The sequence below is a fragment of the Desulfosporosinus sp. OT genome (genome assembly GCF_000224515.1).
Lineage (GTDB): Bacteria > Bacillota > Desulfitobacteriia > Desulfitobacteriales > Desulfitobacteriaceae > Desulfosporosinus.
This window is the reverse complement of the sequence record NZ_AGAF01000124.1, coordinates 1-57,176: the sequence shown is the minus strand read 5'-3', so window position 1 is coordinate 57,176 and position 57,176 is coordinate 1. Positions and strand designations below refer to the sequence as shown.

Sequence of the window (57,176 nt, the reverse complement as noted above, 5' to 3'; positions counted from 1 at the left end):
ACATATGAATGTGCAACTCCTTATGGAACGGGTTGCTATAGGACAAATTGTGATACCCTATAATATTCATCACCAGCCCAAAAAACCTCAAGGGTTTGGGTTGGGACTAAGTACCAAAGTTAGTGCCAGCATCGGCATCGATGCAGATGAGGATCAGTTAGTTGACGAACTATTTAAAGTAGATGAGGCTGTCAGAGCAGGAACGCATGCTGTCATGGATTTGAGTACCGCGGGTGATATGGATGAAGCAAGAAGAACCATCATTGAAAGAGTACCATTACCGTTAGGTTCTCTGCCTATTTATCAAGCTTTTGCTGAAGCGGTGCGCACGAAGGGGTCAGCCTTAGCGCTTGAACCAGAAGATTTTTTTCAAGTTATGGAGCGTCAAGCAGCAGATGGCGTAGACTTTATGGGCTTGCATTGCGCTTTGCACAGCGGATTATTACAAACGGCCAAGGCGGATCAGCGGGTCCTAAATCTGGTGAGTCGAGGTGGATCCTTGCTGATGGGTTGGATGCTCTATCATGGTAAGGAAAACTTTTTGTATACCATGTTTGACCGCATCCTTGAAATCGCTAAAAAACATGAGGTTACCTTAAGCTTAGCAGATGCAATGCGACCGGGTGCAGGGGCAGATTCATTATGTCGTTCACAGGTTGAAGAACTGGTCATTTTAGGTGAGTTAGTGAAGCGTAGCAGACAAGCTGGAGTACAAATCATGATTAAGGGACCTGGTCACACTCCACCAAATCAAATTGCCACAACCATTAAATTAGAAAAACAAGTGTGTCAGGGTGCCCCATATTTTGTCTTCGGCCCGGTATCGACGGATGTAGCGCCAGGCTATGACGAAATCACCGCTGCTATCGGTGGGGCTATGGCAGGTGCAGCTGGGGCAGATCTACTCTGTTACGTTACACCGGCTGAACATATTGCTTACCCGAATGCCCAGGATGTTTACCGGGGAGTAGTCGCTTCGCGTATTGCTGCTCACGTGGCCGATCTGGCAAAAGGATATCCTGGAGCAGAGAATTGGGATTTGCAAATGAGCAAAGCACGGCGAGAGCAAAATGTAGAAGCGCAGAAAATGTTAGCGTTATCCCAGGAAAGGCTTGCTGATTTCCACTCAAGCGAAAAGCCTCTCTGTAACAAATGTCAAAAGGGGTGTGCTATGGCTGTGGCTGGTGAGTTCTTTCAAGAACTACCGTGGGAGTGCTAAATCGAGGTTCGAATATGGGTAGGGGCTAATGCGAGGTTCGAAGTTCGTGGATCGGAGTTCGAACATGAGTAAGGGCATAAGCGAGGTTTGGGTTCGAATATCGGTAGGGGCACGTGATTAAGGGTGAGAATGCAAGCAAGACAATGCTAGAGAACTAGAATAAAGAACTAAGAATTTAAATGAAGAATGGAGAGATTGAGATGACCCAATTGATTAAAGCGAGACAAGGAATTATTACTCCTGAGGTAGAGAAATTAGCCAAAATAGAAGGATTTAGAGCGGAAGAATTATGTGAGAAGGTTGCCCAAGGTCGAGTAGTGATCATGAAAAACAAGCTACGTAAGAACTCGGTCGGGGTCGCAGTCGGGGAAGGACTTCGTACTAAAGTAAATGCTAACATCGGAACCTCACCAGACTGTGTGGACTTTGAGGATGAGCTTCACAAAATAAGAGTTGCCGAAGGTGCAGGTGCCGATGCGATTATGGAGTTAAGTACAGGCGGCGATATTGATGCTTTCCGCCGTAAGGTTATTGCTTCTACGACATTACCTGTCGGCTCTGTCCCAACTTATCAAGCAGGGATGGAGAGTATTTTCAAAAACGGAAGCGTTGTAGGCATGAAGGTTGAGGATATGTTCGAAATGATTGAACGTCAAGCAGCGGATGGAATTGACTTTATGGCAATCCATTCAGCTTTAAACAGATCGATCTTGGAAAGGCTAAAGAATCAAGGCAGAATCACTGATATTGTAAGTCGGGGTGGGGCCTTTTTAACAGGTTGGATGTTCCACAACGACCAAGATAATCCTCTTTATACCCAATTTGATCGTGTGCTGGAAATTTGTAAAAAGTACGATGTAACACTTAGCATTGGAGATGCTATTCGACCGGGTTGTATTGAAGATTCTCTGGACCGTGCTCAAGTCCAAGGGGTGATTGTGGCTGGAGAGTTAGTGAAGCGGGCTCTGGAAGCTGGCGTTCAAGTGATGGTAGAAGGCCCGGGCCATGTACCGTTGAATCAAATTCCGCCAACTATCTTGCTCCAAAAACAACTTTGTCATCATGTCCCGTATTATATACTGGGTAATTTAGTTACAGATATCGCCCCGGGTTATGACCATATCACAGCAGCGATCGGCGCCACAACGGCTGCCATTTCCGGAGCCAATTTTATTTGTTATGTAACACCTGCCGAACATCTCCGCCTGCCAACCGCAGAAGATGTTCATGCTGGGGTCATTGCTACGCGCATTGCAACACACGCTGCAGATATTGTGAATGGAGTTAAAGGTGCACGAGAATGGGATTTAGCTATGGCTCGTGCTCGTAAGGCCTTGGATTGGGATAAACAAATTGAACTGGCTATTGATCCTCCTACGGCGCGGCGGATCCGTGGAGAGCGTAATGAAGAGGGGGATGTAGCCTGCTCGATGTGTGGTGGTTTCTGCGCCATGAAAGTGGTTGGAGAATACCTCGGAACAACGGAAGGCAGCTGTTAAAAAACACGAGGGAGGGGCCAAAATGAACCAAGTCGGGATCATTATGGGAAGTGATTCAGATTATCAAGTCATGGAGGAAGCTCTGGAAGTTCTGCGTCAATTTGAAGTTTCCTTCGATGTTATTATTTCCTCCGCTCAGAGGACGTTGGATAGAACCGTCAATTGGGTGAAAGGTTTTGAAACCCAAGGAGGCAAACTGATTATTGCAGCGGCTGGGTTAGCTGCTCATTTGCCGGGGGTTGTAGCGGGGGCGACGATTTTACCTGTCATCGGTGTGCCGATGAGCAGTGGTGCTTTAGAAGGAATCGATGCCCTTTACTCCATTGTGCAAATGCCTACAGGAATTCCAGTTGCAACCGTAGGGATCGGTGGGGCACGAAATGCGGCCTTGCTTGCGGTACAAATTCTGACGATTCAAGATAGGGACTTAAGTATTAAGGTTAAAGACTATCGTGCTCAGATGCTGCAGGATATTGAGGCTAAGGACGAAGCGCTCCAAAGACAGTTGAGTGAAGTAAGTTGAAGTCCGATACAGGTGCTCAGTACTTAGAGGATCTGGCAACAGGGTACTGGTTTTCTGAGGCATTGTTTACGGCAGTAGAATTAGAGGTTTTTACTTTACTGGAGCCTAAAGGCTTGACGACCGCCGTACTGGCTGGTGTATTGGAGATGCCTACCTCTGGTCTAGAGCGTTTTCTTCAGGCTCTTTGCGCTCTTAACTTAGTGGTTTGTGATGGAGGTAGTTATTTTAATACCAAGCTGGCTAGTGACTATCTTGTGATAGGCAGGCGTAATTATCAAGGGGATTCGATCCTCTGGCGCAAGGCTCTACGGCTAGGGTGGCAGGACCTAGCAGGATCCCTTAAGGCCGGTGGCAGAGTGAATTTTCCAGCCGAAGAAGAGGATGCAAAGCAGTTTAGCCAGCGGATTCGTAAATATATCAAAGCTATGGATAATGTGGCTAGGACTAAAGTGGAGGAAATCTTACCATTCTTCCAGGGGCTTGACCTCAAGGGAGAGCTTCTGGATGTTGGAACTGGTTCAGGGGCGATTGCCAGTGGTTTTCTAGAGAGCTTTCCAGCGCTATCGGCCACCTTGCTAGATATTGGAGAGGTCCTTAACTATACGCGAGAGTTGTTGGACAAGCAGGAGATCGGAAAACGGGTTTCCTATCAACCAACTAATATATTAGAGCCCTGGACTGTAGGACAAGAGCGGTTCGATTTAGTTGTTCTCTCCAATATTATTCACGCTTATTCCGAAGAGGAAATTCCATTGATCCTAGACCGAGCTGCAAATTGTCTCAAACCGGAAGGATTCCTGGTAATTCATGATTTTTTCCCCGAACACTCCCCAGAAAAAGCTGCTCTACTAGATCTAAATATGTTTATTAATACCTACAATGGCAGAACCTTCTCCCAAGCTTGGGTCAGAGAGCAACTTGCCATGTCTAAACTCCATACAACTGAGCTCATTCCCTTAGAGACGGACACTGCTGTAATCTTTGCAGCGAAGGACGCAACAAAATTAGCCACTCTTCGCTTGGATGCCAGGACCCGACTGATCGCGAGGATCAAAGCTATGGGATTTGGCCAAGTTCTTCCAATATCTACAGCAGATATTCATGTTTCAGATTGGACGGACCTCCGTTGCCAGTATGGTTGTGATCGGTATGGACATCCCCACTGTCCGCCTAATAGTCCCACCCCGCAAAAAACTAGGGACGCTCTAAAAGATTTTTCGCAGGCGCTCCTGCTAGAGGGGGAGCCTCCAGGAAAGATATTTCAAAAACGGGTTTTGGCCGCTGAAAGAGAGGGGTTTCTGGCGGGATTTCATAAGGCCTTCTCTTATTGGGCTGGCCCATGCGTGCTTTGTGATACCTGTGCTGCAAGTTTTCCTAACGGGAAGTGTTGCAATACACGGGATGCCAGGCCCGCCATGGAGGGAGCGGGTATCGATGTCTTTGAGACCGTCAGACGGGCGGGACTTAATCTTGGGATTTTGCGCAACAAGGGCGACTATGTTAGATATTTTGCTCTGTTGCTATTGGAGTGAATTACGTGCGTGTTCTAATGATCCAAACCCCTTCAGTTGAAGAAATATCTCAGGAACGAGTCTATCCAATCGGAATTGTTCTTCTTGCTGGTCACCTGCAAGGCCATGGTCATGAGATAGATATCCTGGACATGAACTTGGAACGAGATCCTTTCGGAGTGCTGAAGGAGAAACTTTTGACGTTCCAACCGGAGGCCATTGGTTTATCCTTGCGCAATATTGATCCCTTAGGCAATAAAACCAGCTCGCTTATTGCACCCTTTATTGTCACGGTTCGCTTTATTGCCACCGTTTTGCCTCAAGCTAAGCTAATTGTTGGTGGTACAGGTTTTTCCCTTTTTCCAGAACGGCTGATGCTCGAACTACCGGAACTGGATTATGGCATTGTCGGAGAAGCAGAAGTATCCTTCCCAGCTCTTCTTAGTTCTATCAATGATCCCCCCCCAATGCCCGGGCTTTGCCGGCGAGAGGGGTCGAGAGTGCATGTTTCACCGCCCGCCACGAATTTTGATATGGCCAACTATGTTCCAGCAAATAGGCTTTTACTGGACCCTGCGCTTTATCAGGGGATTAACAACTATGTTCCAACGATTGGGATTGAGGCCAAACGGGGATGTGCGCTGAACTGCGCCTATTGTGTCTATCCTCAACTTCAGGGGAAGCGATTGCGGTGCCGACCAACCACGGCTGTCGTGGACGAAATGGAACTCTTGCATAAGGACTATGGGATTCAGAGTTTTCACTTTACCGACCCTGTACTCAACGTTCCTCACGGTCATCTCGAGGCAATCTGTGAGGAGCTACTGCGCAGAAAACTTAAAGTTCGGTGGGACGGATTCCTGCGGGAAGATCAGCTCAATGACAAGAATGTTGCTTTATACGAACGGGCTGGGTGTGAATGTTTTTCCTTCTCCCCCGACGGTCTATGTCAGGAATCACTGGACGTCTTGGGCAAAAACCTGAGCGAGGCGCAAATTTTAAAAGCAGCAAGTCTCGTCGCTCAAACCGACGTGGTTAGTGTTTATCATTTTATGGTTAATGTACCTGGAGAGACGGAAAAGACCTGTGAAAAAAGTATTCAGTTTGTTGAACGGCTTTATGAAATGCACAGCAAGAAAAAGAATCTGGGAACGATTATCTTGAATAATATTCGAATTTTACCAGGAACGAAGATCGAAAAAATAGCTAGGGCGCAAGGGGTAATCGACTCAGAGACGGATCTGCTCTATCCGACCTATTATAACCCGAAACCGTTTAGTGCTTTCCGATACAAACTGGAAACAATTCAGCAGTGCAGAAACGTGTTTATGTGGCAGGGAGTTGAGTAGCGAGATGAAGATACTGTTATTAGAGCACCCGCGGACCATCCGTTCGGAACGGTGTAACGACATTGCCAATACTCCTCTGGCCTCCTGCCTCCTTTCTGGTTATACTGCAGGAATGCTTATCAGTGAGGGGCATGAGGTAGAAGTTATTGAAGGATTCTTGGAGGGACTCGATTACCAGGAAATTGAACGCAGAGTAAAGGTATTTGAGCCGGAAATAATAGGAGTTCATATGGTTTACCATTGGCAGACGGACATGGTTTTATATGATTTTCTCCATAAGGTTAAAGCTGAGCGGCTTGCTTCTTATATTACGGCTTACGGGTATTATCCAACCACAGACTTTGAAGACGTGTTGTTACAGTGCCCGGACATTGATTCTGTGGTCCTAGGTGAACCGGAACTAACCTTTGCCCAGCTAGTCAAAGCTGTTAGTTGCGAAGATTGCCTAGAAAACATGCTTGGTCTGGCCCAGCGGGATGATTCAGGTACAATTGTTGCCATGCGACGCGAACTAATAGGTGATCTAGACGCCCTTCCTTTTCCCGTGCGAACGAAAGCCCTGTTCCGTTTGCCAGAAATAAACCTGCAGGGAAGTAGGGGATGTTATGGTGGGTGTACTTTTTGCTATATCAACCCTTTTTATGGACAGGGTTCGCAGTGGCGTGGACGAACTCCCGAAAATATCATAGCGGAAATTGATGAATTAATTGCTAGACATCAAATCAAGTCGTTTTATTTTACTGATCCTAATTTTTTTGGTCCCGGTGAAAGGGGCCAGCGACGGGCATTGCATTTGGCGGCCTTGATTAAATCCAGAAACGTTAAGTTTGGCATTGAGGCTCGGGTAAATGATATCCATGATGATACTGTTAAGGCGTTGGTGGAAGCTGGTCTGAACAATATTCTTATTGGACTTGAGAGTGGCAGTGACCGTTCGCTGCAGAGGATTAATAAACTGACGACGGTTGCCCAGAACGAGAAGGCTATCCGTATCCTCCGCAAATATGGGATCGAGCCGAGTGTTGGGTTTATCATGTTTGAGCCTGATTCATTCTTAGAAGATATCCGGGTCAACTTTGAATTTTTGAAGCGCAATGACCTAGTAAAAGACCTTTCTATTACTGCTAATGTACTTTACCATCATTTAATTGTCTTAAAAGGAACGAGGGCTCACCGAGATCTGAAAGCCGCTGGGCGTCTGGAAGTCCAAGCATCAACTTATGAAAGTATCGTGACGCTTAGGGATCCTAAAGTAGCGGTTTTAGCCATGATCATGAGGCAAACTACGAACTTCCTTTTTGACATTATGTCAGGAATTTGGGGAGGGCAGGTTGCGGAACCCGAGAATGCCCAAGAGCGATATACAAAAATAAATAGTGTGTTGGTCACTTTATTTGAGAATACATTAACAACGATGGAGGCCGGGGGACATTTTACGGAGGAACAGGTAGAAACTCTAGTTAGAACGACTGAAAAAGAGATTAATAAGATTTTGGCATGAGTGTCATAACCGCTCCACCTTCTCGAAATAATCGAGGCAGGTGTAGCGGTTTTTTCTTGCGTAAATCACCCTGTGGCAAAGTCGCAATTGTGAACATTTTCTGCTTATTACAAAAAGAATTGCGAGTTATGGTATAATGTATATGATTTCCATTGTGCAAATTACATAGGGGTTTTATAACATCAGAAGATTGGTCTGAGCTGCAAATATAAAGTTATAGAAGAAAGGTTGAGTGCCATGATATCTATTAAAATGCAAGAGCAGGTAAAAAGCAGTTCTGTTATTCGAGCCATGTTTGAGGAAGGAAAAAGGTTGGCCGAAATTCACGGAGCGGAAAATGTATTTGATTTTAGCATTGGGAACCCCAATGTTGAACCTCCTGAGGAAATAAATAAGGCAATCTTAGAGATTTTAAACACCGAACATCCTATGAGTATTCATGGGTATATGAATAATTCGGGTTATGAAGAAGTAAGAGCTACAATCGCCAAGTCCATCAATGATAAATTCGGTACTGCTTTTACCCAAAAAAACATTCTTATGACCGTTGGCGCAGCAGGTGGCTTAAATGTTATTTTCAAAACGTTACTTAACCCTCAGGATGAGGTCATTACTTTCGCACCGTTTTTCGGAGAGTACAGAAACTATGTGAAAAACTATGAGGGTGAGTTGGTAATAGTCTCCCCCAATACGGTTGATTTCCAGCCTAATCTGGAGGAATTCAAGGCGAAAATCACCCCTAAAACAAAAGCAGTGATCATCAATTCTCCCAATAATCCTACAGGGGTTGTCTATTCGGAAGAAACCATCATCAAGCTTTCTGAAATTCTGAGCGAGAAGCAAAAGGAATTTGGCACAGATATTTATCTTGTTTCGGATGAACCCTATCGAGAACTTGCTTATGATAATGTTGAAGTCCCATATCTAACAAAATATTATGCGAATACGATAATCGGGTATTCTTTCAGCAAATCTTTGTCGTTACCCGGTGAAAGAATTGGCTATTTAGTGATTTCGGATCAGGCTGCAGACTATGAAAATATTATTTCAGCAGCAAATATTGCCAATCGTATTTTAGGTTATGTCAATGCGCCGTCGTTATTTCAGCGCGTCGTTGCCAAGTGCTTAAATGCCAAGGTAGATATTGATACCTATAATAAGAATCGAGAACTTCTTTTTAATGGACTCTCATCCTATGGCTACGAATGTATTAAACCCGAAGGCGCTTTTTATTTGTTTGTGAAAACTCCGATTGAGAATGATGTTGAATTCTGCAACCTGGCCAAGAAGAAAAATATTCTCATTGTCACGGGCACGGCCTTTGGTTGTCCTGGTTACGTTCGAATTGCTTATTGTGTTGCTTATAAAACGATTGAGAAAGCATTGCCGGCCTTTAAAGCTTTAATAGAAGAAGTTTAATGACATTCTTATTAATAAAATAAAGTTATAGTGTACAAAGAACCTTTTCCTGAAATTGATAGGAAAAGGTTCTTTGTTGTTTAGGTAACTTAACTGAACAAGGAAATGGCCCAACCATTTAGGCGGTATCCTTATTATAGGCGCCTCATAATAATACGATAAATTCTAACACTAAATTCCATATTATCTCAGCACTTTTCTTAGGACTTCGACATTGTACGAGCATTATACTTTTATCAGAATACAACATACAGTAATGGGTCCACGTTATATCAAAGGATAATTTGGCGTGTAAATTGTATAAGTATAAAACTCAAATAAATGAAAAAAGAAGGCTTCCCAATATCTCATGAATCCTTGTAATAATGATACCTGAATATTCTTGTGATATTTCTAGCAAATAAAGAATAGAAAATGGTAAGGAGGTGGTGTGAAAATTGCCTAAGTTTAACGTGTCTGAAAATTAATTGCAGGAAGGTGAAAACATGATCTCAGAAGATGATGAGCTTTTTCAGAAAAAGTCAATGCTCAAAAGTGAAGACTGGTGGGCGGTCTGGCTTGGGTTATTCGTCTTTTTACTAAGCCTGGGTCCCGTTATTGGGATAGACCTGCTTGGTTGGGTGGTCAAATTCAATGTTTGGATCGATTCATCCAAAGCTCTGGCTCCAGTGTCCAAAAGCTTTCAAAGTATGTCGGGCATTAATGCAGCCTTGTTAACGTATCTATTCTTGCTAGTGATTACGACTATCGGCGCGGTAGCTATGGGAGCAAAGCCATTCAAATACCTCGTCGGCTTTAGTATTATTTACTGGATTACCTTTGGCTGCCTAGTCTTGGGTAATAATGCTTTCATTGCTGCTACCCCCGATAAACAAGCTAGCCTTAAAATACCCTGGTCGTTGAGCCTGGGAGAGATGGGCTTTGTTTTTGCTATGATCATCGGTCTAATCATAGGAAACTTTTTTCTTGGTTTTGCGAAGTTTTTGGAAGAGGCTGCTAAGCCGGAATGGTTTATTAAAACCGGCATTGTAATATTGGGAGCCGCCATTGGTATTAAGACAGTTGGTGCTCTGGGTTTGGCAAGCACAGTGATTATCCGGGGACTTTGCGCTGTGGTTGAGGCGTACTTAATTTATTGGCCGATAGTCTACTTTATTGCGCGCAGATACTTTAAATTCACACCGGAATGGGCTGCCCCTTTGGCGTCAGGTATCTCTATCTGTGGGGTTGCGGCAGCGATAGCTACTGGCGGAGCAATTCGTGCCCGTCAAATGATTCCCGTTGTTTTGTCTGCAGTCATTATTGTCTTTGTAGCTGTTGAATTGCTCTTTTTACCTTGGCTTGCTCAGTGCTGGCTATTTCGCGAACCAATGGTGGCTGGAGCTTGGATGGGCTTAGCCGTGAAGAGCGATGGTGGGGCTGTTGCTAGTGGGGCGATCACTGATTCGTTGATCCGAGCTAAGGCCTTAAAAGAACTAGGTATCAATTGGCAAGAAGGCTGGATTCTGATGGCAGCCACTACTACTAAAGTCTTTATCGATGTATTTATTGGTATATGGGCATTCATTTTGGCGGTCATCTGGTCTGTTTTTAGAATTGATAAATCAAAAACCTCAAAAGCAGGAAGTAAGGTTTCAGCGGGTGAGATCTGGGAACGTTTTCCTAAATTTGTCATAGGTTTTGCTTTAACTTTTCTGATTCTGCTGATAATGGGCTTAAAGAATCCTAGTATTGTAAAAACCGCGACCGTAGGATCTGACCAGGCAAACGCTTTACGGACATTCTTCTTTGCGTTATGTTTCTTCTCTATTGGTTTAGTAACGAACGTTCGCAAGCTTTGGGCAGCTGGCATGAGTCGTATTGTGGGAGTATATGTTGTCTGTCTATTTGGTTTTATTCTCTGGATTGGTCTCTTTGTTTCCTGGCTTTTCTACCATGGCATTACACCACCGATAGTTGGCGGCTAGCTCAGTAGGAGAAACTTGGTAAGGAGGTTTTGAATATGGCAAAAGAGCAACTCGGTAAAGCTGGACCGTTTATAGTAAATGCCCAGCCTGAGCTCGAAGCTGATGAATGGTATGACTTGCTACCTATTGAGAAAAAGCTTATCTCCTTCAGTTTAGGGTTAGGTTTGATATTACTAGCGATCTTTATCGTATCCTTTGGGGTATTTAAGTAAAGAAAGCATGATCAATGGTAATAAAAATTTGAATGAGGCTTAAACCTTAAACAAACCCACTGGATATAAATGTATAATCCAGTGGGTTTGTTTTCGTTCCTTGGGTGGGCAGTCACTCTTGCTCAGAGCTATTCGAGATTGTTTCCTTGGGTATTTTCGCCTTAATAATCAAGTATATACCACCCATTATTAGGCAGAGTGGAACTAAACTGCCTCTAAGCAAGTAATAATAATTTCCGAACAGGCGATTAATAAAAGAACTTCTGTCTAATTCATGGATAAGGCTAATCAAGCCGATTACTGTAATGACGGACCCAATTAGGCGGCGGTTCTTAAGGAGTGGAGTATAATCAAGTAATTGATGAGCAAAGAGATCCTGGTCACTTATGCGTTGCCCTTTGTCCAGTTGATTTTTCAAGTGGTAGCTCTCAAAAAAGCTAAAAAACCAGGTAGGTATCAATACTAATGGAATCAAAAAATCTAACCCCATAAAACTGATAAGGGATGCGCCACCGAAGGTGACGAGCATAAACTGGAGACCTCGGCGGAAAAGCCCCATATGCATGTGGGCTGCTCCAGGAATCAGACTGTAACAAAAGAACAGGAATTTCTCGAGGAAGGTTTTCTTAGGGATCATAACGGGGTTGGCAGTTAGAGTCTTTTGAATGCAAGGGCGGCAGATCGTTTTATCGTCGACATTAATCGTGCATTCGGGACAAATAGGCTGTTTGCACTTCTCGCAAATAGCTTTTGCTTCCTGGGTCGAATGATAGTTACAATTCATCAGGTAATCCTCCTTATAATCATTTTCTATTTTGGTTGATATGTCGTAAACGAGTCGATCTCTCTAAGGACAGCTTGAGTCACCTGGCTCATTTTGTGGAAGGGGAGGGCCATTTGCTTGCCCAGAACGGTATTTAAATCGGTGACATGATTGCTCGCTAAAGGAGAAACTAATGAAGTTAAATTGAGGGCAAAAAGAAGAAGTCCTGCTGCGAGCATGCTTAGTCCCCAGTTCTTTAACTCAAAGAGGTGAGAGGAGCTAGTGCTTTTCTTGTACTTATGTTTATCGATAGCCATCATTACATTAAGTTTGATTTCTAAAGGGGGTGTGAGGATCACTCGATCGTTGGCGAAGGTACCAGCTGTTTCTCGGATGGCTGAAACAAGGCTTCGGCACTCAGAGCAGAGCAAGAGATGGGCAGTCATTTCGTGCAGTTCTGCTTCATCTAGACTATTCTTAACGTAGCTGTGCCAGCTGTTTTGGCTTCGGTAACAAGTCATAGCCTTCACCTCCTGACGATCCTGAATGGAGTTTATCTCTAAGCATTTTACGGGCCCGGAACAACCGAGTCTCTACCGTCCTTTTGGGTGCGTCCACGATCTCGGCGATCTGTTGGGGGCTGAAGTCCTCAAAATAATATAAGATAAGCACGGTGCTGTAGATTTCAGGCAGACAGGCAACCGCCGCTTGCACTTCTGAAGTTAATTCTTGCTGTAGAAGCTGATCTTCTGGGCTTCGCTCCTGATCGCTTAGGTTATCCAAATAAGCAGCCTCAACATAAAGTGGCTTTTTCTTTCGGCACCAATCGATACAATGGTTTACGGCAATCCGATAAAGCCAAGTAGAAAAAGAGGAAACCTGATTGAATCCGGCAAGGTAGTTATAGGCTTTGATGAGGATTTCTTGAGTGAGATCCCGGGCATCTTCGATATTCTGGGTGTAGTAATAGGCGGTCCGGTATAATCCAGTCTGATAGCGCTCTACGATATCGTCATATCGTTCGCCGTTTCCTTGGAGGATGCTTCTAATTATTTCGTCATCATGCAAATACCGTTCACCGCCTTTACTACTCTTTAGACGTAACCTTAGTTGGATTATACGTCAACTACGAAATAAAAACATAACATCTCGTTGAACTGCTTTCAACGGGATGTTATCTGCCAGTCATCATGATGACAAAAATCAAAAGGTCAGATGATTTAGGTCATAGATAAACTCAAACCGGACAAAATAGGATGTGTCCCAGCGATAGTCATTTTCTATGCTGGATGTCGCGTAGGGGTAGTGTTTGTATGATATAATATTTTTTGCTCGAATAAAGTCGTGGAGGAAAAGGGCTTGAATGCATTAGGAAAACTAATGACCCCATCGCGAGTTTTGGTTTTAGGTTTTGCTATGGTCATCCTATTTGGAGCGCTGCTACTCACCTTACCCCTGGCAACACACGATGGGCGGGGTTTATCTTTCTTAAATGCGCTTTTTACGGCAACTTCAGCAGTTTGTGTTACGGGCTTAGTGGTCGTCGATACAGCGACAACCTTCACGGGTTTTGGTCAAGTAGTCATTATGTTGATGATCCAAGTGGGTGGGCTTGGTTTTATGACCTTTGCCACGATGTTTGCCTTCATTCTGAAAAAAAGGATTACATTTAAGGAACGTTTATTGCTGCAAGAGGCTTTAAATCACGTTTCAGTCGAAGGTATTGTGCGACTATTTAGGTCAGTCATCCAGATTTCCTTTGCAATTGAAGCAATTGGTGCCCTGATCCTAACGATACGCTGGTCCTTCGATTTCGGTTTTAGTAAAGCTCTTTATTATGGTATCTTCCACTCGGTTTCAGCGTTCAATAATGCAGGTTTTGATCTTTTTGGGAATTTTTCTAGTCTGACGGGTTACGTTGGTGACCCTATCGTAAACATAACGATAATGCTCTTGATTATCTGTGGAGGCTTGGGTTTTATCGTTTTAGCCGATCTTCTGGGCAATAAGGGGAGAACGATTAAATTACATACGAAAATCGTTGTGCAGGTATCCGCAATTCTTATTTTAGTGGGAGCAGTAATAATTTTTGCTATTGAATATGCAAATCCCAAGACCTTGGGCCCGCTCCCTCTGGGGACAAAGGTCTTAGCAGCCCTTTTTCAATCGGTCTCTCCACGGACAGCTGGATTTAACACCATAAACATTGCGGGCATGCATGAAACAACGCTACTCTCTATGATTGGACTTATGTTTGTTGGAGCCTCTCCCGGTTCAGCCGGAGGAGGAATTAAGACAACGACTTTCATATCGATTATATTATCTGTATTGAGTACTTATCGTAGTCAGCCGCATGTTGTTTTAAAGGGACGGACCTTACCTAAAGATGTTATCCAAAAAGCGTGGGCTATCACGACTTCGGCAGCCTTCTTAATCTTTATAATAATCTCGATCCTTTCACTGACTGAAAGGGTGGATTTACTGACCGTTCTTTTCGAAGTGACTTCTGCCTTTGGGACAGTGGGTCTTTCGCTGGGAATAACGCCCATTCTTTCTGAAATCGGAAAAATGGCAATCATTTTAACCATGTTTATTGGGCGCGTCGGGCCGCTGACTTTGGCATTTGTGCTTTCTCAGAAAAGACATAATGGAGCAGACCATATTAAATATCCGGATGAACGAATCATGATTGGTTAAGGGGGACAAATCCGTGCGCAAACAATTTGTGGTGATTGGATTAGGTCGATTCGGGACAAGTGTAGCCAAAACCCTCAATGTATTAGGACATGATGTCCTAGCAATGGATAAGAACGAACACGCCGTTCAGGTCATAATGCATGATGTGACCCAAGCAGTCCAGGCTGATGCACGTGACGAAGAGACACTCCGGGCCCTAGGTGTACGAAATTTTGATGTAGCGATTGTAGCAATCGGAGATGATCTCGAGGCGAATATCCTGATTACTCTTATGCTCAAAGAAATGGGAATCCCCTATGTTGTTACTAAGGCCCAATCGAGCCTACACGGCAAAGTATTGGAGAAAATCGGCGCGGACAAAATTATTTATCCGGAACAAGATATGGGCATTCGCCTTGCCAATAACTTAATTCGAACGAATGTTATGGATTTCATAGAGTTGTCCTTAGACTATAGTATTTTTGAGATTATTGCTTCTGCACGCTTTGTCAATAGAACACTTGGCGAGTTAGATTTAAGAGCGGTCTATAAAATCAATGTGGTGGCGATTAAAAAAGGAGCAGATCAGATTATTATTGCTCCTGGTGCAGATGCTGTAGTTGAAGATAAAGACATTTTGGTTGTTGTTTGTAATAAAAAAGCGCTTTCCAAATTGCCTGACTAGTGCTGAAAAAACTATGCTAATTAATAGTCCGTTAACGCGGGCTATTTTTTGTGTTTAACTTAGGTATATCACGAGAGTGACATAGCCTGCTAGACACATGGATATTGATTGACCATGTGGTCAATGGAGTGTATAATTTGGTCATAGAACTTAGCAAGATAATCTGTAAAGTAGCAAGTTCAATAAGGAGAGATAAAATGTGTACTCTAATTTTGAAAATCTGAGTGAAGCAAAGAAGAAAAACATTTTGGATGCCTGTATCCATGAGTTTGCCGAGAAAGGATATGAGCAGGCCTCAACTAACACGATTGTAAAGGAGGCAGGTATCTCCAAGGGGATTTTGTTTCATTATTTTAAGAACAAGCGAGGGCTATTTCTTTATGTCGTGGATTATTGCTTCCGGACTATTGTCGAAGCGTACAATCAATACCCTCTGCAAGAAACTAAGGATATCTTCCAAAGATTGAGCGAAGTGAGTGTGATCAAGCTTAAATTAACTCATGAAAACCCGGAAATGAGCAAGATAATTGTAGAGGCTCTGGTGAATTCTCAAGAGGATATTCGAACTGAAATAGATAGTAAGTATCGTCAGCTTTCAAATGAATATATGTCTGCGTTCTTTCAGGAGATTGATTATTCCAAGTTTCGCAGGGGGGTTAATCCTGCAAAGGCGATTGAAATTATGATGCTCTTTCTAAAAGCCCTGGGAGATAAATATGTGATGAATTATCAGGGGAAGGAGCAAGAACTATTACAGAACTATGATCAGTTGATGGAAGAGTATAACGAGTATATGGAGATCTTAAAGTATGGAATGTATTCGTCTTTGAGAGATGAAACATAGGAGGGATTTGGGATGGGTGTTCTCTTAGAGGGAAAAGATCTCCGCAAGTCTTATCACACCGGTGAAGTTGAAGTAGAAGTCCTAAAAGGGATTGACTTTCAGATCTTTCAAGGAGAATTCATTGTTGTCTTGGGTCAAAGTGGCTCAGGCAAAACAACCTTACTAAATATTATTGGAGGAATGACCAAGGCTTCAACCGGCGAGCTTTATTACAAAGGACAACCTCTTCATACCATTGACGAGCAGCGGCTTACCCTTTATCGTCGGAACGAAGTGGGCTTTGTCTTTCAAAACTACAATTTAATGCCTAATCTCACAAGCTACGAAAACGTCAAGTTGGCCGTGGAGATAGCGCAGAATCCACTCTCCGTTTCTGACGTCCTCCGTGAAGTTGGTCTGGAAGCCTGGTCGGATCACTTTCCATCTCAACTCTCAGGAGGTCAGCAACAACGGGTTGCTATCGCTCGGGCAATCGTTAAAAACCCCGAACTTCTCCTCTGTGATGAACCGACAGGTGCTTTGGATATTCAAACAGGCATTCAGGTCCTAATTTCGTTACAAAAATTAAACCGTGAATTCCACAAAACGGTGATGATAATTACTCATAATGCTGAAATTGCTAAAATGGCGGACAGAGTCTTTTATTTAAAAGACGGCTTACTTGATTACGTGAAAGTCAATGAGCGACCACTTTCGCCGGAGGAAATATCATGGTAATGCTCAGAAGAAAGACTTGGCGAGATATTAAAGAGAACAAAGGGGTCTATCTGGCCTGTATCGTGGTTATTGCCATCGGTTTAATGATTTACACATCGATGTCAATTGTCGTAGAAAATATGGATAAGGCTCAACAAGCTTTTTATAGTGAAACACATTTTGCTGACGGATTCATTAATGTTACGGGGTATCCGGAAAACAAAGTAAATTCTCTCATGTTTATACCCGGAGTTGATCAAGCGGAAGGGCGGATTGTCAAAGACGTTCGCCTATTAGACCAACAGAAAGATTCTAACCGATATTTGAGAATGGTCTCCGTTAATATGACCAACACCCCAAAAATCAACCAAATCCGTCTCTTGACCGGACACCTGCCTAACGATAATCAATCGGAAATTCTCGTCGATCCCCAGTTTTTTGCAGCGAATCATTTGTCATTAGGAGATAGCATCAAAGTTATCCTAGAAGGGAAACAAGCTACCTTCTATGTGACCGGAACAGCTCAAAGTCCAGAATTTATTTACATTATGAGAACGGCTCAAGACCTTTATCCCTCGCCGGAAGATTTTGGGATTGCTTATGTCCCGTTAAGTTCGCTCAAGGCTCTGGTTAAAGAAAAAGGCCAGGTCAATGATCTGGTGGTTACGCTAAAGAGTGGAGTAAGTTTTGATTCGGTTAAAGATAGCCTGCAATCCAAGTTGAAACCCTATGGTCTACAAAGTATTGTCCCCCGTAAGGATCAAACGAGCAATGCCATTTTGACAAGTGAAATAACCAATATCAGAAGCATGACCAAAACTCTTCCCGTGGTCTTTTTAGGAGTAGCTGCCATCATTCTATACACGATGTTGAGACGGCTAATCGAACAGCAAAGGGTTGCCATCGGGACACTTAAGGCGTTTGGCTTTACTGATCGAGAGGTCATCAGGCATTATCTTACCTATCCCTTGCTCATTGGAACGATAGGGGGATTACTCGGAGGATTATCTGGGGTTGCCCTATCCTTCCCTCTAACCACAATGTACAAACAATACTTTGCTCTGCCGGGACTTCAAAGCGAATTTTCGTTCAAGTATCTGCTTATTGGTTTGGCGCTCGCGCTTTTCTTCAGCTTGATTAGTGGCATCAGAGGGAGTCTGGACATTTTAAATCTAGAACCAGCTCAAGCGATGAGGCCTCCTGCTCCGGTTACAGCGAACAAGACTCGTTTGGAGAAAATCACCTGGTTTTGGAAACGACTAACTTCACAAGCCCAGATGGGAATTCGGGATGTTTTTCGTACTCCAACTAGAAGCATTTTTAATGTCCTGGGTATTGCCGTTGTTTTTAGCTTAATGACGGTATCTTGGTCAATGCAAAACATGACAAACTTATTAACGGTTGTTCAATTGGAACAGGTTCAAACCTATGACGTTAAACTATCTTTGACCCATCCTGCCGCGACTGGTGCCACAAAGCTTGCTCTTACCCACGAAGCAGGAGTTTCTAAAGTGGAACCCGTATTGGAAGCGCCCGCTACCTTGAAAAGTGGTTGGTTAAAGAAAGAAGTATCGTTAATGGGCCTTGCTAAGGATTCTACTCTCTATAACATTCTTGATAAAAACGGGCAACGTATCGAGGTGCCTGATCAAGGGATTTTGCTTTCCGAACATTTAGCTAATTCCTTAAACGTCAAAGCAGGAGACACTATTTATGTGGAAAGTCCTTGGCGGAAAGACCCACTAGGTCAAAAGGGTGAGAATTTGATGGTCAAAGGTGTCGTTCCGCAATATGTCGGACTTAATGCCTTTATGGAGGAAACAGAACTGCAGCGTTTTCTCCGGCAAGGAGAAATTAGCACATCGATGCTTGTGAAAATGGATCAGTCTGAAGTAGGGCAAATGAAAAGCAAGTATCGCAACGCAAGTAATGTCACCTCGATAGAATCCCTTAAAGATACCGGGGATAAAATTCGAAAAATGATGGATTCCTTCGGGTTTACGACTTGGTTGCTGGCCATTCTCGGCGGAATTACGGGATTTGCCCTCATCTATAATTCCAGTATTATTTCTCTGTCTGAACGAAAACGTGAATTGGCTTCCCTGCGTGTTTTAGGTATGACTCCGAGAGAGGTATTGAGAGTAATCACCTCAGAACAATGGACGTTGTATATATTTGGAATCCTTCTAGGTATCCCTTTGGCCTATGGGTTGGAAATTGGTATGGCTCAAGCCATGAGTAATGACCTGTACTCCCTTCCGGCAGAACTTCCGCCAGTAGCGTTACTTGGTGCAGCCGTTGGAACGGCCGTTTCCGTAATAGTAGCCCAAAGCTGGGCTTTCAAGAAGATAAAGTCGCTTCCGTTTGTCGAAATTCTCGCGACAAGAGACTAGGTAGGAGGATGAAAAGATGACAATTGAAAAGACAACCCTCAATCAAACACCTAAAACGTTAAAATTACACAACTTTAATCTTCGGAACCCCAAGAAGCGAAAGTTCTTAATTGCAGGGGGGCTAGCCATCCTCATTATTATTGCTGTAGCAGCATCGAAGGCAATGCCTTTGTCAGCAGGAGTATATACTCTTCAGCCTAAAGATTTTACAAAAGGCTTTACCGAGGAAGGCGAAGTTATCGCCGCTCAGGAGTGGCCCATCTTTAACCCTGTGGAAGGGAAATTAGAATCTCTCAAGGTTAAAAATGGAGATAAGGTTCAAAAGGGTCAAGTACTCTTGGAGATGAGTACTAGTGACCTGAGCTATCAGTTGGAATCCCTCAAGGCTCAATACCAAAGTTTGGAAGGTCAACGCTTGCAGAACTACAAAAACCCTAATGACGCGCAGGCCGCGCAACAGAAATTAATTATTGAGCAAGCGGAGAAGGATGCTCAGACAGAGGAACTGAACCTGACTCGAATGAAAGCTTTGTATGAAGCCGGTTCAATTTCTGCTGTGCAATATGAAGCGGCTCAGACAGCTTCTGAGAAAGCAGAAAATTTCTTAGAGCAGCAAAAAGAAGGTCTCCGGCTGATTAACGAGCAATATCAGTCATCTCAAGGGACAGAAATATATTATATCAATCAAAAAAATGCTCTGCAGGCACAAATCGACCAACTGGAAGATAAAATTAGCAAAGCCACGGTCGTTGCCCTGCAAGATGGTTCCGTCAAAGATCTTTCTTTAAAAGAAGGAAATGTTATTCCACTTGGCCAGCAGATTATGACTATCTATGGAAACAAAGGCTATAAGTTAGAGAGCTTTGTCCTAGCTAGTGATGCCCTCGACATCAAAGTGGAGAGTCCAGTGCAAGTTATTCAAGCTACCAGTGTTGGAAATAAATCCTTAACGGGTAAAGTTGAAGCGGTTGATCCCTCAGCAGTTGAGAAGATTTCTCCACTCGGCCTTAAGGAAAACCGCGTGAAAGTCACGATTCTGCTTGATGATCGATCTCCCGCCGTTGTCCTAGGGAGTAGTGTGGATGTGAAATTTACTACTTTGGAAGTTCCTAATAAACTTCTGATCCCTAAAACAGCCCTTTTCCCGTATCAACAAGGGGATGCTGTCTGGGTACTTCAGCAAGGTCAAGCTAAAATTCAGCCTGTGAAAAAAGGCCTGGAAAATGACAGCGATGTAATCATTGAGCAAGGATTGTCAGCAGGAGATGTAATAATTTTAGACACTAGTTTAACGAACCTGAAGGAGGGGAAACGAGTTAAAGCGGTACTTTAGGGGCAATACTCATAATAAATTTATAAAATTTTCAGAAGCGGAAAAGATAGTCACAAAAAGAAGAAGTCAAAAATCATGTTATCCAATTCAATGATATTAAGAAAGGGAACAAAAAGTGAAACAGTTTGGGTCAAGCATTAAAAATCCTAATTCGAACATTTTAAGCAAGAAATATATTAATGTTCGGTTTTTCTATTGACCTTCACAGATCCTTCTTGTAAAATGAATTTAACAAATTCATACGGAGTTCATATAACCGCGGAGATATGGTCCGCAAGTTTCTACCAGGCTACCGTAAATGGCCTGACTATGAGCGAAAGTGTACCTAGGGCAAGTGAATTGTCCGAGTGGTACAGGTTTGATTGAGGTAAATCAAACTACACCGAAGGGATAAAAGCCCAGGCGGGTAGGTTTCACTCTTATTAAAAGGGGGGAATTTGCCCTTCCTGGGTTTTTTTATAAATATGACTTGGTCTAGTCAGGCTTCAGGCAACTTAGAAGTTGCTAAAACAAAGAGAAACAGAAGGGCGGAAATAATATGAGCCAGATTGGGGTCATTATGGGAAGTGACTCAGATTACAAAATTATGGAGGACGCTATGAAAGTTCTCCGTCAATTTGAACTTGAGTTTGAAGTTAAAATTTCTTCTGCCCACAGAACATTGGATAGAACTGTAGATTGGGTAAGAGCCTTTGAAGCTCAGGGCGGAAAACTTATCATTGCGGCTGCAGGGTTAGCTGCCCATTTGCCAGGAGTTGTCGCAGGGGCAACGATTTTACCAGTGATTGGTGTTCCGCTGAGTAGTGGTGCTATGGAAGGCATCGACGCTCTTTACTCCATCGTGCAAATGCCCCCTGGAATTCCAGTTGCGACCGTAGGCATAGGTTCCGCACGCAACGCGGCTTTGCTTGCTGTGCAGATCCTAGCCATTCAGGATGAAGCTTTGAGTGTTAAAGTTAAAAACTTTCGAGGCCAGATGCTGAAGGATATCGAGGCGAAAGATGAAGCATTGCAATTAAAGTTAAGTGAAGGAATTCAAGGAGCAGTAAAAGGAAACTAATAATATTAGGTAAGGGGACTACGTATGATTGAACGGTACACGCTTCCTGAAATGGGAGGGATATGGACAGACGAGCATCGCCTCACTCTCTGGTTAAAGATTGAAATCGCAGCGTGCGAAGGGTGGGCCAAACTAGGAAAGGTTCCGAATGAGGCGGTTGAGGTCATTCGAGAAAAGGCTTCTTTTTCCTGGGAAAGGGTACAAGCCCTTGAAGAAGTGACTCAACATGATGTGTTGGCTTTCTTGACCAATGTTGCAGAAAATGTGGGAGATGAAGCAAAATACATTCATCTAGGTCTTACTTCTTCAGATATACTTGATACCGCGTTGTCTTTGCAATTGGTAGAAGCATCGGATATTTTGCTGGCTAAGATGGAAGCTTTGGAAGCTGTCCTGCACCGCAGGGCGTTGGAACATCGCGACACCATCATGATGGGTCGAACGCATGGGATTCACGCTGAACCGATCACCTTTGGATTAAAGTTGGCTTTATGGTACGATGAAATTAGACGCCAAAAGAGGCGTTTAGCCTTTGCTCGTGAAGAGATACGGGTTGGGAAAATTTCAGGCGCAGTGGGGACGTTTGCCAATGTAGATCCTCAAGTTGAAGCGCATGTTTGCCAAGCTCTTAACTTAGAGCCAGCTCTGATATCGACCCAAATACTCCAACGCGATCGACATGCCTGTTATATGACGACTCTTGCGGGAATCGCTAGTTCACTCGATAAAATGGCAACCGAGATCCGCAACTTACAGCGAACCGATGTTCATGAAGTGGAAGAAGCCTTTGGCAAAGGGCAGAAAGGATCCTCGGCCATGCCGCACAAAAAAAATCCTATCACACCCGAACGTATTTGTGGGATGGCCCGAGTGGTTCGTTCGAATGCCCAAGTTGCTTTGGAAAATGTGGCCTTATGGCATGAACGAGATATCTCCCATTCTTCAGCAGAACGTATGATTTTGCCAGACAGCACCATTGCCTTAGACTATATGCTTTACAAGATGACCCAGCTTGTTGATCGTTTACAGGTTTTCCCGGAACAGATGCAGGTTAACATTGATAAAGGGTATGGGTTAATATTTTCTCAACGCGTGATGCTGGCCTTAGTAGAAAAGGGTGTCAGCAGAGAAAATGCGTACGCTTTGGTTCAACGCAATGCCATGGAAGCCTGGAATACTAAAGAACAATTTCAAAGTTTGATCAATCGGGACGCCGACGTTCGAGAATACTTAGACGAGGCAGAAATTGCTGCCTTGTTTGATTATAAGTACCATACTAAACACGTAATAGACATCTTCCAGCGCTTAGGACTCGACTAAACAAATGCAAAGAATGCTAATAAACTGACGACTATTGAAAGGGGTAAGATTATGGAAAAGTTAGAATTACGCTATGAAGGTAAAGCAAAGAGAGTTTATGCGACAGATCAAAGTGAGTATTTTTGGGTCGCTTACAAAGATGATGCCACTGCTTTCAACGGAGAGAAAAAAGGACAAATTGTCGATAAAGGTGAGGTCAACAACCAGCTATCGGCACTCTTCTTTGAAGAAATAGAAAAAGCAGGCATTCCGACTCATTTTGTGAAGCTCTTAGGAGATCGAGATATGCTTGTGCGCAGCTTAGACATGATTCCCCTCGAAGTTGTTGTACGCAATATTGTAGCTGGAAGTTTAGCGAAGCGTCTTGGTGTGGAAGAGGGCTACGTTCTCTCGCAACCAGTCGTGGAGTTATATTACAAAGATGATGCCTTGGGAGACCCGATGGTTAATGAATCCCATGTTGCCGCAATGGGCTGGGCAAGTGAGGCAAATACTAAAGAGATTCAAGCCTTGGGCTTTAAAATAAACGACATCTTGCGAACCATATTAGTTAAAGCGGGAATTGACTTGATTGATTTTAAATTAGAGTTTGGGGTTGCGGATGGAAAAGTCTACCTAGGCGATGAAATCTCACCAGATACTTGTCGTTATTGGGATATGGAAACGCGGGAGAAGTTGGACAAGGATCGCTTCCGCCGGGACTTAGGACAAGTTGAAGAGGCTTATCAAGAAGTTTTCAGGCGGGTAAAAAAAGCTCTTGCTTAGGATGGGATAGGGGGGGCCGAACGTGTTCGAATTTGGAGAGGACAAGCCAAAAGAGGAATGTGGCGTCTTTGGGATTTATGCTCCCAATCAGGAGGTAGCCCGTTTAACTTATTACGGGCTTTATGCCTTACAGCACCGCGGGCAGGAAAGCGCAGGAATCGCGGTTTCTGATGGGCATAATATTGCTTTGCATAAAGGAATGGGTTTGGTATCGGAAGTATTTTCTGACCGTGTTGTAGAAGGCTTGAAGGGTAAAATGGCGATCGGGCATGTTCGTTATTCTACCACAGGGTCAAGTCTGCTCGCGAATGCCCAGCCCTTGGTAGTACACTACCAAAAAGGGATGATGGCTTTGGCGCATAACGGTAATTTAACCAATGCAGCAGATTTGCGAGAAGAACTTGGCAAAAACGGAGCGGTATTCCAAACGACAATTGACAGCGAAGTAATTATAAACCTTATTACTCGCTATCGCCGGGAGTCCTTAGAAGATGCGCTGGTCAAGACCATGTTGGATCTTCGTGGGGCATATGCCCTAGTGATCTTGGCGGAGGACAAACTCTTTGGGCTGAGAGATCCTCATGGTGTCCGTCCCTTATGCATTGGGAGGATGGGTGACAGGTATTGTCTGGCCTCAGAAAGTTGTGCCCTTGATACCATCGGTGCAGAGTTTATTAGAGATGTGGAACCTGGCGAAATTGTCGTGATTGACGAAGAAGGGTTACATACCTATATGGGGCTCTCTAAAACTGAACGCGCTTCTTGTGCCTTTGAATATATCTATTTTGCTCGGCCGGACAGCACGATGGATCAGTTGAACGTATCCGAAAGTCGGCGCAGGATGGGTATTGAACTGGCCCGGGAATGCCCGATTGAGGCGGATCTTGTGATCGCAGTTCCAGACTCAGGGACTGCTTCGGCCCTTGGGTACGCTACGGCACTGGGCCTTCCCTTTGGAGAGGGGCTTATAAAAAACCGTTATGTCGGTCGAACGTTCATTCAACCTACTCAGGCCATGAGAGAAGTGGGTGTTCGTCTTAAACTCAATGCTAATGCGAGCGTCTTGAAAGATAAACGTGTGGTTATGATTGATGATTCAATCGTCCGCGGGACCACCAGTTCTAAACTAGTGGAAATGGTTAAAAAAGCAGGTGCCAAAGAAGTTCACTTTTTGATTAGCTCTCCTCCGGTTGCCTTTCCGTGCTACTACGGAATTGACACAGCAGAGCGGGAAAAACTCATCGCCAATCAATTAGATATAGAGGGGATTCGGAAGTTCTCTGGAGCTGACTCATTGCACTATATCTCGGAGGAAGGTTTACTTCGGGCCTTAGGCACGGATGCTGTTTGTTTAGCTTGTTTTAACGGAACGTATCCGATTGCAGTTTCGAACTTGAACCAAGGAAAAAATAATTTTGAAACTCGAAATTGTTGCGGCTAGGGCCGGAAGCGAGGTTCGTGGTTCGAGATTCGAACTTCGAGGTTTTGATAGGGCACAATCGGAAGTTATGCAGTGTTATAAAGATCTCACGCGCTGTGATTTCGTTCTTCGAATATCGAATATCCGAATATGCGACTCGAGGAGTGGCAGAAGAAATAAGGAGGAATGAACGTTGGGATACTCTTACCGAGACGCGGGCGTCGACATTCAAGCTGGGAATGATGTAGTGGAACGCATTAAACCCGCGGTTGCTAGGACGTTTCGTCCGGAAGTCATCGGCGGACTAGGAGGGTTTGGCGGACTTTTTAAACTGGATCTCGATAAGTATCCAGACCCGGTTCTTGTTTCCGGAACGGATGGCGTGGGGACCAAGCTACGTCTTGCTTTTCAGATGAATAAGCATGATAGCATTGGACAAGATGCAGTAGCGATGTGTGTCAATGATATCTTAGTTCAAGGGGCAGAACCTTTGTTTTTTCTCGATTATCTGGCCGTTGGAAAGGTCGAGCCAAATCGACTCGCTGAGGTCGTAGGTGGGATTGCCAGTGGGTGTGAAATGGCCGGCTGTGCGTTGATCGGGGGAGAAACAGCAGAGATGCCGGGTTTTTATGCCGAGGATGAATATGATATCGCTGGGTTTTCAGTGGGCGTTGTAAATCGGAATCAGCTAATTGACGGGTCAAAAATTCAAGCAGGGGATGTACTGATTGGCTTGCCTTCCACCGGACTCCATAGCAATGGTTACTCCTTAGCCCGGAAAGTATTTGAACCATATACTTTGGATAAGGTATTTCCCGAGTTAGGTGAGTCACTTGGGGAGGCACTTCTTCGTCCGACGCGGATCTATGTTAAGTCGATTTTACCACTTCTTCCGGGAGGAGAAATCTTAGGAATGGCTCATATAACGGGGGGGGGATTAACGGATAACGTTCCCCGGGTTTTGCCACCAGGTCTGGGAGCTCGGATCGATACATCGAGTTGGGAATGTCCTCCGATTTGCTCATTGTTGCAACGTCTCGGAGATGTAGCTTGGCCAGAGATGTATCGGACCTTCAACATGGGCGTTGGGTTTGTCATCATTGTCCGTCCTGAACATGAAGCTTCTGTGCGTTTGAAGCTCAGTGAGTTAGGAGAAAAAAGCTTTGTTATGGGGACCGTTGTTCCCGGAGAAGGTGTATCTTATTGAGAACTGCGATATTAGCTTCAGGTCGGGGAAGTAATCTTGAAGCTTTAATTAAGGCCAGCGAAAGTGGTACTCTCCCTATTGAAATTGTGGCTGTAGGGTCAGATCAATTGGGAGCTGCGGCGCTCGAGCGTGCCAAGGAGGCTGGAATTTCGACCCGTGTTTTTCCGGTTGGAGATTACCCACATCGTCAAGCACAAGAGGAAGATCTTCTGATCTGGATGCGGGAAAATCAAGTGGAACTTTTACTCCTGGCGGGGTATATGAGGGTGTTAGGTCCGAAATTTATTCGCCAGGCTAATTTTCCAGTTATGAATATCCATCCTTCGTTACTTCCAGCTTTTCCAGGACTTCACGCCCAGCGTCAAGCTCTGGAATATGGGGTCAAGGTGAGCGGGTGTACGGTACATTTTGTAGATGAAGGTTTAGATAGTGGGCCCATTGTTTTACAGGAAGCGGTGTCGGTGTTGCCGGGGGATACGGAAGACAGTTTAGCGCAGAGAATTTTAGAGGTAGAACATCGGCTGTATCCCGAGGCCGTTCGCAGGTTCGTCTCAGGAAAGGTGGAGCGAACCGGGCGCCGGGTTCAGATTTTGCAGCAGGAGGGGTTAGAATGAAGCGAAGAGCTATAATCAGTGTTTCGGACAAGACGGGGATTATCGATTTTGCACGTGGTCTTGTGGAGTTAGGTTTTGAATTAATTTCTACTGGGGGGACGTTTAAAGCCCTGGACCAGGCTAATGTTTCGGTTAAGTATGTTAGTGAAGTCACCGGATTTCCAGAAGTTTTGGATGGTCGAGTGAAGACGCTGCATCCTTTAATTCATGGCGGTATTTTAGCGATGGATTGTGAGGAACATCGGGAGCAAATGGAGCGAAACGGAATTAACTTTATTGATTTGGTTGTCGTCAATCTTTATCCGTTTCGGGAGACGATCGCCAAGCCTGGAGTGAGCTTTGAAGAGGCGATTGAAAATATCGACGTTGGTGGTCCGACGATGGTTCGCGCCGCCGCCAAAAATCACGGGCGCGTTGTTGTCCTGGTCAATCCAGAATCCTATGGAGAAGTTTTGAGTGTTCTTCGCGAAGCAGGAACTGTTTCAGCGGGGATGCGCAAGCGTTTGGCAGCTGAAGCCTTTGCCCACACTGCGGAGTATGATCGCCTTATTGCTGGTTATCTGGAACGACAGGTTGAATCTATCAGCGGTTTTCCGACGACACTTCGTTTAACGGCTCAAAAAGTTCAAGAGTTGCGTTATGGAGAGAATCCGCAACAGAAAGCAGCGTTTTACATAAATGCGGAAGCAGAGGAAGGAACTCTGGCCAATGGAAAACAGCTGCAAGGGAAAGAACTTTCCTATAATAATTGGGCGGACATGGATTCTGCTTGGAAGATCGCGCGTGAGTTTGAATCCTGTGCGGCGACGATCATCAAGCACTCGAATCCTTGTGGAGTCGCTATGGGTACGACGCCCTTGGAGGCTTATGAGACTGCCTTCGCGGCCGACCCCGTTTCCGCTTTTGGTGGGATAATCGCCTTTAACCGGGTGGTAGATGGGCCCTGCGCAGATGCTATTAAAGAGTGTTTCTATGAAGTAATTATTGCACCGGAGTTCAGTCCAGAAGCTCGCGAGATCCTTAGTGCGAAAGCAAATCTTCGGCTCTTTGTAGTCGGAAGAGGAGATGCTAGTAAAACGAATCATGGCTGGATGTTGAAAAGTGTTGATGGAGGATATCTCGTGCAGGAGGTTGATCGAGGCACGACGCCTGTCAGCGAATGGGATGTTGTCACAGACCTTAAGCCGACTGAAGAGGATCTGTCAGCACTTGATTTTGCTTGGCGAGTTGTTAAACATGTTAAGTCAAACGCTATTGTCGTTACAAATCAAAAACAAACCCTGGGTGTTGGAGCTGGTCAGATGAATCGGGTAGGATCCGTCAATATTGCCCTTGAACAAGCTGGGGATAATGTTAAAGGAGCTTATTTGGCCTCCGATGCTTTCTTTCCTTTCCCTGACTCGATTGAAGCAGCGGCCAAGGCAGGAATTCGTGCAATTATCCAACCGGGTGGATCTCTCAAAGATGCTGCAGTCATTGAGGCTGCTAATCGTTTGAACATAATTATGGTCTTTACGCATCGACGCCATTTTCAGCATTAAATATTAATGAGGGCCTTGATAATTGGGGAGACGAGGTGAAAGAGTGAAAAAGCTTCGTGTGTTAATCGTAGGCAATGGAGGACGGGAACATGCTTTGGCCTGGAAAATTGCCCAAAGCACCGAACTAGAGCGCCTGTTTGTTGCGCCGGGCAATGCAGGAACCGTATTGTGGAATGTTCCTATTTCGTCTAACGACATTCCTGCATTAGTGGAATTTGCGTTCCAAGAGAAGATCGATTTAACCTTGGTTGGACCAGAAGATCCTTTGAGTTTAGGGATTGTGGATGCCTTTCAAGCAGCGGGTCTACGAATTTTTGGACCGACTCAGGCGGCGGCTCAGTTAGAGGGAAGTAAATCCTTTGCTAAAACCATAATGGAAAGTGCCAAAATTCCAACAGCGGAATGGGAAATTTTTGATGATTCTGATCAGGCGAAGGCTTATGTCAGGACCATCGGGGCCCCCTGCGTTTTAAAGGCGGACGGGTTGGCTGCGGGTAAAGGTGTCATTGTAGCAATGGACTTGGAAACAGCTCTGCAGGCTGTCGATGAAATAATGGACGGCGGATTTGGTTCAGCTGGCAAGAAATTGGTTATTGAAGAATTCTTGGAGGGGCAAGAAGTGAGCTTGCTTTGTTTCTCAGACGGAGTAACTGCATGCCCTATGGTTCCGGTTCAAGACCACAAGAGGGCTTTAGAGGGCGACCTGGGGCTTAACACTGGGGGAATGGGGACGTATAGCCCACCTCCAATTTGGACAGCTGAACTTGAAGTAAGCGTTATGAAAGACTTCGTTTCGCCGACCTTACAAGTTATGAGAGAAAGAGGGACCCCATTTCAAGGCGTGTTATTCTTGGGTCTGATGCTCACGCAACGAGGCCCAAAAATTCTGGAATACAATGTCCGATTTGGCGATCCAGAGACACAGGTAGTGATGAAACGACTAAAATCTGATCTCTTGCCGATCCTTTGGGCATGTACAGAAGGACGTTTGTCTGAGGCCCGGCTGGAGTGGAAAGAAGAGGTTGCGGTTTGTGTCGTGATGGCTGCCCCGGGTTATCCATTAGCTTATGAAAAAGGGGTTCCAATCCATTTGCCTGAGCTAAGCGGTCAGGACTCAGTCATATTTCATGCCGGAACAGAAATCAGTGAGGGGCAGCTTCTAAGTACTGGTGGTCGGGTGTTAGGGATCACGTCCGAAGGAAAAACACTGCAACAGGCCCGGGAAAAAGCGTATGAACTTGTGGAGAAAATCGATTTCCCGAAGGCTCATTTTCGAAGAGATATTGGTGTTAAAGGGCTCTAGTCCTCTGGAATAGGGGACTTAGATATAGAGATTCTCGTTGGACCCTTTTTAATTTTAAAATTTAAAGACTTCCCATTAATTCATAGAATTTCTGGGAAGTCTTTTTTTTACTTATCAGAAAGTATAACTTTCGTTGCATACTGCAAGAATGCTAATACGTGCGAAGACAGTGACTGCAAGAAGGGTTAATTCGTGCGAAGACAGTGTCTTCGTGGGCGCCAGTCAAGTTTTCTTTACATTCGAACCAAACGCTTTTAGCCGGGAATCTGCTAGCTAACTACTATCTCCTTGGGCACATGTGTCTTTATTGAACAAGTTGATACATTAGGGCAACCATGATGTATGCAGGTTACGAATCATTGTATGTCCCTATTGGAGAGAATTAAATCGAACTATCGAAGAGAGATCCGCGACCAAAGACATCCATGCTACGGGTTGCATCGGGCATCGATACCAACTGTTGAACTCTCTTGGTTAGGAGATATTCGGTAATTCGTCGATACCACGCTGAGATATTATCAACCTCTTGTGATGGGACCCTTTGGTCTTGGTTGGAATCGATATTATCAAAGCCAGAAGACATTTGCCATCATCACCCTTCCCTTCTTTACTCCAGTTTAGTGGAGAAAGGTAACAATGAGCATATGGCGTTAGCCCTAAGTTATATAGGACTAAAGTCCTGAATAAATAAACATTCCATGAAACTAGAAACAGTATTTGCCGTGATCTTGGAAAAAGTCTCCCTTTGTGACCGCTGAGATTTTTCCTTCATATGATATAGGTAGGGTGCCCTATCTAAGGGGGGATGAAAATGTTTAATTATCGAAAGCGTTTGTTTTATCCGGTTCATGTTGAACGTCAAGATCCGATCTTTGCAAAGGTGTTACTCGAACATTATGCAGGAAAAGATAGTGAATTATCGTTTACAAAAGTAACAATATAGTCAATCATATTGCTCCGTGATATAATCAGCCTGTACAACTCTATAGGGCAGGGTGGGCGGCCAAAATCTCCCGAAAGGGGGTGAGGCTTATGAGCGTGTATCAAACACTTTCACTAATGATTGCATTTGCGACGTTAGTCGTTTTGATGCTCAAAGATATAATGAAAAAGTAGCCCACCCTTACACGGAAGCTACTTTTTCGTGACCCTATTGCCGCCCATAACTGCGGTAGTTGTGCAGCTAGGATGTTACCAGCATCCTAGCTTTATTTTATGCAAATTCTTGTGTATTAATTATATATCCTTTTAAAAAAATGAGCAAGTGTGGTACATTTTATAACTACCGATGCACTAAAAATGGGGAAACAACGGGTAAATCTTGATATAGTCCACGGTAGTATATCTCAACATCGGTTTTGGAGTTTACTACTACCTATATCGAGAGGGAGCAATACACAAAAGTGAAGCGCAATTAACCATGGGAGCATACTTTTACTGATGATCAAAATCAACAACTGGATTGAAACTCAGTTTAAATATTATCATCAGGATGATGTAGGATATTTTGCAGCTATCCTAAAAAAAAATGGGAAGTTTGTTGGTCAAATGGATTGAGTCGAGGCTGGTTCTACAGGTACTACGTCTTATGGATACTTTGGATTAAGAAATAGGAAGTGGTGGCGAAAAGACATCTTTCAATGGTTATCTTTGACCCCAACAGATATCAAACCAGAATTCTACGCCATTCTCGACATTTGATACCCCATACTCATTTGCATGGGCTTCCTGGATAGCTCTGACTATCGAAAGGCCAAGACCTGTGCCACCGAAGCCGCGTGTTCTGGCTTGATCAATCTTGTAAAAGCTGGACCAGATTTTATCCAGCGCATCGTCGGGAATTGCACGACCCGTATTGAACACAGAGACCCTGACTTTTTCGGCTGTTGGTTTTACCGAAAGTTTAATGACTTTATCGCCTTCTGCATGATCGATTGCATTAGTCATTAAGTTGACTATAATTTGCTCAATCCTTACAGGGTCGGCATTAACTTCTAAATCCTCTTCCATATCCACGTTCAGATGAATATTCTTTTCACTCAGAATAGGTTCATATTTTGAGATAGTATCATTAATAATAAGCTTAACGTTAAAATTCGTCTTGTTTACAGGGAAAATACCCGATTCGATTTGAGACAGGTCTAAGAGATCCTTTACTAGGTTATCCATCTTTTCGGATTCCTCCATAATAACATCACAATAGAAATTCCTTTTCTCTTCATCAGAGACAACATTTGATTTAAGACCATCGGCATAACCTTGAATGAGGAAGATAGGGGTTTTAAGTTCATGGGATACGTTGGAAATAAACTTTCGCCTCATATTATCAAGCTTCCGTTCACGCTCTATATCCTGTTCCAACAGCCTGTTTCTGCAGTTTAATTCATTGATTGCATCATCCAGATTGTAGGATAGATGATTTATGCTCTGTGATAACTGGCCAATTTCATCCTTCCGATCGATTTTAAGGACCTGTGAAAAATCCAGTTCAGCCATTTTCTTAGTAATTCTGTTCATCTCAGCTATGGGGTGGGTGAAACGTCCGGAAATATACAAAGCCCATAGTGCAGTTATAAAGATGGTTATTAGTCCGATAATTGCAGTAAACTTATTTGATATAGCAGCACTTTCCGATATTCCGGTCATGGGTATCCATACTAAGATCAATACATTATTCGCCAGTTTGGTCTGATAGCTAAGGGTATCAATCTTGAAATTAGTGTCCTGGGTAATGAAAAAAAAGGAATTCGCATCATATTGCTCCCAGTCTTTCACACCCCTTTTGGATTGACCGAAAGACCTGAGCCAACTCTTGGGAGGAGGCGTGTCCGATTTATTTCTAAGGTTAAAAGTTGGATCGGTCATGAAGACAGGCCTTTGAGGAAAACCACGGCCGTTCTGTTGAGGATAAAATAGTTTGCCATCAATAGTTCCAATGAATATTGTTCCACCGATACTTTTTTCGATAGTACTGATTTGATAGATAAGATTCTCATCGTTAAAGTCAGAGGACGTACTTTTTCCGACTATCAGGTCTGCAAGCTTGGCACTGCTTTCGATAAGAGTGCTCTTTTTATAACTCATATAATATTTTTCGGCAAAAAAAGTATTTGAACCATATAGGAGTATTGCAAAGAGAATAATACTTATTGTCATATATATAAAAAGCTTAAGCCGAATTGGCAAGTTCATAATCATCCCTCAAATCTATATCCGAAGCCTCTAATTGTGGTTATGAGATAGTCCTTTTCACCTAATTTTATTCTCAGCCTGTTAATATGCGTATCTACGGTTCTGAGGCCTCCAAAGTAATCATACCCCCAAACACGATTTAACAGCTGCTCACGGGATATTGTTTGGCCCTTGCTTTCAACCAGAATCAATAATAGAACATATTCTTTGGGACTTAATACGACTTCCTTATTGTTTACTTTAACGACATGTGAAGAATCATCGATTTCAAGCCCATCGAACGAAAGCACCTTGGACTCCTGATTGCCTTTGTCCATTCTTCGGAAGAAAGCATTTATTCTTGCGACTAGGGCGGTCGGTCTAATAGGCTTTTTAACATAATCATCGGCGCCTATTTCAAAACCGTGGACCTCATCAAAATCATCACTTCTTGCAGTCAACATTATTATGGGAACATCCGATAGTTTTCTGATTTCTCTGCAGACTGTCCACCCATCATATTCGGGGAGCATAACATCCAGAAGGACTAAGTCTATACTCTTGTGGGAACTCTGAAATGTCTCAAGGGCATGTCTTCCATCAGAGGACTCTATAACGTTGAAACCTTCTCTTATAAGAAAATCCTTCAAAAGAATTCTGATTTTCAACTCATCATCCACAACCAATATGGTTTTATTGTCCAAAGTTGAAACACCCTTTCTATATGAATTAAACTTTACGGCTTTATACTATATTGGTAGGTTGTATTGGCAAGGGTAGTTACATATTTAGTCAACTACGCACTATTTGAATTTATGTAATTAGAGTCACAACTAAATTATAGCATAATATAGATTCGATCTATGGGAAGAAAGGATTGTTGACAAAACTGTAACAAAACTTATGAAGTTCTGTAACAATACCTATATAAAATTGAAAAGGTAGGCTAGTAATATATAAACATGCTCAGGAAAACATAGTTTGAAAATAGGAAGGAGAATAATCATGAATAAAAAATTAGCAACTATTCTTAGCCCAGTTATTATTGGTGGAATGATTTTTTCTGTAAGTATAACTGCAATTGCAGGGACTACCACAGACCAGAAGGCTCAGGGACAACAATTTGATGGACGGGGTCACGGCAGAATGGGAGGCCAATTTGAGGGCCAAATAGGTAGAGGTATTAATAAAGACCTTGCAGCGAGTCTTGTTAAGGAAGGGATTATTACACAGGAAGTTGCCGACAAGATAACCAGCTATATGGAAGATAAAAACGCCGAGAGAAAAGCTGAAATGGAAAAAATCAAGGCAATGAGCGAGGATGAACGCAAGGCTTATTTTGAAAGCCAAAAGGCCTCAACAACCGAAAAAATTGAAAAGAAAGCTGACTGGCTGTCGGAAATGCTTGCATCAGGAATACTGACTCAGGAGCAAGTAGATTCAATCACAGCATACCAGCAAAACGAAATGAAGGCCCAGCAGGAGGAACAACAGGCAAAGCGTCAGGAAGCGGAGAAGAGTCGTATGGATAGCCTGGTATCCGCCGGAATTATAACACAGGATACTGCAGATGCCATTACTACATATAATGAAACGCAGGAAGAAAGTTATAAAGCCGAAATGGAAAAACTAAAGGCAATGACGGATGATGAGCGGAAGACTTATATGGAAAGTAAGAAGGATGCGAAGAGCTATGGCAAGAAAGATCAGTATGCTGGATTGCTTGAAGCCGGTGTATTAACCCAAGAACAAGTAGATTCCATAAAGGCATATGACGAAGCACAGAGGCAGGCTAATCAAGAGGAGCAAGAAACAAAGCGCCAGGAACAAACTCTAACAAGGCTGGACAGCCTTGTTAGTTCAGGGACTATTACGGAGGATCTTAAAAGCAAAGTAATCGAGTTTTTGAACAACCAAGAAGAGACACGTAATGCTGAGATGGAAAAAGTAAAGGCAATGACGGATGATGAACGCAAGGCATATATAGAAAGTAAGATGAATGTTAATAAAGATTCTGTTAAGGGCGACAAAATTAGTCCATTAAAAGGACTGGTTGATGATGGGACATTGACTCAGGATCAGGCTGACGCAGTAGTAAAGGTTTTGTTTCAAAGGTCTGTTCAAAATAAGTTTTGGGGCACCAAAACAAGCTCTTCAAATTAATGGCAGAGGATTAGAGGCTTTACAAAACAAAGTAACCGTCAGTCAGGACACTGCGTTCTGGCTTGAGGGAAGTAAACAGGAATTTTAATATAATGTATCGAAAGGGGGATGTTAAAACGCTACTTTTTTAGTTCTCTCGAAGTGTCTCCAATCATAGAAACATAGCTGTAAGTCCTCGGCTTTGCCGGGGGCTTACTTTTTTAGGCACACTATCCCCAAAAAATGAACGGAGGGATGATGTGTCTGAAGTCGAAGAATTGCGTTTGAACATGATTAAGATCAACAAGGAAGATCTTATACGGATCCAGAAGTCGTAGCTGCAAGTCGAGAGTTGGATGTTGTTTTAGACAAGTACCAAGGGATGCTAGTGAAACGAACGGATGAGGATTGAGGAATAGCAAGAGCCCACGGCGTTAGTTGATGGGACGCAAAAGGAGAGCTTATCTACTCACCTTTTTTGTTGCCTATATGGTGGTGGATCTCCTTGAAGTTAGCGGCTATATTTCCCCAAGAAGTCTCATCGACCATTCGTATGCTATTATATCCAAGAGATAAGTCTATAAGCTGATAGGTTTTGTCTGTTTACCCGGGTATAATAGACCGGACTATGGAAAGATATCTCAAGTAAAGTGTTCGTCCTAATCATAGCTCTCATCGTACGGTGGGGGCTCTTTTCTCTCTCTCCAAACTTACAATTAATTTTTCATACAATCTTATCCAGGGATTTTTTACTTTATAGTATATTAGGGGCCTTTTTAATTTTTCGGGACAGGTTTCCCCTAATTTCGCAAGGAAGTTATGAGATGATTGAGTCCAGATTGCCATTGCGTGAGTTAGGGATTGCTGAGTTAATATTGAAACATTAACAATGAACAAAGAGAGAGAGATGTTATGACAGGCTTTTTTTCTAATCCTTGGGTAGTTGGTATAGGTGGAGGTATCTTTTCTGGGTTTATTGTATTCTTGGTTACGAGATTTGCCTTTTCGAATCGTGACAAAATGGAATATTTTCGCAACCTAACGACTGCGAACAAAGAAGTAATCTATTCTATCAGATCTATCATTTCCGAAAATGTTCTTCCTAGTTCAGAAATCATCAATGCTTTAATTAGGGCTAACTCAAGGAGATACCGTGTAGATCAAAAGGATATGTATACCTTAGTGCAAATTTGTGAAGAACTGATTAAAGAGATAATGGACTCGAGCTTCATTGCATCAAAAATAAAGCTGGAATACTGCGATATGTTATCAGGAATCAAGACGGATAAAAAAGAAATGGTAATCAATACAGATGATGATAAATTATCTTCGGCTACATATATGAGTGAATCATATCAAGATGAATACAAAAATAAATTAATTACTGAGTTTAGTTTAATATTAGGATTATTAGCGGCCATGGTGCCGGTTGTAATTTATATTATCCCTGGGTTAGAGTCTCCTTTTACACCAGTTGTGACGGTTGTTTTTGTTGCTTTAATTGTAACGATAGGTTCAGTAGGACTAATTCATAAAAGGACTATTAGGTTTGAGATTGATAGGAATTCTTCGAGTAGAAATAGGAATGGTAACAATGACGTCGAAAAATTGGAAGGAAACAAGCATGAAGATGCAGTTTAGCCCTAAAAAGGACTACGTCGTTGTTAGTTATCTCAGTAATTATAGATACACAAAAACCAAAGAAGTGCCATTAAAATCAAGGAGCCAACACCAGTGAAAATCCTCTCAACCTCAATCTCCGTCCTAGCCTGGTTCGAGAAAGATGGCGCCCCGCACCCACTCTGACTCAAATTCAACGACAAAGAACTTAAGATCGAGCAGGTCGTTTCCGTAACAGAAGAGAAGCTCGCTAGCAATAAAATGTTGATCCTCCGGTGCCAAAGCGAAATCAAGGGGGAGCTGCGGTCGTTCGAGATTAAGTATGAATTGGGAACCTTTATCTATACTAAGAAAACAATGTATTCAACGTAAACAACGTAGCCATAATACACAAGGTTGTTTGATCGACTTGATGAGTTAGTTGTCCGGGTGCCACGAGGGATACCGCAGGACGAAGGTCTAGGATATGCTCGCTGGCATCCCATGGACAACAGCGCATGTAAACAAGCTTAAGGCCAGAAGGGACATTTTACTCCGCAGAGGACAAATGTTCCTTCTGGCCAGCGCCGAGCGTCGTAAGCAGAGGTTTAATCTATTACGTTTCAATTCTATCGAGAGTCTTTTTTATTTCCACTGTCTACTTGACAGGGGGCAGTTCACTTACGGTGAGAGGTCTTTTTTGCGTTAATAAGAAATATTTGTACTTTTGTTATACTGTGATAACAGAGCTAACACGGTGCAAATGTTCGCCTATGGTAAATATTTTATCGGCAGAAAATTTTGGCGGTAGTAAACTGCTTGGGGAGGTGTTACTTATGAACGAAACAAATGGAGTGTATAAGCGTACTCGGTCCGGCCGAGAAGGTGCCATAAAACGTTCAAAAGAAACCGAACATGAGCGGGGTACTGACCAAGAGTATCTTAACGTTTATTTACGCGAGTATAAACTTCATGAATCCTTGAGAGGGCGGGTTAAGAGTATTACTCAAAGATATGATTCGAGATAGTCTAATTGATACGCGCGCCTTTGGATTCGGTGAGGTTTGGACTATCAAAGACGAACTAGTTTCTATTCCAGATGCAGATAGGATAGATGATAGGGTTATACATGCTTACCGATCAATACTTATTGTGTCTAATGACAGTGGAAATACAAATCCACTTACAATGACGGTTAATACGGCACCTTTGTCTCATAGAGTTGATTTGAAGAGGCTTGGAGACATTGAGCTACGTGCGAGTAAAGATAATCTCAGATACGACTCAATGGCTAAACTTAGGTCGTCGAAAGATGGGGGCTATTTTATTTTGTGAGATAGGTTTCCCGTTGTCTCGTGAGGAAGGTGTGAGATGATTAGATGTGACATCCACCTAAAACTCAACGACAAGGAACTCAAGATCGAGCAGGTAGTCTCAGTTACCGAGGAGAAGCTCGCCGGCAATAGGATGCTGGTCTTCCGATGTCAGAGCGAGATCAAGGGAGAGCTGCGGCCGTTCGAGATTAAGTATGAGCTGAGAAAACGCAAATGGTTTCTTTGGAAGATGTAGAATAAGAATTGTGGTTCAAAGGAATAATGTTCTTATGAAAACTCTCGTCCTACTTGCTCCCATCAGTCATGGTGGGGCTTTTTTTTGTCGTTGACAGATCATGGGTAAACAAATAAGCTTTTACCTAAGTATTAAGTTTTCAGATATGCAAGACGGGAGGAGTTAATACATATGATCATAATTGACAAAACCGTTTGCAGGCGAATAGCTCACTACAGGGAAAAGCGTAATTTGACCAGAGAAGAGTTAGCTGCTAATGTCGGAATCAACCTTAAAAGTCTTATCAATATAGAAACCGGATTAAGAATACCTCGCATAAACGAGCTGGTACAATTGGCTACTGGGCTTGGTGTATCAATTGATGAATTAGTTAATAATGAATAGGACCCCCTTCTAGCCTATTTTATACTCGGAATATGGTATATTATGGTCATTGGGGATGGAGTAGCACTAAAAAGATTTAATAAATGTAGCTTGAGGGAAGAAATCAGGAATTTTAATATAATGTATCGAAAGGGGGATGTAAAAACGCTACTCTTTTAGTTCTCTCGAAGTGTCTCTCAATCATAGAAACATAGCTGTAAGTCCTCGGCTTTGCCGGGGTCTTACTTTTTTGGGCTCACTATCCCCTAAAAAATGAACGGAGGGATATTGTGTCTGAAGTGGAAGAACTAATAAAGCGAATCGAAGAATTGCGTTTGAACATGATTAAGATAAAAGAGGGAAAATCTTATACAGATCCAGAAGTCGTAGCTGCAAGTCGAGAGTTGGATGTTGTTTTAGACAAGTACCAAGGGATGCTAGTGAAACGAACGGATGAGGATTGAGAATAGCAAGAGTCCACGGCGTTAGCTGATGAGATGCAAAAGGAGAGCTTATCTACTCTCCTTTTTTGTTGCCTATATGGTGGTGGATTTCCTTGAAGTTAGCGGCTATATTTCCCCAAGAAGCCTCATCGACCATTCGTATGCTATTATATCCAAGTGATAAGTCTATAAGCTGGTAGGTTTTGTCTGTTTACCCGGGTATAATATACCGGACTATGGAAAGATATCTCTAGTAAAGTGTTAGTCCTACTCGTAGCCCCCATCATAAAATGTTGGGTGCCTTTTATCTGCTTATTTCGACAGAACATTATCTTTTACACCCGTTGATATTATCGGTGCATAGTAATAAAATCACTGAGTGAAAATTTTTATTGAAAGAAGATGTTTTTGAGTTGAAATTCACGGTCAATGCTCAGATAGAAGAATTGAGATTGAAAATGCAAAAGGTTGCTGAAGATAAAGATCTTACTGATTCGAGAGTAGTAGGCATAAGTAAAAAGCTTGACGTATTAATTAATGAGTTTTACCTCAGTCAAGAATGGAAACCCTAGTTTTAATCATTTAATAATTCGGATTCAGCCAAAACCTTATAAACTCCACAAGCTGTTTTCCTTCAGCTGTAAGTATTTTTCCTCTACCATGACATTCCTTACAAATAAAAAAGATTGGTTCATCAGGTTGATCAGGAGTCATTTCTTCTACAATACTTAGTTTCTCTTGAGTCCCCAAAGTGCGAAAAAAATCTTTATCCCAGAACTCAAACCATGTAGGGTTCTCTGTCCTGCCAAGACCGTTACACTTTGGGCATCGTTCGTCGAGAGCATCAAGGTCAATCATACGTACCCTCCGTTCAATGATTGCTCGTTAATTAGATCCTATTTTAGGTAATGTTGAATAAGAATTAAATTATGGAATATCAAAGTAGTATCAGGGCATTATATCCCTCGTAAATTGTTCGTCCTACTCATAGCTCTCATCGTACGGTGGGGGCTCTTTTTTTTCTCCAAACTTGCAATTAATTTTTCATACAATCTTATCCAGGGATTTTTTGCTTTATAGTTGGAATGCTATTGAAAAGCAATTGATTATAAGTAAACGTGAAGGAGGAAAAACCAATGGAGCAACTAAATAGCTTAATGAGATTTCTAAAAACAATACAAAGGATTTTAAAAATAAAAGACTCTATCGCAGCTAGCATATTTTCAGGTGTATTAGGGACCGTAGCAATGGATATACCAAACTTATTATTTTGGAGAGCTAAGAGAACTGAAGCCCTTTATGGGCATATTGCTGGTTCGGTTTATGTACGTCCTTTTAGAACTAATCAACGGAAGAATTTTATATTAGGTCAGATTACACATCATATTACAGGAGCTGCCTTAGCAATTCCATTAACAACATTTTAAGAAAGACAGGAAGAGACCATCTTACTTTAAAAGGAGCATTTTACGGCTCAATTACATGGGAGCTTATCTACGGAATGGGTCAAAGATTTTCAGCATTTTCCACGAAGCCCCATATGACAAAAACTCACTTTGCGGAACTATTCAATAACACTATATATGGAATTGTTACTGCTCATGCAATCGCTGCGTTTTCGGAACCTTCAATGTATCCAGATGTTCCAAACAAAACAGCTGCTCAAAGTTTAAAAAAGGATACTGTTTCAGCTATCTACTCAGATGTAAATTTCGAAGAGGAGAATGCTGTGCTCATGTAAATTATTTCTTAAAAATGTGTAGCCTCCGGCTATTTCGGAGGCTTATTTGCGTTTACACACGCACTAAAAACGGGGAAACAACGGGCAAATCTTGATTTAGTCCACGGTAGTATATCTCAACATCGGTTTTGGAGTTTACTACGACCTTTTCAACTACGTCTGAAATGAACATCTTTAATTGTGCATGGTCAGATTTGTCTACTTGAGAAAATCTGGCCAGTTTTTCTTTGACATATTTAACTCTGCCCTCCAAGGATTCTTCTAATGAGTGCGATTGTTCGAGCAATGCCCGCCGACGCATAAGATTCTCCCTGGCTAAAGTGTTTTCTGCCTGAAGATCCTTAAATTGATTTATTGTGATACCTTCAGCACGGTAAAGCTCAAGATCTTTACGGAAAGCTTTCTCGATCTTAGTTAACTCTTTGTCTATTTTCTTAATCTCTTTATCGTTCTCCATGCTTTGTCCGTGCAGGTTTTCTTTTTGGTTACTTACTAAGCTATCGACTAGGCTAAGATCAAAACTAATTTCTTGCAAAGCGTTTAATATAACCTCATTAAGAACCTCTTCCCTAATTTGAATCATCGAATCTTTCTCTGTCAAATGACCATGGATACACCGGTAGTAAAAATAACGCTTGTATACCATATTAACTGTGCCACTGGCAGCTTTGGCACTAGCGTGGATCATTCCTTTGCCGCAAAGACCACATTTTGCAATACCTGAAAGCAGAGCTCTGTTCGTACCAAGTGCTTTGTTTGTTCTACGCCGCCCTATAATCTCTTGTACTTCGTCCCAAAGTTTTTTGCTCACTATTGCTTCATGGGCATTCTCGTGGATGATCCATTCTGACTCAGGATTTTTTTTGGTCTTAGATTTAGTCTGATTAAAAATTATAGTGCCTTTGTAAGCTGGATTATGCAATATATGAAAGATCGTTGATTTGCTCCAACGTTCAGCTCCAAATCGAGTCGGAATTGGTATATCAAAAGGAGGATTTCCGTTTTCCATTGCAGCAATAATTAGGTGTGCGCCAAGTCCGTGTTTAACTAATTCAAAAATTTTTCTCACAATCGGAGCCGTGTCTGGATCTATTAGTAGTTTGTAATTTTCCGGACGGATAACCGTTCCGTCTTCACGTATAACTATACGCGGGCGCCGGTAACCGTAGGGTGGCGTTGGTATCGCGAATTCACCTCTTTCAGCCTTGCGTATACAGCCATGCCTTATTTGCTTTGATAGTTTTTTTCTCATGCTTTGGCTCATACCTGCGTGTATCATGAAAAGAAGCTCATCGTCATCTTTGCTGGAATCATAGCCTTCTTCTAGGCCAATCATGCGAAGATCCCATTCGTCACAGATCTTTCGTTTCATCCATAGGAGATCAAGGTTATCCCGGCCAAAGCGTGAGATATTATTAAACACCACTCCACAGAACTTCTTGGCTTCAGCATCGGCTAGTAGGCGTTGGACATCGGGCCTTATGAGCATAGATTTTCCGGAAAGGCCATCGTCGATATAGGTATCATAAACAACACCTCCAGAGCGATGGACCCATTCGGTGCAGTAATTTAATTGATTAGGTATAGAGGTTTTTTGGTTTTCATGATCCGTCGAAACGCGACCATAAATGGCCCACTTTTGTACTTCCATGTTTGCCATCCTTTTCAGTTATTTTTTTGTTTATTTCATTTTCCACTATACCCGGAGGCGGACTCTTTGAGACACTTAATACTCATCGTATATGGTACGCATGCCAAAAGGTACTTGTTCCCCCAAATTCTCTTAGCCTCAATTTTAAACGGGTAGCCCATTATTTCAAGGTTTTCTTCGCGCTTTTTTGGTTGAGCAAAATATTGTACTAGGAATTCACGGAAGGATTCACGATCTAACATTAAGCTTGGAGAATGATATTCCCAATTTAATCTTCCAAGATAGGGGTCGACAAGAGCAATAAGTCCAGGCATATAATCTGTATCAACTAAACGCCGAGCTGCAGCTTCAGTACTAACCTTGAAATACTGAGTCATTTTTTGGATTAGATATGTAAAATTATCCGAGTATCTTCTTGCCAAACTATATACAAGATTGGATGGCATTAATAAAGCAGCGGCAAAATTATTCGCTTCGTCTTTTTCTTCATCGGGTTCGCTTGATCCTGGATAAAGATTACCGTGTTTATGTTCAAGTAATAAGTGCCCAAACTCATGACAAATGCCAAAACGCTTTTTGTTCAGATGATGAAATTTATTAATAAGGATATACGCTACCCAATCAGAGCAAGCGAGTTGTGCCGTTATTTCTCGTGGAACGCAGTCACACTCCTCCATGATAACTTCAATGTCAAACTTAGTCTCAATAGCAACAGCAACATGTATCAGATTTAATGGATAATCTGCATGGGGTAGATAACTAAACATAAAGGATCTTGCTATCATTTCTCCACTAACGCCACTTTTCCACATATCGAACCCCGCACTTGTTGTCAGATATTAAGAACAATATAAAAAAATTGTCGAAATTAAAACGACAACTATTTTTTAGATAGTTGTCGTCTGTTTGTTTTTATTCGATTCCAGTCCTTTTAGAAAATAGTCCATAAGATCGTTATGTTCAGTTACTAGTTGTTCGACCTGTATAGCCATCTTTTCCGTATCTTCGTGATTTTGTTTAAGAAGAGTCTCGATACTGTCTAGGTGTTTATCTACATGTTCAAATCGTTCATTTATTCTCGTAAATTGTTTTGCAACTAGCTGTTGGAATTTTTCATTATCCTCTAATTTAGTTAAGTCTAACTCTTGAAATCTCTCATTATCCATCTTTAGTCCCCTTTCATACTTGGATTATACCCAGTAAAGCACAAAGGAGTGTCACTTCGCTGTTATCCCGTAAGGAGGCGTAGTTGTAATAGCCGCATTAGTTAGACCACTATTGGGACCTTGTCCACTAGCAAAACAAGATAGATTATCGCCTAAAGCAGGAAAGAAATTAAATTAAAATGATGCTTGTATTAATAAGGTTATAAGGCTGATTTTACGTCCCATTTTCTCCTCACCACTTCTATTTTTTATTTCTCTGAGTATCGCGTTTGGCCCGTCTGTGTTCAACGGCTTGTATGTCAAGTTCTCGGAGCTTTTCAAGTTGGAATTCTAAAAAGGACAAACTTTCTGGACTTAATTCTCCAATTTTCTTTTGGAAAGTACGAATCCGATCTGGTGGGGTCGGTTGAATGTCATCATCGGGATCGTTACTAATGGTTGGATTAGGAATATTAGTCCGTCCGATAAGATAATCTACTGAAATCTCAAGTGCTTCTGAAATTTTATATAATATATCAAATTTAGGTTCTCTCTTATCAGATTCATAAAACGAGATAGTAGACTCACCAAGAAAAAGAATTTCGGCTAATTCTTTTTGAGTTAGTCCTTTTTCCTCTCGTGCATTTTTCATGCGTTGCCCAAAAGTCATAATGTATCACCTCACTAATTCTATTATATCCTTGCAAGTTGCAAAGTCATTAAAAAGTTGACATACTTGGCAATAACGAAAGTTCATATTTTATTATTGACAAAACGCAAAGTTGGAGGTGAATAAATAATGAGTACTATTAAGGAAGCGAGAGAAAAAGCTGGCCTTACACAACTAGAAGTTGCTAAAAAGCTGAAAATTTCCGATAGTTTTCTTTCTCAACTCGAAAATGGAAAGCGCAAATTATCTCTTCAAATGGCAATCGACATAGCGGAAGTACTAGGCATGAACCCAACAGATATTTTTTTGCCTTGTAACATGTCAAAATGCAAAGTTGATAAAGAGGTAAGAAGCGTGAGCTAATCAGGAAATACCCATATTCTTTATTCATAAGGCTTAGGCTCAAAACATGATGGAGCAGGAAAAGTAGTGTTCGGATTATGGATTGAAAAAAGTTTACTCCCGTAGTGGTCGCCCAATAGTTATGGTTTTAGTTCTAAATGCAATTTCTTCATAAGCAATCTTAATTCGATTATAAAGAAATTCAACTTTTTTTCCAAAAGCCCTATCTGGATGGAAGGAAATATTCGGGAATACTATTTAAAGTTTACCTTGATTCATCAAATTTGGGCATAATCGGCGGTAAGATTTCAAAATTAGAACTATGGAAGAATGATTCCTTGATGGTTAATTATGATAGAGAATGGAATAAGGCCCTCCACAAAGGTGATTGGTGGTTTGGTATATGAACTTATTCGAGCATCAGATCATGAACATATGACCCAGAGAGTCACTAAATGAGTGCTAGTATTTGACTTTAACGATGAACGGCCTGATTATTAATTTTTTCGCATAGCTATAAAGCCTCAAATATAACAGAGGAGGTCAGAGATGTTTGGATTTTTGTCTAAAAGAAAGCCTGTGCTACACGTATGCAATCAAGTAGCAGCTACTAAGGCTACAAACGAGAAACATCCTGCTCGAAAATGTCCTTTTATGTATCCTTTGGTTTATAGAGATCATAACGGATTTCCAATTCATAATTTATACGATTGCATTCGCCAAGAGTGTCAGATATGGGACGGTGTGAACTGTAGTCTACATCATGTAAGGAAATCTTAGATTTTTATTGCAATGGAAGAATATGCCGAACATATTTTACTGGATTGCTTTGGCTTTAACCAATACTCAAGAGCCCTATTTAAAATGGATACCGCAATAACTGAAATTACTTAATTTAGATAAGCCCAGTAACCAACCAGTGGCGCGTAAGAATGTAAGGGAAGGAGAAAGGGGGAAGAACTTGATGGCCAATACAACCGTTATGACCATAAAAGGTCAAAAAATAAGCGTCACACAGCATGGAAAGCCAGATCCCCAACTAATACAAAAAGCATATGAACGCCTGATACTTAATATCCTCCGAGAGTATGAAGATAGGGATAAGTTAACGTCATCATTAGTGGCTAAGATGTGAGAAAGGTAACAAGTCCCTTTTTTATGATGGACATGCTTTAAAGAGGTGATTCAAATTGAAACACAACTTTAACGTTGAAATCAATGGATATAAGCTGGGTGTTACCGTTGATAAGTCAGGTTACAGGGGGTATACCAAATGGCGCTGAAGCCTTTTGGGGTTGAAACTATCAATGCGAGAGAGGATTTGTCCTACGCTTATTATGCCTTAACTCATAGCGGTTGGATACAAAATCAATTCCTTAAGGGCAGATCAGTAAAGTTGTAAAGAGAAAGGGGGAACCAATATGTCAATCGACTTAAAAGATTCAATGAAGCAATTAGAAAAAATGTTTGACGGACTCAATACACAGGGATTGGGAGGTAGATCAAGAGTCACATGGCCCGTAATCTAACCAATCTATTCATAGTCAATCTGTGAGCTACGAATACCAATATCCAAGGGCATTCTTCACGAATCTTCAACTTCAGCATAGAGTCCTTATCCCTTATGAACTGATAAAGTCGAAATCAAATCGGCTTATCTTCGTAAAGCTAATTATCGACAAGCATATGAGTGGTGAAATCGATATCTTTATGTACCATTTTGGAATGTTCCTAGTGTATAGCGATTACCGCCACAGAGAGAAAGAAGATTACGCTGAAACGTCTATTGGTAAAAAGCGTACCCAATTTGTCCAAACGCTGCCAATTTCCCGTTTTTTGAGTGAGGATGATTTTATCTCAGCAATATGGTCTCAACTAATCGAATATCGGGAGACGGAAACTGATGAATACCAAAGGAATCCGTTTTTAAAAAATGTCCGGATTTTATTTACTAACGAACAGTTTGCTTCCTGGACAGGAATCAATTATTCCGATGACGTTACTTGGTTGGAGCCCATTTCCGGTAAACTTGGGCTGGAATGTCGCAAATGGTCTTAAGCAACGAAGAGAACTTCGAGGTATCCGCAGTAACTTCATGAAGGGTATCGTCTTTGGGATCATCCGGATACATCACAAAGGTTAGTTTTCCAGGTTCCGATTCATAGATTTCAAGCACAGTCTTATCATCAATGATTTCAATCTTTAGTTTACTGGACATTGGATTATGTACCCCCTTACTTCAAGAAAGCAGAACGACTTGGACTGTCTGCTTAAGATCAAAGATGTTATTTGAGTCTGGGTGGGGTTACGTTGAAGACGGATTGTATTTCAAGGGGATCGTAGGATTTTTCTAATCTGGTGCATTCATTCTTTTCTCTTCTCTAAAACCAAATCAAAATTACTAAATTAGTCTTTGCGATTACAAGAATTATAAACTTATTTTTTCTGACAAGAGGGATGAACGGTCGATATTAAATCCGATGAGCAAATAACAAGCTGGGAGGAAAAACGATGCTAGTAAGGCGGCTGATGTCAAATCAGCATGAGAGGAAAGAACGTAACAACAAATCTACTCCAGGGCATTACCGGTTGGATATAAGCACAGGGCACAAACCAGCCCAATTAAACGACGGTTATAATTATGAACGAAGGTTAAGTTCTCAGGTTAAAACGTTTAAAACATTCAAAGTGTTCCACTTGTTTTCAGGTTCTGGCGGAGGAGCTTTGGGGTTTCAAAATGCTCTGGACAACTTCAAAGGCGTAACAGGGCAATTTAAAACGCTGGGCGGCGTGGACGTTGATCCGTTAGCTTGTGAAGATTTTAAATACCTTACATGGGTACAAGCAACCCCAATGGATCTCTTTGAACGACGGGATTATATCGCCTTTCACGGACGTGAACCTGGACCGGAGTGGCATGAGTCAACGACCGAGGATCTTTTGGCAGCAGCTCAGGGAGACTATCCGGATGTCATCTTTCTCAGCCCGCCCTGTAAAGGAGTGTCTGGACTGCTTCTCCAGAAAACGGCTCAAGGAAGTCCTTATCCACGCTGATCCGCCTTATCCGCTGTCGACAAGATCAAAACGTATTTATGCCAATGAAATGACGGATAAAGATCATGTTCAGCTGATAGAGGTCTTGGACCAACATCCCGGACCCGTATTACTAAGTGGTTACTCATGCGACTTGTATGACGCCAGACTTAAGCACTGGAATCGTAAAACAGTTAAGGCATTTGCTGAAGGTGACCGTGAGCGAGAAGAAGTCTTATGGATCAATTCAGTTGCAGCAAGGACGATGACGGAAACCCTCTTTAATTTTTGAACTATAAACCGAGCGATGAAAGGAGTTAATTAGCCGTGGAGAACAAGGATACGCTGAGATGTGAGATCTGTGGGAAAACCCATAAGGATACACCCATTATCGAGAAACCTTGCCGGTTCGGTTTTCGATCGAAGATTATACAACTGAAACAAAGTACAGGCGATCATCGAACGCAGGAAAATATCTGTCTGGAATGTCTTCAAGGTGAGATCAATCACTTGTAAAAGAGTCGTCCGGTTGAAACCTCAGCTCATTGACGTTACTTCATGCGGACATCATTTTCTTAGAGATCACTTAGCGTTACTGAGATCGAAGGCCTTATACATAGGTTCACTGTTGGTTGTGTTCCGAACAAGGGGGAGAAAAGATGGGAAATGTAAGCAAAAATAATGTTACGAGACTATTTACTCTAAATGAACTTTCCCTTAGATTATCGCCAGCGTTAGCTGATGAGATCGGTTTAAACGAATCGATTATCCTGCTTCAACTGGAATATTGGATCCACATATCGAACCATTTTATTGAAGGCCAACGATGGACCTACCAAAGTGTAAGACAAATGCAGGAAAAGGCCTTTAGCTTCTGGAGTGTTGCGACAATATCCAGAACTGTGAACAGCCTTCTGGATAAAGGCCTGATTATCGAGGGGAAATACAATAAGAAATCTTATGACAACACCCGATGGTTTGCGTTGAACTACAAAGAATTGTCAAAGCTTAAAAGCATAATGATTCGAGGATATGACATGGAAGGGAGTGAAACACCCCTGTTTCAAAATGAAACACCCCTGTTACAAGATGAAACACCCCCGTTACAAAATGAAACACCCCTGTTTCAAAATGAAACGACAATACCTCAGATTACTCCTCAGACTACTCCACAGATTACTCCACAGAATACTATAGCTGCAGCAGCTGCTGATTGCGTCTATGCGCGTGAAGATGACCCCTGCGTCATGGGGAGACATAAACCCGTCGAGGTAAGTGACTCATTGCCAGACGTAGAGGATGAAGGGATGGGTCTCAAAGCCATAGACTTTGCAGAGCTAAACCTGAAACGTGAGTTATCCAATTATGAGCGTAGCGAGCTGATCCATTGGTGTAAAAAGTTTAAAGCACTTTCAGACTGTCATGATCCGGAATCAATAGTCATCGCCGGCCTGAAACGGTGTGTTATCAAAAATGATCTTTCCAGCTTGATCGCTTACTTAGAACCAATTCTTGAAGATTTGTTAAAAAATAATATAATAAGACTGGAATAAATATACAATTATTGGAAAAAGTGAAGGGATGCCCTAAACAAGAAACCCTTACAAAAAGAGAGTGGTCATATAGCGGCAATGACGGGAAGAAGCCGCAAAGGAACGGATAAAACGGATAAATACGAGAAATTTTATTTGTGACTTATGATCTAGTAATAACCAGATTCAGGGAAGGAGGTAAAAAATGGACAAAAGCACTCAATTAAAAAAACGAATACGGGGTTTTTATGAAAAACAAACAGAATGTGTTCAGTGCCAGAGCAGGGCGATAAGATCGGCAAGGATCATTATTTTTGTCCAGAATGTTGTGCTGAATTCAAAGTGTTTGAAACCAGTGTCAGAGTGTACTCAATCAGTGCGGATGGCGGGCTAATGAAAATAAGCTAGAGGAGAGGGAGGAAGTCAAAAGTGATTAAAGTGCTCATTTTAATCAGTATGATGATTACACTAGGTAATGCAATATCATGGTTTCAAGGAGAGGGGGATGTAAAGTGAAAATGTTTGGTTCTATAGGCACAAGGAGTTTATTGTTTGGTGTTCATCAATTTTTATGGCATCCCCTCACGGTTTGGCTAGCGTGGAAAGAGCTCTACGGTAATCCCAGTTGGAAGGAAACAGTTTGTATTGCGCTTCATGATATGGGTTACTGGGGTAAGAAGAGTATGGACGGGAGTGACGGAGTGAGGCATCCTGAAGCCGGCGCGGAATTGGTTGGGCGAATGTTCGGTGAAGAGTATCGGCAGCTCGTGCTTGGACATAGTCGCAGTTACGCGAAGTTACACGGTATTGATCCTAGTAAACTTTGTTGGGCGGACAAGCTTTCCATCAAATACGAGCGCTGGTGGTTGTATCTGCCGCGTGCCTGGGCGAGTGGTGAGCTTAAAGAGTATCGTGCGGTAGCAGACCATAAAAGGTTTGTAGACAAAAATGAAAGCAACAGGAAATGGTTTGAAAAATTGAAAGAAGATATGGAGAGGCAATCAAAGGAAGAAACCCGAAAACAGCATTGCATAAAATCGATTAAAAATACCGTTGGAGCAAAGCAGGTACCAGTAAGATTATAAGTATATGTTTAAATAAAAATATTTACACTCTCACTTGCTTCTAATAGGTTAAGTTGTTAGAATAAATACAGAACATGCGTTCTAGTTTATTCGAAGGAGTGAAGGGAATGAACAGTCCGATTAAATGGATGGGCGGAAAGTTTAGATTGAGAAATAAAATCGTTGAAAGGTTGCCTAAGGATCATCTTTGTTACGTTGAAGTGTTCGGCGGGGCTGGATGGGTATTATTCGCAAAATCTCTCTCTAAAGTAGAAGTTCTGAACGATATAAACGGTGAACTCATCAACTTTTTTAAAGTCGTGCGGGACAAAACACAGGATTTTATTCAGTCTTTTGAACATCTTCTTGTCTCGAGGCAGATCTTTGAAGAGTATAAAATAGCCAAACTAAATGAATTGGATCCTATAGAACGAGCAGCTAGATTTTATTATTTGGTGCATTTCAGTTTTGGAGCAAGAATGCAAAATTTTATCATTAGTCCAACGGGTGTCAAGTTCGCCCTTAAAACATTGGAGCAAGAAATAAAACAGACCAGGGCACGGCTTTTAAATACGATTATCGAAAATCGAGATTTCGAGAAGTTAATTTTAAGCTATGATCGGACCACCACACTATTTTACTGTGATCCACCTTATTATGGTCTGACAGGCTATCAAACGCAGGGAAGTGGAAACTTTACAGTAGAAGATCATGTTAGGCTCAGAGATGTGTTGGCACGGATCCAAGGTCGATACTTGATGAGTATCAATGACCATCCGGATATTAGAGAGCTGTACAGAGGGTTTAACATAGAAGAAGTTAGCGTTCGATATTCCGTTTCACGGAAAGACAAAAGTACTTTAAAAAAAGAATTACTTATATCAAATTATTGTAATAACGATACGGCTAATATTCAAATTGCGGCTTAAGGTGTTTACGATGAAAATACTCATGCGACCTATTGAAATGGTTACCTGGTTTACGAAAGAAGGCGTGATAAATCCAGTAAGGTATAGGGTCACATCTGAACAGAGTGAGTCAGTTGTTGTTAAAATTGACAAGGTTATACTACGAACTGAGGAAAAATTGGCTGGGAAAAAGATGATTATTTTCCAGTGTCAAAGTGTTATTAATGGCTTACAAAAGGCATATGAAATTAAGTACGAAATCGAATCTTGCAGGTGGTACCTTTTTAAAATGTAATCATGGAAATACGGGTAGGGTTCATGTGGGTTTTGTCGCATGAGCCCTTTTTAGATGATTTTGTTCATGACTATTTCGGCTTAAATGAAAAAATAGTTATGATAGCAATGGGGGAATAAAAAACATGAAACGCCGTGTCTTTGTCCGATAAAAAGCTAAAATTAAATCTAACTCAAACCCAGCGAAACGGTCCCTTTAGGCTTGATTACGAGTTATAATTTATAATTAGTAAGCAAGCGTAATGTGAGGTGACTAATAATTGAAACCTTTTGAACTTCTCGATAAAATTACAGTCAGCGAATTCCAGAGAATTCTAATGTTCTTGGATGGCCATTGTGATTATCAAGTAGCGCTTAAAACTATGAGAGATGGACTAGGCGCAACCAAGGAGAAAAATAGGTATTGGATACTTAGCCACGCTGAAGTTTGGTGCTATTTAGATTTAACGCGTAAGGATAAACTAAAGCAGAGAAAAATCGAAGACATGGGTCGGCTGATTAAAGAAGTGATAACTCACTTTGATAAATAAATTTGAATTGTCGTTTTTAATTGAGTGGCCCCTAAAAGCTTAACATCGAACATAAATCCATTTTGTAACATCCGATTTGAGCGCTGACTCCACTACTAGACTTTTGGACGTTCTGTGCATAGAACCCTGTACTCGTTGCAGTTAAGGACATCGGTGGGGTTATTAGGATTAGCGTTTAGTTAAACTAGTTGTTAGGTATTACCCTCACAGAAAGGTGAGTCTTATTGTTTTGTTGATTTCGTTTGTCAAATTTTGCACATGTGTTATGCCAATGATAGAGGATGCTTGAGGGTGGGCTTGTGACGCGTGAAGTTTGGCTTTCCAAAACTTAAACGATAGGATCAGAACAGGAAACCCTAAAAAACGGAGTAGAGTGTTAAATCGATGGTTGTTGCCAATCCTAAATGAGTTGTATCACCGATATTGCCGCACATTTGAATTCATTTCTCGTGCCTACAGACTGTCGAAACCGAGATAATGTGGCTAATTATAAGTAGGGCCATTTCTTTGCTTACTTGTAGCTTACTCTATGCAATACGATCTCCCCCACTTGGTTCTATAGAAATTACTACAAGGTTACACTAGTGCACAAAAGAAGGGCCAAGCCCGATGTGGACTTGACCTTTGTGTGGATTAGGTGTAGCAAGAATCCTGTGACCGAGAACCTACGGCAGAATTGAAATAATTTCGCAGGGCTTTGGAAACTCAACTTGACATTTAATCTTCTTGTTTCTTTACGGTTACAAAAATATTCTTATTCGCAAAGTGAACTAGAGATTTAGCGCCCGAAGCAAAAAGGATTTCGTGAGATAAAGTATCCTCGTCCACATCTAAAAACTCATCATAACCAAAGTCATCGAATCCCTTTTGATTATTGTAAAGTCCTTTCTTTTTAACGTAGTCAACGGAAATCTTGCTAACCTTTTTATAAGTTATTGTCCAAACTCTCTCCTGGTCGGTGAGGATAATTGAAACCGTAATTTTCTTTGCCCTTCCAAATTCTTTATGCTCAATAACTATATCATTTAAACTAGAGTCGTGTAATGAACTCCTTTTAAAGAAATCAAACGCTTTTTTAGAAAACCTAGCTTCTAACGACTGAAACTTAATAGTGTAAGCCTCATCGTTAAGTTTCCACTGATCCCTTGCTTTCTTTTTTTCATCAAAATCTGAGGAATTTATCCTATTCCACAGGTCTTCGGTAAAGTACTCCATAGCATAGACCCCCGTTCAAAAAGGTTTTTACGAATTGCATTAATAATCCTAAATTTCAATTTAGATTCCTATTGGTATTCTTATAGGCATTGGTATCTCTGGCGATACTGGCATTGGGGCAGGCGTAAAGCAAATTAAGCCGGGGGCCGTTGCAGTCTGCGTTTGTTTCGGCGTTTTCTTTTTGTGTTGTTGGCATAAGAAAAAGGAGACGGATAATCCATCCCCCTATTTTTTGACTACTTTGTTAGCAATTTTTATTTTTGTTTAGCAGTCAGTTCAAAGTTAACAGTCCATGTTTTGTCACCTTTTTTATTCACTAATGCTGCTTCATTATGTGAAAACCACTTAACTTCTCCCAAATGCTTAGCATAAGCAAATTCGTCGGGGAGTTCTGAAATAACTTTTTTTCTATCTAATTCAGCCCCATTGTTATCTCGCAAAACTATATAAATCTCAATAGATTTGACTCTATGCTGACATAAGACCTCAGCACTAAATTTCTTGTCTGAACTTTTAATAGGTTTCTTCCAAACCCATTCATTTGTGTAATTAGCTTCACGAATCTTGGAATATATCCTTTCAAAGGGTTCAATATCCCAATCTTCATTTTTCGCAACTATTATTTTAATACCGTCCATTATTAAGTCCAAAGTTTTTTGCTTCTTTTGATAATCATCACTAGCTAAAAAATTATTATAATCGAATTTTATTTGTACGATATAAACACCTGAAAAGTTCATAACTCGCTCTTCTTTGACCTCGTCGACGCATTCAACAAGTATCTTTGAGCAGTCTTTTGTTTTCATCTGTCCAAATAATCTTTCGAACATAGCTGAAATGTTTCTGGTTTCTAATCTGAATTTACGCCTTTTATCTTTCCAATTTTTTTCATAGTCCAATTTGGTTGCTTCATTACGGAGACAATTTTTCTCATTCATTATTGCAACAATCCTGTCTTCATCTGCAATATATGGTAAATCCAAATCAAATTCACTTAAATACAATTTTTATCATCTCCTTATTTCCAGGGCTGTGGCCTTCGGTGCATGCCCATCGAATTTCCTTCTCCCCAAAGCCTCATTGCATTATTTGCTTCCCAATCAAGGGCTGCTTGTCTGCCTGGAATGTACGGAGCAACAACGTTTGCTCCGTACTTATCAAATCCAGCGGCATTATTAAAGCTATTTACTTGAGAATTTGCTCTTGGTGATGTCCCATTTTTATTGAGCGGACGTTCACTAATTCCTGTCTTTACGACATCCCCAGTCTCATTTTCAAATATTTCATATCCATGCTGAACTTTAGTACTTAATTTGCTGTTACCATGGATAACTTCACTTGCCCCCTTAGCGGCTTTTGTTCCCCTAGCTGTATCAACAACCTCATCAACCTTAGAGGCTGCTTTTACAGCTTTACCAGCATAGGAACCAGGAATAAACGGAACAATTGAGACAACGTCCCACCCTACATAGCCGGCCCCTCCCCAACTAGGATTCCTAAAGAAATCGACTACGTCATAAACCAAATTTACCATGTCAAGTATGGTTTCCCAAAAATAGCCGGTTGGGTCAACAATGTTTACTGGGTCACCGCCAGCATAGGCATATCTGTTCAAATCACTGCCCAAGTACGTATCCTTCGTCAAGAACCTGCCAATTCCTGCCGCATAGTACCCTAGCATTCAGGAAATAAAGTCCTGTCTCAGTATCTTACCTGTAGCCCCTGTAGGTGTAGGCATTGTTAAACCCTTGGTCATTGTTGATGTCAACCGTGTTTCCGCCGTTCGGGCCCCCATCCTTCACCGCACCAGTGCTGTCCGTCACCGCCACAACGTCCCCTTGGGCGTTGTAATGGTAATAGTAGTCATTGTTCCCGGCAGCACCATAGATATTAACCGAGAGGAGTTTTCCTTCGGGTGATCGGGTATAACGGGCGGTAACTTTCCCTGAATACTCACTGGAGGTTTCATACACCAACTGACCGCTAAAGTAATGGTAGGCTATGGTCTCACCATTTGCAGTTTTAGTGAGACGCTGACCATCCCCATCATACGTGTAGCTGGCAATAACTGCCCCTGCTCCGTCTTTCAATGCAGTTAAGCGATTAGCCGCATCATAAACGTACTGTTGGGTCTTGCCATTCACTGTTAACTTAGTGAAGTTCCCGTTGGCATCGTAACTTACATTACTGGCTGATCCATTGATGGTACTGATCTTATTATCCCCATCATAGGCGAAGGTATTTGTTTGCCCAGAGGGTACATTCATCGACTGAATGTTTCCTGCCGGGTCATAACTATAGTTAAAGGTATAAGGTGTTCCACCATCCGTGATCGTGGCTTGAGTTAAGCGGTTTAGCTTTTCAGTTCCATTAATATCGTTATAAAAATAATCCGCCGCTGGACTTCCCGGGCCATTACCCGTCACTGTTATAAGTCGGCCATCGTCATCATAACTATACTGACTCGACAAGAGCTTTGTCCCAGTGGAGTTCACGGTCGAGGTTCCGGTCAGCTGTTGACCCTCATTGTAGTCGAATTGGTCTTGGGTACCGTTACCATTGGTCTGGATTTTCGGCTTGCCGCCCTCATCGTATTTAAAGGAGGTGTTTTTGCCTGCTGCAGAGACTTTCTCGACTAAATTATTGGCCGAATAGGTGAACACGTAGGGGATGGCGGGATTCGCTCCATACGTCAGGTCAAAGCCGATCAGTTGATCTGTCTTGGAGTACATTTCCCCTGCTGCAGGTTTGGTGACCTTCCCGAGGAGGTTGTCGCTGTCGTTTTTTTCTACATAGCTGGTGAGATTTCCTACCTCATCATACCCATAATCAAATTTTCGAGTGATCGTCGGATCATTAGAGACGGTGGCCTGAGTGCGCCGTCCTTCCAGATCATAGCTGAAGCCGTAGGTTTCATTGCTCGAGAATCTTAAAGCCTTAAGCAGACCTAACGGACAAGTCTGCTAGTTTGGCTACTGCATTGCGTGAAATGGGGCGAATCGAAAAGACCATCTTTATTCTTGATTACATATCCAGCGAAGCCATGCGACGAAGAATCCACCGGAGATTAAACAAAGGTGAAGCAATGAACGCATTAGCTAGTGGGAACATATTAACTTCCTGGGCGAGTATAAGTTTGATTCGAGGCAAATTACAACGTTAAAAACTTTACGCCCATTAAATAGTTCAACTGGTTATTCCAAAGAGTAGGGAAAACTGTTTTTACCTTCCCTTAAATATCTTAGGGTATAATTTTGTTAAAATGACACTGCCAGATATATTTGTATTAAAATTATTTTTAAAACAGTGAACCATTCAATATAATCAATACACTTTATTATAGGAGGACAACTTTTAATGTGTAAGGAAGAAGGAACGATATGGAGAACACCGACCTAATTAAACGATGTCGATCGAGTGATCCGGATAGCTTTAGCGAGCTTTATCACCTGCACAGAAAGAAGGCTTTAGGAACTGCTTACCTTATATCCAACCAAAAAGGAATCGCAGAGGATATCGTACAGGAATCTTTTATCGAATGCTTCCAAAAAATCCAAACTCTAAAAAATCCAGAAGCCTTTGAGGCATGGTTTTATAAGATTCTGGTGAGAACAGGTTGGAGGATGGTAAAAAAACACAACTACTTTCTCCTCATGGGTGATCAAAACATGGAAGAATTAAGCACAACCATGGATTCCAATTCCGAATTGGATACCAGCGTGACCAACCTGATGGTACATGAAGCATTAGCTCAATTAAGTTTACCATTGAAAACTGTCGTCATACTATATTACTTTAATGATATGACCATTGAGAAAATTTCAAAGGTTTTGGGCTGTTTTCCGGGTACTGTAAAATCTAGGCTTTATAATGCTAGAATACAGCTACATGATGTACTTGATGAAAACGAACTTAATGAGCCGGCTGTAAATACTTTTTTTTGT

General features: G+C 42.1%; 64 protein-coding genes, 2 pseudogenes and 1 riboswitch (1 of these 67 running past the window's edge). Of the genes and pseudogenes, 49 read left to right on the top strand and 17 right to left on the bottom strand.

Features of this window, described 5'->3' with window-relative positions; genetic code table 11:
• From thiC to DOT_RS30420, 9 genes are all read left to right on the top strand, one after another.
• Positions 1–1,219 carry the 3' portion of a phosphomethylpyrimidine synthase ThiC gene (thiC, locus tag DOT_RS11645; protein WP_242833826.1) on the top strand. It extends 59 nt beyond the left edge of the window, so only the last 1,219 of its 1,278 coding nucleotides appear in the window; the start codon falls outside the window, past its left edge; the stop codon is at positions 1,217–1,219.
• 200 nt (positions 1,220–1,419) lie between these two features.
• On the top strand, positions 1,420–2,718 hold the full coding sequence (gene bzaB / locus DOT_RS11640; RefSeq protein WP_009618629.1) for a B12 lower ligand biosynthesis ThiC-like protein BzaB: 1,299 nt from the start codon (positions 1,420–1,422) through the stop codon (positions 2,716–2,718).
• Between the two features lie 22 nt (positions 2,719–2,740).
• Positions 2,741–3,241 carry a 5-(carboxyamino)imidazole ribonucleotide mutase gene (purE, locus tag DOT_RS11635; RefSeq protein WP_009618626.1) on the top strand — a complete coding sequence of 167 codons (501 nt, stop codon included), beginning with the start codon at positions 2,741–2,743 and terminating at the stop codon, positions 3,239–3,241.
• Positions 3,238–4,773, top strand: a complete 1,536-nt coding sequence (locus DOT_RS11630; protein ID WP_009618624.1) for a DUF2284 domain-containing protein — start codon at positions 3,238–3,240, stop codon at positions 4,771–4,773. The genes purE (DOT_RS11635) and DOT_RS11630 overlap by 4 nt, the downstream gene beginning before the upstream one ends.
• A 5-nt stretch (positions 4,774–4,778) precedes the next feature.
• Positions 4,779–6,101: a B12 lower ligand biosynthesis radical SAM protein BzaD gene (gene bzaD / locus DOT_RS11625; protein WP_009618622.1), complete on the top strand. Its 1,323-nt coding sequence runs from the start codon at positions 4,779–4,781 to the stop codon at positions 6,099–6,101.
• Between the two features lie 4 nt (positions 6,102–6,105).
• On the top strand, positions 6,106–7,602 hold the full coding sequence (locus DOT_RS11620) for a radical SAM protein (protein WP_009618621.1): 1,497 nt from the start codon (positions 6,106–6,108) through the stop codon (positions 7,600–7,602).
• A gap of 237 nt (positions 7,603–7,839) precedes the next feature.
• Entirely contained in the window at positions 7,840–9,021 is a 1,182-nt protein-coding gene (locus DOT_RS11615; protein ID WP_040411944.1) for a pyridoxal phosphate-dependent aminotransferase, read from the top strand.
• Positions 9,022–9,506: 485 nt separating this feature from the next.
• Complete coding sequence (locus DOT_RS11610; RefSeq protein WP_009618617.1) at positions 9,507–10,988, top strand: putative sulfate exporter family transporter; 1,482 nt, start codon at positions 9,507–9,509, stop codon at positions 10,986–10,988.
• 35 nt (positions 10,989–11,023) lie between these two features.
• A complete protein-coding gene (locus tag DOT_RS30420; RefSeq protein ID WP_009618615.1) occupies positions 11,024–11,200 on the top strand; it encodes a hypothetical protein in 177 nt (58 codons plus the stop codon).
• Between the two features lie 112 nt (positions 11,201–11,312).
• On the opposite strand, the gene DOT_RS11605 is transcribed toward DOT_RS30420, so the two are convergent.
• Genes DOT_RS11605 through DOT_RS11595 form a run of 3 tightly spaced genes read right to left on the bottom strand, consistent with a single transcriptional unit; the run spans position 11,313 to position 13,031 of the window.
• On the bottom strand, positions 11,313–11,984 hold the full coding sequence (locus tag DOT_RS11605; protein ID WP_009618613.1) for a B-box zinc finger protein: 672 nt from the start codon (positions 11,982–11,984) through the stop codon (positions 11,313–11,315).
• Positions 11,985–12,010: 26 nt separating this feature from the next.
• Positions 12,011–12,484, bottom strand: a complete 474-nt coding sequence (locus DOT_RS11600) for a zf-HC2 domain-containing protein (protein ID WP_009618611.1) — start codon at positions 12,482–12,484, stop codon at positions 12,011–12,013.
• Entirely contained in the window at positions 12,441–13,031 is a 591-nt protein-coding gene (locus DOT_RS11595) for a sigma-70 family RNA polymerase sigma factor (RefSeq protein WP_009618609.1), read from the bottom strand. The genes DOT_RS11600 and DOT_RS11595 overlap by 44 nt, the downstream gene beginning before the upstream one ends.
• Positions 13,032–13,322: 291 nt before the next feature.
• On the opposite strand from DOT_RS11595, the gene DOT_RS11590 reads away from it, so the two are divergent.
• From DOT_RS11590 to purD, 14 genes are all read left to right on the top strand, one after another.
• A complete protein-coding gene (locus DOT_RS11590) occupies positions 13,323–14,660 on the top strand; it encodes a TrkH family potassium uptake protein (protein WP_192807812.1) in 1,338 nt (445 codons plus the stop codon).
• Positions 14,661–14,673: 13 nt separating this feature from the next.
• Complete coding sequence (locus DOT_RS11585; protein ID WP_009618605.1) at positions 14,674–15,324, top strand: TrkA family potassium uptake protein; 651 nt, start codon at positions 14,674–14,676, stop codon at positions 15,322–15,324.
• 199 nt (positions 15,325–15,523) lie between these two features.
• Positions 15,524–16,168, top strand: coding sequence for a TetR/AcrR family transcriptional regulator (locus tag DOT_RS11580; protein WP_009618603.1), 645 nt, complete (start codon positions 15,524–15,526; stop codon positions 16,166–16,168).
• Between the two features lie 12 nt (positions 16,169–16,180).
• The gene (locus DOT_RS11575; RefSeq protein WP_009618601.1) at positions 16,181–16,885 is read left to right on the top strand and encodes an ABC transporter ATP-binding protein; all 705 of its coding nucleotides are present in this window, start codon (positions 16,181–16,183) and stop codon (positions 16,883–16,885) included.
• Positions 16,879–19,257 carry an FtsX-like permease family protein gene (locus DOT_RS11570; protein WP_009618599.1) on the top strand — a complete coding sequence of 793 codons (2,379 nt, stop codon included), beginning with the start codon at positions 16,879–16,881 and terminating at the stop codon, positions 19,255–19,257. Before DOT_RS11575 ends, DOT_RS11570 begins: the two co-directional genes overlap by 7 nt.
• 16 nt (positions 19,258–19,273) lie before the next feature.
• Positions 19,274–20,590 (top strand): HlyD family efflux transporter periplasmic adaptor subunit, encoded by a 1,317-nt coding sequence (locus DOT_RS11565; RefSeq protein WP_009618597.1) that lies wholly within the window; start codon positions 19,274–19,276, stop codon positions 20,588–20,590.
• A 228-nt stretch (positions 20,591–20,818) separates the two neighbouring features.
• Positions 20,819–20,920, top strand: a riboswitch (purine riboswitch).
• A gap of 208 nt (positions 20,921–21,128) precedes the next feature.
• On the top strand, positions 21,129–21,650 hold the full coding sequence (gene purE, locus DOT_RS11560) for a 5-(carboxyamino)imidazole ribonucleotide mutase (RefSeq protein WP_009618596.1): 522 nt from the start codon (positions 21,129–21,131) through the stop codon (positions 21,648–21,650).
• A 24-nt stretch (positions 21,651–21,674) separates the two neighbouring features.
• Complete coding sequence (purB, locus tag DOT_RS11555) at positions 21,675–22,970, top strand: adenylosuccinate lyase (protein ID WP_009618594.1); 1,296 nt, start codon at positions 21,675–21,677, stop codon at positions 22,968–22,970.
• A 51-nt stretch (positions 22,971–23,021) separates the two neighbouring features.
• Positions 23,022–23,735, top strand: a complete 714-nt coding sequence (gene purC, locus DOT_RS11550; RefSeq protein ID WP_009618592.1) for a phosphoribosylaminoimidazolesuccinocarboxamide synthase — start codon at positions 23,022–23,024, stop codon at positions 23,733–23,735.
• A gap of 22 nt (positions 23,736–23,757) precedes the next feature.
• Positions 23,758–25,176, top strand: a complete 1,419-nt coding sequence (purF, locus tag DOT_RS11545; protein WP_009618590.1) for an amidophosphoribosyltransferase — start codon at positions 23,758–23,760, stop codon at positions 25,174–25,176.
• 172 nt (positions 25,177–25,348) lie between these two features.
• Complete coding sequence (gene purM, locus DOT_RS11540; protein WP_009618588.1) at positions 25,349–26,362, top strand: phosphoribosylformylglycinamidine cyclo-ligase; 1,014 nt, start codon at positions 25,349–25,351, stop codon at positions 26,360–26,362.
• Positions 26,359–26,976, top strand: coding sequence for a phosphoribosylglycinamide formyltransferase (gene purN / locus DOT_RS11535; RefSeq protein ID WP_009618586.1), 618 nt, complete (start codon positions 26,359–26,361; stop codon positions 26,974–26,976). The genes purM and purN overlap by 4 nt, the downstream gene beginning before the upstream one ends.
• Positions 26,973–28,517, top strand: coding sequence for a bifunctional phosphoribosylaminoimidazolecarboxamide formyltransferase/IMP cyclohydrolase (gene purH / locus DOT_RS11530; RefSeq protein ID WP_009618584.1), 1,545 nt, complete (start codon positions 26,973–26,975; stop codon positions 28,515–28,517). Before purN ends, purH begins: the two co-directional genes overlap by 4 nt.
• 43 nt (positions 28,518–28,560) lie before the next feature.
• The gene (gene purD / locus DOT_RS11525) at positions 28,561–29,820 is read left to right on the top strand and encodes a phosphoribosylamine--glycine ligase (protein WP_040411970.1); all 1,260 of its coding nucleotides are present in this window, start codon (positions 28,561–28,563) and stop codon (positions 29,818–29,820) included.
• Positions 29,821–30,202: 382 nt separating this feature from the next.
• Here purD and DOT_RS29710 read toward each other — a convergent pair whose 3' ends face one another.
• Positions 30,203–30,403, bottom strand: coding sequence for a hypothetical protein (locus DOT_RS29710; RefSeq protein ID WP_009618580.1), 201 nt, complete (start codon positions 30,401–30,403; stop codon positions 30,203–30,205).
• 228 nt (positions 30,404–30,631) lie between these two features.
• Here DOT_RS29710 and DOT_RS28605 point away from each other — a divergent pair.
• Positions 30,632–30,742: pseudogene (locus DOT_RS28605) on the top strand (manganese catalase family protein); the annotation flags it as partial.
• Between the two features lie 110 nt (positions 30,743–30,852).
• The gene (locus tag DOT_RS32690; protein ID WP_348982143.1) at positions 30,853–30,936 is read left to right on the top strand and encodes a putative holin-like toxin; all 84 of its coding nucleotides are present in this window, start codon (positions 30,853–30,855) and stop codon (positions 30,934–30,936) included.
• A gap of 528 nt (positions 30,937–31,464) precedes the next feature.
• On the opposite strand, the gene DOT_RS11520 is transcribed toward DOT_RS32690, so the two are convergent.
• Both DOT_RS11520 and DOT_RS11515 read right to left on the bottom strand, forming a co-directional pair.
• On the bottom strand, positions 31,465–32,904 hold the full coding sequence (locus tag DOT_RS11520; protein ID WP_242833821.1) for a HAMP domain-containing sensor histidine kinase: 1,440 nt from the start codon (positions 32,902–32,904) through the stop codon (positions 31,465–31,467).
• A 110-nt stretch (positions 32,905–33,014) separates the two neighbouring features.
• Complete coding sequence (locus DOT_RS11515) at positions 33,015–33,695, bottom strand: response regulator transcription factor (RefSeq protein ID WP_009618572.1); 681 nt, start codon at positions 33,693–33,695, stop codon at positions 33,015–33,017.
• A 301-nt stretch (positions 33,696–33,996) separates the two neighbouring features.
• Between DOT_RS11515 and DOT_RS11510 the strand changes: the two genes are divergently transcribed.
• The 8 genes and pseudogenes from DOT_RS11510 (at position 33,997) to DOT_RS11475 (ending at position 39,679) form a co-directional block, all read left to right on the top strand.
• Positions 33,997–35,154, top strand: a complete 1,158-nt coding sequence (locus tag DOT_RS11510) for a hypothetical protein (RefSeq protein ID WP_009618570.1) — start codon at positions 33,997–33,999, stop codon at positions 35,152–35,154.
• A 239-nt stretch (positions 35,155–35,393) separates the two neighbouring features.
• A pseudogene (locus tag DOT_RS28600) lies at positions 35,394–35,545 on the top strand (aspartyl-phosphate phosphatase Spo0E family protein).
• Between the two features lie 500 nt (positions 35,546–36,045).
• Entirely contained in the window at positions 36,046–36,774 is a 729-nt protein-coding gene (locus DOT_RS11505) for a hypothetical protein (RefSeq protein ID WP_009618567.1), read from the top strand.
• 794 nt (positions 36,775–37,568) lie between these two features.
• Positions 37,569–37,760, top strand: a complete 192-nt coding sequence (locus DOT_RS11500; protein WP_009618561.1) for a hypothetical protein — start codon at positions 37,569–37,571, stop codon at positions 37,758–37,760.
• A 343-nt stretch (positions 37,761–38,103) separates the two neighbouring features.
• Positions 38,104–38,301 (top strand): hypothetical protein, encoded by a 198-nt coding sequence (locus tag DOT_RS11490; RefSeq protein WP_040411942.1) that lies wholly within the window; start codon positions 38,104–38,106, stop codon positions 38,299–38,301.
• Between the two features lie 171 nt (positions 38,302–38,472).
• Positions 38,473–38,685, top strand: coding sequence for a helix-turn-helix transcriptional regulator (locus DOT_RS11485; protein ID WP_009618557.1), 213 nt, complete (start codon positions 38,473–38,475; stop codon positions 38,683–38,685).
• A gap of 269 nt (positions 38,686–38,954) precedes the next feature.
• Positions 38,955–39,128, top strand: a complete 174-nt coding sequence (locus tag DOT_RS11480) for an aspartyl-phosphate phosphatase Spo0E family protein (RefSeq protein ID WP_009618553.1) — start codon at positions 38,955–38,957, stop codon at positions 39,126–39,128.
• A gap of 371 nt (positions 39,129–39,499) precedes the next feature.
• Positions 39,500–39,679, top strand: coding sequence for an aspartyl-phosphate phosphatase Spo0E family protein (locus DOT_RS11475; RefSeq protein WP_009618549.1), 180 nt, complete (start codon positions 39,500–39,502; stop codon positions 39,677–39,679).
• A gap of 10 nt (positions 39,680–39,689) precedes the next feature.
• On the opposite strand, the gene DOT_RS11470 is transcribed toward DOT_RS11475, so the two are convergent.
• A complete protein-coding gene (locus DOT_RS11470; protein WP_009618546.1) occupies positions 39,690–39,965 on the bottom strand; it encodes a hypothetical protein in 276 nt (91 codons plus the stop codon).
• 278 nt (positions 39,966–40,243) lie between these two features.
• On the opposite strand from DOT_RS11470, the gene DOT_RS27785 reads away from it, so the two are divergent.
• Together DOT_RS27785 and DOT_RS27780 are read left to right on the top strand one after the other, a co-directional pair.
• The gene (locus tag DOT_RS27785; protein WP_009618543.1) at positions 40,244–40,534 is read left to right on the top strand and encodes a hypothetical protein; all 291 of its coding nucleotides are present in this window, start codon (positions 40,244–40,246) and stop codon (positions 40,532–40,534) included.
• 74 nt (positions 40,535–40,608) lie between these two features.
• Positions 40,609–40,848 (top strand): hypothetical protein, encoded by a 240-nt coding sequence (locus DOT_RS27780; protein WP_050809867.1) that lies wholly within the window; start codon positions 40,609–40,611, stop codon positions 40,846–40,848.
• Between the two features lie 52 nt (positions 40,849–40,900).
• Here DOT_RS27780 and DOT_RS11460 read toward each other — a convergent pair whose 3' ends face one another.
• From DOT_RS11460 to DOT_RS11445, 4 genes are all read right to left on the bottom strand, one after another.
• Positions 40,901–42,499, bottom strand: a complete 1,599-nt coding sequence (locus tag DOT_RS11460) for a recombinase family protein (RefSeq protein WP_040411938.1) — start codon at positions 42,497–42,499, stop codon at positions 40,901–40,903.
• Positions 42,500–42,534: 35 nt separating this feature from the next.
• Complete coding sequence (locus DOT_RS11455; RefSeq protein ID WP_207637042.1) at positions 42,535–43,266, bottom strand: ImmA/IrrE family metallo-endopeptidase; 732 nt, start codon at positions 43,264–43,266, stop codon at positions 42,535–42,537.
• 120 nt (positions 43,267–43,386) lie between these two features.
• Positions 43,387–43,665, bottom strand: coding sequence for a hypothetical protein (locus tag DOT_RS11450; protein WP_009618535.1), 279 nt, complete (start codon positions 43,663–43,665; stop codon positions 43,387–43,389).
• Between the two features lie 241 nt (positions 43,666–43,906).
• Positions 43,907–44,314 carry a helix-turn-helix transcriptional regulator gene (locus DOT_RS11445; RefSeq protein WP_009618532.1) on the bottom strand — a complete coding sequence of 136 codons (408 nt, stop codon included), beginning with the start codon at positions 44,312–44,314 and terminating at the stop codon, positions 43,907–43,909.
• 129 nt (positions 44,315–44,443) lie between these two features.
• On the opposite strand from DOT_RS11445, the gene DOT_RS11440 reads away from it, so the two are divergent.
• The 4 genes from DOT_RS11440 to DOT_RS30410 all read left to right on the top strand — a co-directional run bounded on the left by DOT_RS11440 (position 44,444) and on the right by DOT_RS30410 (position 46,714).
• On the top strand, positions 44,444–44,677 hold the full coding sequence (locus DOT_RS11440; RefSeq protein ID WP_009618530.1) for a helix-turn-helix transcriptional regulator: 234 nt from the start codon (positions 44,444–44,446) through the stop codon (positions 44,675–44,677).
• Between the two features lie 943 nt (positions 44,678–45,620).
• The gene (locus tag DOT_RS30415; RefSeq protein ID WP_009618526.1) at positions 45,621–45,791 is read left to right on the top strand and encodes a hypothetical protein; all 171 of its coding nucleotides are present in this window, start codon (positions 45,621–45,623) and stop codon (positions 45,789–45,791) included.
• 138 nt (positions 45,792–45,929) lie between these two features.
• Entirely contained in the window at positions 45,930–46,058 is a 129-nt protein-coding gene (locus tag DOT_RS32350) for a hypothetical protein (protein WP_009618524.1), read from the top strand.
• A 284-nt stretch (positions 46,059–46,342) separates the two neighbouring features.
• Positions 46,343–46,714: a hypothetical protein gene (locus DOT_RS30410; protein ID WP_207637041.1), complete on the top strand. Its 372-nt coding sequence runs from the start codon at positions 46,343–46,345 to the stop codon at positions 46,712–46,714.
• On the opposite strand, the gene DOT_RS11430 is transcribed toward DOT_RS30410, so the two are convergent.
• The gene (locus DOT_RS11430; RefSeq protein ID WP_009618522.1) at positions 46,656–46,874 is read right to left on the bottom strand and encodes a hypothetical protein; all 219 of its coding nucleotides are present in this window, start codon (positions 46,872–46,874) and stop codon (positions 46,656–46,658) included. The two genes, DOT_RS30410 and DOT_RS11430, sit on opposite strands and share 59 nt — an antisense overlap.
• Before the next feature lie 293 nt (positions 46,875–47,167).
• Between DOT_RS11430 and DOT_RS27775 the strand changes: the two genes are divergently transcribed.
• From DOT_RS27775 to DOT_RS11390, 8 genes are all read left to right on the top strand, one after another.
• Positions 47,168–47,710, top strand: coding sequence for a DNA cytosine methyltransferase (locus tag DOT_RS27775; protein ID WP_050809866.1), 543 nt, complete (start codon positions 47,168–47,170; stop codon positions 47,708–47,710).
• The gene (locus tag DOT_RS29705) at positions 47,625–47,981 is read left to right on the top strand and encodes a DNA adenine methylase (RefSeq protein ID WP_139024193.1); all 357 of its coding nucleotides are present in this window, start codon (positions 47,625–47,627) and stop codon (positions 47,979–47,981) included. The genes DOT_RS27775 and DOT_RS29705 overlap by 86 nt, the downstream gene beginning before the upstream one ends.
• Positions 47,982–48,016: 35 nt before the next feature.
• Positions 48,017–48,205: a hypothetical protein gene (locus DOT_RS11420; protein WP_009618516.1), complete on the top strand. Its 189-nt coding sequence runs from the start codon at positions 48,017–48,019 to the stop codon at positions 48,203–48,205.
• A 143-nt stretch (positions 48,206–48,348) separates the two neighbouring features.
• Positions 48,349–49,242, top strand: coding sequence for a DnaD domain protein (locus tag DOT_RS27770; RefSeq protein ID WP_009618514.1), 894 nt, complete (start codon positions 48,349–48,351; stop codon positions 49,240–49,242).
• A gap of 184 nt (positions 49,243–49,426) precedes the next feature.
• Entirely contained in the window at positions 49,427–49,615 is a 189-nt protein-coding gene (locus DOT_RS11410; protein WP_040411934.1) for a hypothetical protein, read from the top strand.
• A 124-nt stretch (positions 49,616–49,739) separates the two neighbouring features.
• Positions 49,740–50,306 carry a hypothetical protein gene (locus DOT_RS11405; protein ID WP_242833825.1) on the top strand — a complete coding sequence of 189 codons (567 nt, stop codon included), beginning with the start codon at positions 49,740–49,742 and terminating at the stop codon, positions 50,304–50,306.
• Positions 50,307–50,413: 107 nt separating this feature from the next.
• Positions 50,414–51,214 (top strand): DNA adenine methylase, encoded by an 801-nt coding sequence (locus tag DOT_RS11400; protein WP_009618501.1) that lies wholly within the window; start codon positions 50,414–50,416, stop codon positions 51,212–51,214.
• A 533-nt stretch (positions 51,215–51,747) separates the two neighbouring features.
• Positions 51,748–52,017: a hypothetical protein gene (locus tag DOT_RS11390; protein WP_009618495.1), complete on the top strand. Its 270-nt coding sequence runs from the start codon at positions 51,748–51,750 to the stop codon at positions 52,015–52,017.
• Between the two features lie 717 nt (positions 52,018–52,734).
• On the opposite strand, the gene DOT_RS11385 is transcribed toward DOT_RS11390, so the two are convergent.
• From DOT_RS11385 to DOT_RS11370, 5 genes are read right to left on the bottom strand one after another with little or no spacing between them, the layout of a single operon-like run.
• Positions 52,735–53,232 carry a hypothetical protein gene (locus DOT_RS11385; protein ID WP_009618493.1) on the bottom strand — a complete coding sequence of 166 codons (498 nt, stop codon included), beginning with the start codon at positions 53,230–53,232 and terminating at the stop codon, positions 52,735–52,737.
• A gap of 55 nt (positions 53,233–53,287) precedes the next feature.
• Positions 53,288–53,428: a hypothetical protein gene (locus DOT_RS30405; RefSeq protein ID WP_157998442.1), complete on the bottom strand. Its 141-nt coding sequence runs from the start codon at positions 53,426–53,428 to the stop codon at positions 53,288–53,290.
• Between the two features lie 58 nt (positions 53,429–53,486).
• Positions 53,487–54,236 (bottom strand): hypothetical protein, encoded by a 750-nt coding sequence (locus tag DOT_RS11380; protein ID WP_009618491.1) that lies wholly within the window; start codon positions 54,234–54,236, stop codon positions 53,487–53,489.
• A gap of 14 nt (positions 54,237–54,250) precedes the next feature.
• Entirely contained in the window at positions 54,251–54,913 is a 663-nt protein-coding gene (locus DOT_RS11375; RefSeq protein ID WP_009618489.1) for an RHS repeat-associated core domain-containing protein, read from the bottom strand.
• A 28-nt stretch (positions 54,914–54,941) separates the two neighbouring features.
• Complete coding sequence (locus tag DOT_RS11370) at positions 54,942–55,964, bottom strand: RHS repeat protein (protein ID WP_009618487.1); 1,023 nt, start codon at positions 55,962–55,964, stop codon at positions 54,942–54,944.
• A gap of 236 nt (positions 55,965–56,200) precedes the next feature.
• On the opposite strand from DOT_RS11370, the gene DOT_RS28595 reads away from it, so the two are divergent.
• Together DOT_RS28595 and DOT_RS11365 are read left to right on the top strand one after the other, a co-directional pair.
• Complete coding sequence (locus tag DOT_RS28595; protein ID WP_009618485.1) at positions 56,201–56,395, top strand: Tn3 family transposase; 195 nt, start codon at positions 56,201–56,203, stop codon at positions 56,393–56,395.
• A 217-nt stretch (positions 56,396–56,612) separates the two neighbouring features.
• Positions 56,613–57,176, top strand: a 564-nt coding sequence (locus DOT_RS11365; RefSeq protein WP_009618483.1) for a sigma-70 family RNA polymerase sigma factor, incomplete at its 3' end; no start/stop codon positions are given.

Coding starts and splice junctions, on each gene's coding strand:
- bzaB (WP_009618629.1), top strand. CDS start 1,420: ATGACCCAATTGATTAAAGCGAGACAAGGAATTATTACTCCTGAGGTA.
- purE (WP_009618626.1), top strand. CDS start 2,741: ATGAACCAAGTCGGGATCATTATGGGAAGTGATTCAGATTATCAAGTC.
- DOT_RS11620 (WP_009618621.1), top strand. CDS start 6,106: ATGAAGATACTGTTATTAGAGCACCCGCGGACCATCCGTTCGGAACGG.
- DOT_RS11615 (WP_040411944.1), top strand. CDS start 7,840: ATGATATCTATTAAAATGCAAGAGCAGGTAAAAAGCAGTTCTGTTATT.
- DOT_RS11610 (WP_009618617.1), top strand. CDS start 9,507: ATGATCTCAGAAGATGATGAGCTTTTTCAGAAAAAGTCAATGCTCAAA.
- DOT_RS30420 (WP_009618615.1), top strand. CDS start 11,024: ATGGCAAAAGAGCAACTCGGTAAAGCTGGACCGTTTATAGTAAATGCC.
- DOT_RS11605 (WP_009618613.1), bottom strand. CDS start 11,984: ATGAATTGTAACTATCATTCGACCCAGGAAGCAAAAGCTATTTGCGAG.
- DOT_RS11600 (WP_009618611.1), bottom strand. CDS start 12,484: ATGACTTGTTACCGAAGCCAAAACAGCTGGCACAGCTACGTTAAGAAT.
- DOT_RS11575 (WP_009618601.1), top strand. CDS start 16,181: ATGGGTGTTCTCTTAGAGGGAAAAGATCTCCGCAAGTCTTATCACACC.
- DOT_RS11570 (WP_009618599.1), top strand. CDS start 16,879: ATGGTAATGCTCAGAAGAAAGACTTGGCGAGATATTAAAGAGAACAAA.
- DOT_RS11565 (WP_009618597.1), top strand. CDS start 19,274: ATGACAATTGAAAAGACAACCCTCAATCAAACACCTAAAACGTTAAAA.
- purE (WP_009618596.1), top strand. CDS start 21,129: ATGAGCCAGATTGGGGTCATTATGGGAAGTGACTCAGATTACAAAATT.
- purB (WP_009618594.1), top strand. CDS start 21,675: ATGATTGAACGGTACACGCTTCCTGAAATGGGAGGGATATGGACAGAC.
- purC (WP_009618592.1), top strand. CDS start 23,022: ATGGAAAAGTTAGAATTACGCTATGAAGGTAAAGCAAAGAGAGTTTAT.
- purH (WP_009618584.1), top strand. CDS start 26,973: ATGAAGCGAAGAGCTATAATCAGTGTTTCGGACAAGACGGGGATTATC.
- DOT_RS29710 (WP_009618580.1), bottom strand. CDS start 30,403: ATGTCTTCTGGCTTTGATAATATCGATTCCAACCAAGACCAAAGGGTC.
- DOT_RS32690 (WP_348982143.1), top strand. CDS start 30,853: ATGAGCGTGTATCAAACACTTTCACTAATGATTGCATTTGCGACGTTA.
- DOT_RS11520 (WP_242833821.1), bottom strand. CDS start 32,904: ATGAGTTATAAAAAGAGCACTCTTATCGAAAGCAGTGCCAAGCTTGCA.
- DOT_RS11510 (WP_009618570.1), top strand. CDS start 33,997: ATGAATAAAAAATTAGCAACTATTCTTAGCCCAGTTATTATTGGTGGA.
- DOT_RS11505 (WP_009618567.1), top strand. CDS start 36,046: ATGACAGGCTTTTTTTCTAATCCTTGGGTAGTTGGTATAGGTGGAGGT.
- DOT_RS11500 (WP_009618561.1), top strand. CDS start 37,569: ATGAACGAAACAAATGGAGTGTATAAGCGTACTCGGTCCGGCCGAGAA.
- DOT_RS11490 (WP_040411942.1), top strand. CDS start 38,104: ATGATTAGATGTGACATCCACCTAAAACTCAACGACAAGGAACTCAAG.
- DOT_RS11485 (WP_009618557.1), top strand. CDS start 38,473: ATGATCATAATTGACAAAACCGTTTGCAGGCGAATAGCTCACTACAGG.
- DOT_RS11470 (WP_009618546.1), bottom strand. CDS start 39,965: ATGATTGACCTTGATGCTCTCGACGAACGATGCCCAAAGTGTAACGGT.
- DOT_RS27785 (WP_009618543.1), top strand. CDS start 40,244: ATGGAGCAACTAAATAGCTTAATGAGATTTCTAAAAACAATACAAAGG.
- DOT_RS27780 (WP_050809867.1), top strand. CDS start 40,609: ATGGGTCAAAGATTTTCAGCATTTTCCACGAAGCCCCATATGACAAAA.
- DOT_RS11460 (WP_040411938.1), bottom strand. CDS start 42,499: ATGGAAGTACAAAAGTGGGCCATTTATGGTCGCGTTTCGACGGATCAT.
- DOT_RS11455 (WP_207637042.1), bottom strand. CDS start 43,266: ATGTTTAGTTATCTACCCCATGCAGATTATCCATTAAATCTGATACAT.
- DOT_RS11450 (WP_009618535.1), bottom strand. CDS start 43,665: ATGGATAATGAGAGATTTCAAGAGTTAGACTTAACTAAATTAGAGGAT.
- DOT_RS11445 (WP_009618532.1), bottom strand. CDS start 44,314: ATGACTTTTGGGCAACGCATGAAAAATGCACGAGAGGAAAAAGGACTA.
- DOT_RS11440 (WP_009618530.1), top strand. CDS start 44,444: ATGAGTACTATTAAGGAAGCGAGAGAAAAAGCTGGCCTTACACAACTA.
- DOT_RS30415 (WP_009618526.1), top strand. CDS start 45,621: ATGGCCAATACAACCGTTATGACCATAAAAGGTCAAAAAATAAGCGTC.
- DOT_RS32350 (WP_009618524.1), top strand. CDS start 45,930: ATGGCGCTGAAGCCTTTTGGGGTTGAAACTATCAATGCGAGAGAGGAT.
- DOT_RS30410 (WP_207637041.1), top strand. CDS start 46,343: ATGAGTGGTGAAATCGATATCTTTATGTACCATTTTGGAATGTTCCTA.
- DOT_RS11430 (WP_009618522.1), bottom strand. CDS start 46,874: ATGTCCAGTAAACTAAAGATTGAAATCATTGATGATAAGACTGTGCTT.
- DOT_RS27775 (WP_050809866.1), top strand. CDS start 47,168: ATGCTAGTAAGGCGGCTGATGTCAAATCAGCATGAGAGGAAAGAACGT.
- DOT_RS29705 (WP_139024193.1), top strand. CDS start 47,625: ATGTCATCTTTCTCAGCCCGCCCTGTAAAGGAGTGTCTGGACTGCTTC.
- DOT_RS27770 (WP_009618514.1), top strand. CDS start 48,349: ATGGGAAATGTAAGCAAAAATAATGTTACGAGACTATTTACTCTAAAT.
- DOT_RS11410 (WP_040411934.1), top strand. CDS start 49,427: ATGGACAAAAGCACTCAATTAAAAAAACGAATACGGGGTTTTTATGAA.
- DOT_RS11405 (WP_242833825.1), top strand. CDS start 49,740: ATGTTTGGTTCTATAGGCACAAGGAGTTTATTGTTTGGTGTTCATCAA.
- DOT_RS11400 (WP_009618501.1), top strand. CDS start 50,414: ATGAACAGTCCGATTAAATGGATGGGCGGAAAGTTTAGATTGAGAAAT.
- DOT_RS11385 (WP_009618493.1), bottom strand. CDS start 53,232: ATGGAGTACTTTACCGAAGACCTGTGGAATAGGATAAATTCCTCAGAT.
- DOT_RS30405 (WP_157998442.1), bottom strand. CDS start 53,428: ATGCCAACAACACAAAAAGAAAACGCCGAAACAAACGCAGACTGCAAC.
- DOT_RS11375 (WP_009618489.1), bottom strand. CDS start 54,913: ATGCTAGGGTACTATGCGGCAGGAATTGGCAGGTTCTTGACGAAGGAT.
- DOT_RS11370 (WP_009618487.1), bottom strand. CDS start 55,964: ATGTACTCCAAGACAGATCAACTGATCGGCTTTGACCTGACGTATGGA.